This window comes from Roseivivax isoporae LMG 25204 (genome assembly GCF_000521865.1).
Lineage (GTDB): Bacteria > Pseudomonadota > Alphaproteobacteria > Rhodobacterales > Rhodobacteraceae > Roseivivax > Roseivivax isoporae.
Genome location: NZ_JAME01000023.1, coordinates 1 through 56,294, shown reverse-complemented (window position 1 = coordinate 56,294; position 56,294 = coordinate 1). Strand labels below are relative to the sequence as shown.

The following is a 56,294-nucleotide window of genomic DNA, read 5'->3' as shown; positions in this document are numbered from 1 at the left end:
GCCCCTCGGGGATGTCGGTGAGGTCGAGCGTCACCATCACCTGGCCCGACGGGGTCTGCTGGATGTTCACCGTGCCGTGTTCGGTGCCGTCGGTGCCTTGCAGCATGGCGGTGGCGCTGCCCCCGTCATCGGCTCCGGTCCCCGGGCCGCTGTCGGTCTGCGCGGCCGCGAGGGCGGGAATGCCGGCGGCGAGGATGGCTGCGTGGATCGCTTTCATGGCGGTTGGTCCTTCCGGTCGTCGGTGGCAACATCAGGGGAACACGGCCGCCGCGCGAGTGTTCCCGCCCGTCACCGGCGCCTTGCGCCCGCGGGCACGAACGCCCATAGTGCTGCCCGCAGCAACGAACGGAGCCCCGAAGACCATGCGTGCGCGAATCTACCAGCCGTCCAAGACCGCGATGTCGTCCGGCCAGGCGCGGACCAGGCACTGGGTGCTCGAGTTCCTTCAGGGCAGCCCGCGCAAGGTCGACCCGTTGATGGGCTGGACCTCGTCCGACGACACGCAGGCGCAGGTCCGCCTGCGCTTCGACACCCGCGAGGAGGCCGAGGAATACGCCCGCGACCACGGCATCGAGGCCGACATCTTCGAACCGAAGAAGCGCCGCGCCAATGTCCGCCCGCGCGGCTACGCCGAAAACTTCGCCTTCGACCGCCGGGGCATGTGGACACACTGATCCCCCGGCACCGATCTCCTCGGAGGGCGTCCCCGGCGGGCGCCCTTTCGCATTGGGGGCGGCAGGCGCGATGAGCTTCCTTCTGGACGGCGTCAGCCCGGACGGCACGACGGTCCTTCTGGCGCACGGGGCGGGTGCCCCCATGGACACGGCGTGGATGACGGCGCTTGCCGGCCATCTCGCCCGGGGCGGGCTGCGTGTCGCGCGGTTCGAGTTCGCCTACATGGCCGCGCGCCGCACCGGCGGTCCGAAGCGGCCCCCGCCTGATGTCGACCTGCTCGCCGACGAATACCGGGCCGCGATCGACGCCCTGCCCCGCACCGGCCCGCTGGTCATCGGCGGCAAGTCCATGGGCGGCCGCGTGGCAAGCCTCGTCGCCGACGAGATGTTCGGTTCCGGCCGCATCGCGGGCCTTCTCTGCCTCGGCTACCCGTTCCATCCGAAGGGCAGACCCGACCGTCTCCGCACCGCGCACCTCGGCGCGCTCGCGACGCCGACGCTGATCTGCCAGGGCACGCGCGACCCCTTCGGCACGCGGGAGGAGGTCGCGCGCTACCCGCTGTCGGACCGCATCCGGGTCTGCTGGCTCGAGGACGGCGACCACGACCTGGCGCCGCGCAAGCGGGTGACCGGGGCCACTCGGGACGATCACCTGGCCACGGCGGCCGGGGCGGCGGTCGCCTGGGCGCGGACGCTCGGCACCGGCTGAGCCTGCCGCCGGTCACGGCGCGTCCGTCGCCACCTCCTGCAGCCAGTCGATCATCGCCTGCACGCCGTGCCGGTTGCGATCGGCGCGCGCCGGCACCACGATGAAATGGCCGTGGCGCGCCGACAGCTCCTGCGGACAGGACCGCACCAGCCGCCCCGCCTCGAGATAGGGCCGAGCGAAGACGTCAGCGACGAGCGCGTGGCCGAGGCCGCGTTCCGCAAGGTCGAGCGCCACGAGCGAGGTGTCGACCACGTAATCGGGCACCGGCGGCGCGCGGCCCGGCAGGTGCAGGCCGAAGAAATGCTGCCAGGTGTCGACGACACCCGCCATCTCGATGAGCGGCCCCGCCTCGAGCGCGCCGAGCCCGCCCGCGCGCGCGGGCGCGCAGACCGGTTGCGCGGCGTGCCGCATGAGCGGGATGACCTCGCCATCCGACCAGAGCCCCTCGCCGTAGCGGATGTCGAGGTCGATGAGCGCGCTGTCGCTGCCCTCGGCCCATGACGCCGACAGGAGGCTCAACCCGACATCCGGGTGGCGCGCGCGGAAATCCGCGATCCGCGGCGCGAGCCACAGCACGTTCAGCGAGTTCATGCAGCGCAGCGTCAGCCGCTCGCCGCCCGAGCGCCCGAACACCCCGGCGGTGCTGGCGTCGATGTCGCCGAACGCCTTGGTGACGACCGGCAGGTAGGCCTGCGCGAGCCGCGTCAGGACCAGCGTGCGCCGGCGCCGCTCGAAGAGCCGGTGACCGAGCCGCGCCTCGAGCGCGCGCACCTGGTAGCTGACCGCGGAGGGCGTCAGGTTCAGCTCTTCCGCGGCGCGGGTGAAGGTGCCGAGCCGCGCGGTCGCCTCGAAGGACCTGAGCCAGGGCAGCGGGGGAAGTTCGTCGAACATGCCGCCGACACTAGCGTGTGTTGCGAAATTTTTCGCGGTTCTTGCGAATTTTTTTTCGTTAGGGCCTTCCGCGCCCGATCTGACAGGGTACGCCCGATCCTTTCAGGCAAGGCAGGCTCCGGTTTGGCAAGCTACGACTACATCATCATCGGCGCGGGTTCCGCCGGCTGCGTGCTGGCGGAGCGGCTGAGCGCCAGCGGCCGGCACCGGGTGCTGGTGCTCGAGGCCGGCGCGCGCGACCGCTCGCCCTGGGTCCGGCTCCCGCTGGGCTACGGCAAGACGTTCTTTCACCCGCGCCTCAACTGGCGCTACCACAGCGCCCCCGAGGCCGGGCTCGGAGGGCGCAGCGACTACTGGCCGCGCGGCAAGGTGGTCGGCGGGTCGAGCTCGATCAACGCGCTGGTCTGGGCGCGCGGGCTGCCGAACGATTTCGACGACTGGGCCGCCGCCGGGGCGACCGGCTGGGACTGGGACGCGGCCCGCCGGACCTTCGAGGCGATGGAGACCCGCGTCGCCGCGGACGGACGCCGCGAGGGCACCGGCCCCCTGCACGTGCAGGACGTCTCGGACCAGGTGCACCGGGTGACGCGCCATTTCTTCGCGGGGGTCGCGGAGGCCGGGCTGCCCCGGACCGACGATTGCAACGGGGCCGAGGCCGAGGGCGCCACCACCTACCGGATCACGACCCGCAACGGGCTGCGCCACTCGGCGGCGCGCGCCTACCTGTCGCCCGCGCTGAAGCGGCCGAACGTCACGCTGCGCACCGGCGTGACCGTGGGCCGCATCGGCTTCGACGGACGGCGCGCCACACATGTGGAGCTGCGCGCGAACGGCCGGGCGGAAACCCTGCACGCCGGGCGCGAGATCATCCTGTCCGCGGGTGCGGTGACCTCGCCGCGGCTCCTGCAGCTGTCCGGCATCGGGCCGGCGGCGCTTCTGCGCGGGCACGGGATCGACGTGCGCGCCGACATGCCGCATGTGGGCGGCAACCTGCAGGACCATCTCGGGCTCAACTACTTCTTCCGCGCCACCGAGCCCACGCTCAACGACGACCTGCGCCCGTTCTGGGGCAAGGCGAAGGCGGCGCTCCGCTATGCGCTGACCCGGCGCGGCCCGCTCGCATTGTCGGTCAACCAGTGCGGCGGGCTCTTCCGGTCGGACCCTGCACAGCCGCATCCCGACCAGCAGATCTACTTCAACCCGGTCAGCTACTCGACCACGCCGAGCGGCACCCGCAACGTGGTCAACCCCGATCCCTTCCCGGGCTTCATCATCGGCTACCAGCCGACGCGGCCCACGAGCCGCGGGCGGATCGACATCGCCTCGGCCGACCCGGACGACGCGCCGCGGATCCGCTCGAACGCGCTCTCGACCGAGGAGGACCGCGCCGCGGTCATCGCAGGCGGCAGGCTCTGCCGCCGGATCATGCAGACGCCGGCGCTGCAGGGCCTCGTCGACCGCGCGCTCGAACCGGACCTGCGCACCCTCGACGGCGAGGCGATCCTCGAGGATTTCCGCGCCCGCTGCGGCACCGTCTTCCACCCCGTGGGGACCTGCCGGATGGGCGCCGATCAGGGCGCGTCGGTGGTCGACCCGCGGCTCCGCCTGCACGGGTTCGAGGGGCTGCGCGTGGTCGATGCCTCCGTCTTTCCGAACATCACCTCGGGCAACACCAACGCGCCGACGATGATGGTGGCCCACCGCGCCGCCGACCTGATCCTGGAGGCCGCATGACCGCGACGCCCTATTCCGCCTCGGGCGCGATGCCGAAGGCCGGCCGCGGCGCCGCGGATACCGGCCCGCGCATCGCCCGGCTCGAGACATTCGCGACCCCGCTCGTGGGCTTTGTCCGGCTGACCACCGAGGACGGCGCGCAGGGCTGGGGCCAGGTGTCCACCTACAACGCCGACATCACCGCGCAGGTTTTCCACCGTCAGGTGGCGCCCTGGGCGCTCGGGCGCGGCATCGACGCGCTCGAGGCGGTCGTGGCCGAGATCCCCGAGCGCGAGCACAAGTATCCCGGGACCTACCTGATGCGGGCGCTCGCTGGCCTCGACACCGCCGCGTGGGACTGGCGCGGCCGGCGTGCCGGGCGCCCCGTCGCCGAGCTTCTGGGCGGCACGGCCGGAGACATCCGCGCCTACGCGTCCTCGATGCGGCGCGACATCGCGCCGGAGGACGAGGCGGCGCGCATGCTGCAGCTGCGCGACCGCCACGGCTTCGACGCGTTCAAGCTGCGGGTGGGCGCCCAATGCGGCAACGACATCGACGAATGGCCCGGGCGCACCGAGGCGATCGTGCCCGCGCTGCGCCGCGCGCTCGGCCCGGATGCAGCCCTCCTGGCCGACGCCAATTCCGGCTTTTCGCCGCCGCGCGCGATCGAGGTCGGCCGGATGCTCGAGGCCGAGGGTTTCGAGCACTTCGAGGAACCCTGCCGCTACTGGCGGCTCGAGGAGACGGCCGAGGTCACCCGCGCGCTCGGGATCGACGTTGCGGGCGGCGAACAGGACTGGGACCTCGGGACCTGGGAACGGATGGTCGCCATGCGCGCGGTCGACATCGTGCAGCCCGACATCCTCTATCTCGGCGGCATCACCCGCACCCTGCAGGTCGCCCGCATGGCCGCGGGGGCGGGCCTGCCCTGCACGCCCCATGCCGCCAATCTGTCGATGGTGACGCTCTTCACCATGCACCTGATGCGCGCGCTGCCCCTGGCGGGCCGCTATCTCGAGCTCTCGATCGAAGGGCCGGACTACTATCCGTGGCAGGACGACCTCTTCGTCGAGAGCCCCTACCGCATCACCGACGGCCGCGTCCGCGTCACCGACGCGCCGGGCTGGGGCGTCGAGATCGCCCCCGAATGGCTGTCGAAATCCACCTACCTGAAAAGCGAGGCCGACGCATGAACGCCGATGCCCTGATCACCACCTATTTCGAGACCGGCACCCTGCCCGACCTGCCCCGCGGCCACTTCATCGACGGCGCCTTCGTGGCGCCCGAGGGTGGCGGCATGATGGACAGCTTCGATCCCGGCACGGGCCGCGCCTACGCTCCCTTCGCGGCGGGCGACGCGCAGGACGTGGACCGCGCGCTCGACGCGGCAAAGCGGGGCTTCGAGACCTGGCGCCGGCGCAGCCCGGCCGAGCGTTGCGCGGTCCTGAACGAGATCGCCCGCACGCTGCGGGCCCATGCCGACCGGCTGGCGGTCGTGGAATCGCTCGACAGCGGCAAGAGCCTCGCCGAGGCGCGGGGCGATGTCGCGGGCTCGGCAAGGCTGTTCGAGTATTATGCCGGCGCGGCGGACAAGCTCGACGGCCGGTCGGTCAATCTCGGCTCCGACGCCGCCGCCTTCACCCTGCGCGAACCGGTCGGCGTGACGGCGCACATCGTGCCGTGGAACTACCCGACCTCGACACTCGTCCGCGGCATCGCCCCGGCGCTGGCCGCCGGGTGTTCGGCAGTGGTCAAGCCGGCCGAGACGACGCCCTTCACCGCACTGCTGATCGCCGAGCTCCTGGTCGCGGCGGGCCTGCCCGCGGGCGTGGTCAACGTCGTCACCGGGACCGGGCGCGCCGCCGGCGCGCCGCTCGTCGCCGATGCGCGCGTGAACCACGTGACCTTCACCGGCTCGGTCGCCACCGGGATCGACGTGATGCGCGCGGTCGCGCCCAACGTCACCGGGCTGACGCTGGAGCTTGGCGGAAAGTCCCCGCTCGTGGCCTTCGAGGATGCCGATCCCGAGGCGGTGGCCGACGGCGCACTCTGGGCGATCTTCTCGAATTCCGGACAGATCTGCTCTGCCGGCTCGAGGCTCCTGCTGCACGAGGGGCTGCGCGACGCGGTGCTGCCGCGCCTCGTCGAGAAGGCGCGCGCGCTGGAACTCGGCCACGGCCTGCGCACGCCCGACATGGGCGCGATCAACTCGGCCGGCCACCTCGACAAGGTCGCGGGCTTCGTCGCCCGCGCGCGCGACCGCGGGGTGCCGGTGCTGACCGGCGGGTCGGTCACCACCGATCCCGAGACCGGCACGGGCTGGTTCTTCGAGCCCACGATCCTCGACACGACCGATCCCGCCGACGAGGCGGTGACGCAGGAAATCTTCGGCCCGGTGCTCGCCGTTCAGGGGTTCTCGTCGGAGGACGAGGCGGTGGCGCTGGCGAACGGAACCGATTTCGCCTTGAATGCCGGCATCTACACGCGCGATACCGGCCGCGCACTGCGCGTCGCCCGCGCCATCGATGCCGGCCAGGTCACGGTCAACGACTACTGGGCCGGCGGAATCGAGCTTCCCTTCGGCGGCAACCGCAAGTCCGGCTTCGGCCGGGAGAAGGGGCTCGAAGGGCTCGACGCCTATACCCGCGCCAAGGCGATCACGCTCGCGGGCTGAGATGACGGGGCGGTGACCCCGCCCCCGGCGCGCCCGAATGCGCGCGCGCGCCCCGATCGATCCTCCGGCAGCCTTGGGCCGCCGGGGCAGGAAACGGAACAGAAGAGGTACCATTTTGACCCAGTCCATCAGCTTCACCTCCCCGACCCGCCGCGGCTTTCTCGCGGGCACCGCGGCCGCCGGCATGGCGCTCGGCCTGAGCCCCTACCGCGCCCGCGCGGCCGAGCCGCAGAAGGGCGGCACGCTGCGCGTGGGCTTCACGCAGGGCAGCACCTCGGACTCGCTCGACCCCGCGACCTATTCCAACGACTTCATGTTCGCGACGAGCTACGCGGTCTTCTCGACCCTGATCGAGATCGCGCCCGATGGCAGCGCGAAGCCCGACCTCGCCGAAAGCTTCGAGGCGACGCCCGACGCCGCGACCTGGACGTTCCGGCTGCGCGACGACGCGACCTTCTCGGACGGCAAGACGGTCAGCGCGCAGGACGTGGTCGCCTCGATCCGCCACCACATGGGCGACCAGTCGAAGTCGGGCGTGAAGCCGCTGCTCGCGCAGATCGAGGACATCCACGCCGACGGCGACAATGTCGTGGTTTTCACGCTGGCTGCCGGCAACGCCGATTTCCCGTTCATCTTCAACGACTACCACCTGACCATCCGGCAGGACCGGGGCGACGGGACGATCGACCCCGACAGCCGGATCGGCACCGGCGGCTACGTGATCGAGAGCTTCGAGCCCGGCGTCAGGATCGAGCTCGCGCGCCGCGACGACTACTGGAAGCAGGGCGCCGCGCATTTCGACCGCGTGACGATCCTCAAGGTCGGCGACGCCGCGGCGCGGATGAACGCGCTGATGACGGGCGAGGTCGACCTGATCGACCGGCCGGACCTCAAGACGATCCACATGCTCGAGCGCAGCCCGAACATCCGCATCCACACGCAGGACGGCACGCTGCACTACACGATGCCGATGCACGTGACGACCGCGCCCTTCGACGACGTGAACGTGCGGCTGGCGCTCAAGCACGCCATCGACCGCGAGGCGATCGTGCAGAAGGTGCTGAAGGGCTACGGCACCGTCGGCAACGACCACCCGATCGCCAGCTCGATGCCGTTCTACAATGCCGATCTCGCGCAGCACGCCTACGATCCGGACAAGGCCCGGCACTACCTCGGCAAGGCGGGTCTCGACAGCCTCGACGTCACGCTGCACACCGCCGACGCGGCCTTCAACGGCGCGGTTGACGCCTCGGTGCTGTTCTCGGAGGCCGCGAAGGCTGCCGGCATCAATGTCAACGTCACGCGCGAGCCCGACGACGGCTACTGGTCGAACGTCTGGCTGCAGAAGCCGTTCTGCACGAGCTACTGGGGCGGTCGCCCGACGCCCGACCTGATGTTCTCGGCCGGCTATGCCGCCGACGCGGACTGGAACGCGACGAAGTGGCAGAACGAGCGGTTCAACGAGCTCCTGCTCGCCGCGCGCGCCGAGCTCGATTCCGCGCGCAGGACCGAGATGTACGGCGAGATGCAGCAGCTCTGCCAGACCGACGGCGGCGCGCTCATCCCCGCCTTCGGCCAGTACGTCTCGGCGATGAACGAGAAGGTGCAGATGCCCGAGCAGATCTCGGAGATGTGGGATCTGGACAGCCAGCGCTTCATCGAACGCTGGTGGTTCGCCTGATCCGTTCCTGAGCCTTCCCTGCGGCGGCCCGAAGCCGGGCCGCCGCGTTGCTGACCGGCCCGCCGCCGCGGGCCGCGGAGACCCGCACATGACCCGCCTGCAAAAGCTGATCCTCAGCCGCCTCGCGCTGGGGATCGCGACCCTGTTCGTCGTCTCGGCGCTGATGTTCGTCGGGATCGAACTGCTGCCCGGAGACCTCGCGCAGCAGATCCTCGGCCAGTCCGCCACGCCCGAGACGCTCGCCGCCTTCCGCGCCGAGCTCGGGCTCGACCAGGCCCCGCACACCCGCTACCTCGACTGGCTGTCGGGGGTCGTGCAGGGCGATCTGGGCCAGAGCCTCGCCTCCGGGCGCGAGGTGACGGACCTGCTGTCCACCCGGCTCGCCAACACCATGTTCCTCGCCGGGTACGCGGCGGTGATCGCGGTGCCGATCGCGGTGACCCTCGGGCTGCTCGCCGCGCTCTGGCGCAACTCGCTGTTCGACCGATCCGCCAATGTGGGGGCGCTGAGCGCGATCTCCATGCCCGAGTTCTTCGTGGCCTACCTCCTGATCCTCGTCTTCTCGATCAAGCTCGGATGGTTCCCGACGCTTGCGCGGATCGACACCGCCACGAGCCTCGGCCAGGCGCTTCACGTGACGTTCCTGCCGGCACTCACGCTCATCATGGTGGTGATCGCACACATGATGCGCATGACCCGCGCCGCCATCATCAACGTGCTCGCCGCGCCCTATATCGAGATGGCGCGCCTCAAGGGCGTGCCGCGCTGGCGCGTCGTGCTGCGGCACGCGCTGCCGAATGCGCTGGCCCCCATCATCAACGTGATCGCGCTGAACCTGGCCTACCTGATCGTCGGCGTCGTCGTGGTCGAGGTGGTGTTCTCCTATCCGGGCCTCGGGCAGCTGCTGGTCGATGCCGTGGCAAGCCGCGACTTTCCCGTGGTGCAGGCGGTCGGGCTGTTCTTCGCGGGAACCTACATCCTGCTGAACGTCGCCGCCGACATCCTGTCGATCCTGTCGAACCCGCGCCTGCGGCACGCACGCTGAGAGGAGATCCAGATGACGCTTCTCAGGACCGCCCCGCCGACCGCCCTCTTCGGTCTCCTCGTGCTGGCCGCGACGCTCGTGCTCGGCCTCTTCGCACCCCTGATCGCGCCCTACGGCGAGACCGAGATCGTCGGCGGCGAATACCTGCCGTGGAGCGCCGAGCACCCGCTCGGCACCGACAACCTCGGGCGCGACATGCTCTCGCGCATGATCTACGGGGCGCGCAACACCGTGGGCCTCGCACTCCTGACCACGGGTATCGCCTTCTCGATCGGCGCCGCCCTCGGCATGTTCGCCGCGCTCCGCGGCGGCTGGATCGACCAGGCGCTGTCGCGTGCGGTGGACGTGATCATGGCGGTGCCGCCGCTCATCCTCGCGCTGATGCTGCTGGCCATCGTGGGGCCGTCGATCCCGAACATGGTCGGCGTGATCGCGGTGATCTACCTCGCGCCGGTCTACCGACTGTCGCGCGCCGCGGCGATGAACGTGGTCGCGCTCGACTTCATCGGCGCGGCGCAGCTGCGCGGCGAGGGCACGATCTGGCTCCTGCGGCGCGAGATCCTGCCCAACATCTCCTCGACCCTCGTGGCCGAGGCGGGCTTGCGCTTCTGCTTCGTGTTCCTGTTCATCGCGGCGCTGTCGTTCCTCGGGATCGGGATCCAGCCGCCCACGGCCGACTGGGGCTCGATGGTCAAGGAGAACGCGACGCTCATCACCTTCGGCGACGTGACGCCGCTGATCCCGGCCGGCGCCATCGCGCTGCTGACCGTCTCGATCAACTTCATCGTCGACTGGATGCTGCACCGCGCCAGCGGCCTCAAGAGCTGAGGAGGACACCATGGGCAATCTCCTGACGATCCGCGACCTGCGGCTCGAGGCCGGGTCCCGGTCCGCGCCGACCGTCATCCTCGAGGGTCTCGACCTCGATCTCGATCGGGGCGAAGTGCTGGGCCTCGTGGGCGAGAGCGGCGCCGGCAAGAGCTCGGCGGGGCTTGCCGCCATGGGCTTCGTGCGGGACGGCGTGCGCATCGCGGGCGGCCGCATCGACTTCGACGGCACCGACCTCGCGCGCGCGCCGCAGCGGACATTGCGCCGCCTGCACGGCCGCCGCATCGCCTACGTGGCACAATCGGCCGCGGCGAGCTTCAACCCCGCGCACCGGCTCATCGACCAGTTCGCCGAGGGTCCGATCCTGCACGGCACCGCGGACGCCGCCACCGCGCAGGCCGACGCGCGCGCGCTCTACCGCCAGATGCAGCTGCCCGATCCCGACGAGATCGGGTTCCGCTACCCGCACGAGGTCTCGGGCGGGCAGTTGCAGCGGGCGATGACGGCGATGGCCATGGCCTGCCGGCCGGACCTCATCATCTTCGACGAGCCGACGACGGCGCTCGACGTGACCACGCAGATCGAGGTGCTGGGCGCCATGCGCGACATCACCGAACGCTTCGGCACGGCGGCGATCTACATCACCCACGACCTTGCCGTGGTCAGCCAGATGGCGGACCGCATCACCGTCATGCGCCACGGCCGCGAGGTCGAGACCGCGCCGACGCGGCGCATGCTGGACGCGCCGCAGCAGGACTACACCCGGTCGCTCTGGGCGGTGCGGTCGATCCGCAAGCCCGAGGCGACCGGCCCGGCCGAGCCGGTCCTGACGCTCGACGGGGTGAGCGCGCATTACCGCGACTTCAAGGCGCTCGACGACATCTCGTTCGGCCTCTGCCGCGGCCGCACCACCGCCGTGGTCGGCGAAAGCGGCTCGGGCAAGTCGACGCTCGCCAAGGTCATCGCCGGGCTGATGCCGCCCGGCGCGGGCCGCGTCGCCTGGGACGGCACCCCGCTCGCCGGGCATCACGACCGCCGGACGAAGGACCAGCTGCGCCAGGTCCAGATGATCTACCAGATGGCCGACACCGCGCTGAACCCGCGCCACACGGTGCGCGAGACGCTGGACCGCCCGGTCGCCTTCTTCACCGGGCTGTCGGGCAAGGCCCGGCGCGCGCGGGTGCGCGAACTCATGGAACTGATCGAGCTCGATCCCGACGCCTTTCTCGACCGGCGGATCCCGGAGCTCTCGGGCGGGCAGAAGCAGCGCATAGGCATCGCCCGCGCGCTGGCCGCCGAGCCCCGCTTCATCATCTGCGACGAGATCACGTCGGCGCTCGACCAGATCGTGGCGGAGGGGATCCTCAAGCTGCTGATCCGGCTGCAGCGGGACCTGGGCCTGACCTACATGTTCATCACCCACGACCTCGCCACGGTCGAGGCGATCGCCGACGAGGTCGTGGTGATGAAGGAGGGCCGCATCGTGGAATCCGGGCCGCGCGCGCAGATCTTCGACGCGCCGCGGCAGGCCTATACAAGGCGGCTTCTCGCCTCGGTGCCGCAGATGGATGCGGGCTGGCTCGACCGGGCGCGGCGCGACGCGGCCCGGGCACGGTCCGCCGAGACCGCCGCCTGAGCCCCGGCCCTCACGCCTTCGGGGCCGGCGCGCCGCCCTCGAAAACGTTGCCGCGCGCGTAGTCGCAGGGCGCCTCCGCCATCTCGAGGTGCAGCCCATCGCCCTCGTAGCGATGCGCGCGCGCCAGATCTTCGTCGACCTCGATCCCGAGACCCGCCTCCCGCGGCGCGGCCACGAACCCCTCCTCGACGCGCAGGCTGCCCCGGATCAGCCGGTCATGGAACGACGACTCGATGGTCTCGGCCATCAGGAGGTTCGGGATCGACGCGGCGAGATGGATGTTCGCGGCCCATTCGACCGGCCCCGCGTAGAGGTGTGGCGCGACCTGCGCGTTGAAGCTCTCGGCGAGCGCGGCGAGCTTGCGGCATTCCCAGATGCCGCCCGCCCGTCCGAGCGCCGGCTGCACGATCTCGACCCCGCCGGTGCGCAGCAGCAGCGCGAACTCCGCCCGCGTGGACAGCCGCTCGCCGGTGGCGACGGGAAGGCCCGTGGCACGCGCCACCTCGGCGAACTCGAGCGCGTTGTCGGGCGGCAGCGGCTCCTCGTACCAGAGCGGGTCGAACTCGGCGATCGCGCGCCCGAGCCGGATCGCGCCCGCGGTGTTGAACTGCCCGTGCGTGCCGAAGAGGATGTCGGCCCTGTCGCCGACAGCCGCGCGGATCGCCCGGCAGAAGGCCACGGACCGGCTGATGTCGGACATGGCGGGCTGGTGCCCGCCCCGCACCGTGTAGGGCCCTGCCGGATCGACCTTGACCGCGGTGTAGCCCCGCGCGACGGCGTCGGCCGCAGACTCCGCCGCCATGTCCGGATCGACCCAGAACCCGGGCAGCGGATGATGCTCGAGCGGGTAGAGATATGTGTAGGCGCGCACGCGCTCGTTCATCAGCCCGCCCAGAAGCGCCCAGACCGGCCGGTTCCGCGCCTTGCCGAGGATGTCCCAGCAGGCGATCTCGAGTCCCGAGAAGGCGCCCATGACGGTCGGGTCCGGCCGCTGGGTGAAGCCCGAGGAATAGGCCCGGCGGAACATCATCTCGACGTTCTCGGCGCTCTCGCCCTCCATGTGGCGGCCGAAGACGTCGCGGATCACCGCCTCCATCGCCTTCGGGCCGACCGCCGAGGCGTAGCACTCGCCCCAGCCCGTGATGCCGTCGTCGGTCGTGACCTTCACGAGGATCCAGTAGCGCCCGCCCCAGCCGGGCGGCGGCGGCGCGACGGTCAGGATGTCGAGATCGCGCAGGCGCATGGCGTCGCTCCCTTGGTCCGAAATCGGCGCGACCACATCAGGCCCGGCGCACAATGTCCAGCAATCGCCGGGGGAAACCTGCGCCCGCGCATGACCGGCCGGACGGCCGCCGCGCGGCGGCGCGAGCGCCCGCGCCCGGGAGCGGCCCGGACGCGGGCGACAGGGGCGGCCTCAGCTCAGGTGATGCACCTCCTGCAGGCCGTAGACCGGGGTCGGGAGGCCCTCCATTCGCGCCTTGATCTGCAGCGACAGGAACTGCGAGTAATGGCGCGACTGGTGCAGGTTGCCGCCGTGCATCCAGAGGTTCGGCACCTGCGTCGGCTTCCACATGTTGCGCTGCTCGCCTTCCCACGGGCCGGGATCCTTCGTGGTGTCGGACCCGAGCCCCCAGCACTTGCCGAGACGGTCGGCCGTCTCCTGCCCCATCAGGTCGGCCACCCAGCCGTTCATGGAATTGTAGCCCGTTGCGTAGACCACGAGGTCCGCGTCGAGGTGGGTGCCGTCGTCGAGCATCACGCCGGTCTCGTCGAGACCCGTGATCTGTCCACGCTTGAGCTTGATCTTGCCGTCGATGATGAGCTGGCTCGCGCCGACGTCGATGTAGTAGCCCGATCCGCGGCGGAGGTACTTCATGAAGAGGCCAGAGCCGTCGTCGCCCCAGTCGAGCCAGAAGCCTGCCTTCTCGAGACCCTCGTAGAACGCGCGGTCACGTTCCCTCATCTGCTCGTAGAGCGGGATCTGGAACTCGTGCAGGATCCGGTAGGGCAGCGAGGCGAAGACCAGGTCGGCCTTCTCGGTCGTCATGCCCGAGCGCACCGCCTCCTCGGAATAGAGCGCGCCGAGGCCGATCTCCATCAGGCTGTCCGACCGCACGATGTGGGTCGAGGACCGCTGCACCATGGTCACGTCGGCGTCGTTCTCCCAGAGCGCGGCGCAGATGTCGTGGGCGGAATTGTTGGAGCCGACCACCACGACCTTCCGGCCCGCCCAGCGATCGGGGCCCTCGTGCTCCGAGGAATGCTGCTGCACGCCCCGGAAGCGGTCCATGCCGGGAAAGTCCGGCATCCGCTTCTTGCCCGACATGCCGGTCGCCATGACGAGCTGTTTCGGGCGCAGCACGACCTCCTCGCCGTCGCGGTCGAGCACGACCGTCCATTCCTGCGCGGCCTCGTCGAATTCCGCCGACGTCGCGGTGGTGCGCGTCCAGTAGTTCAGCTCCATCACCTTGGTGTACATCTCGAGCCAGTCGCCGATCTTGTCCTTCGGCGCGAAGACCGGCCAGTTCTCGGGGAACTTGATGTAGGGCAGGTGGTCGTACCAGACCGGATCGTGCAGGCAGAGCGACTTGTACCGGTTGCGCCAGCTGTCGCCCGGGCGGTCGTTCCTCTCGACGATGATCGTGGGCACCCCGAGCTGGCGCAGCCTTGCGCCGAGCGCGATGCCCCCCTGCCCGCCGCCGACGATCAGGCAGTAGGGCTGGGTCTCGTAGCCGAGCTCCGCCGCCTCGCGAGCGCGTTCCTCGGCCCAGGTCTCGCGGTGCTTGCCCGCGCCGTGCTTGGCGCCGAGCGGCCGGTTGAAGCCCGCGGGCTCCTCGTGACCCTTGAGTTCGACCATGGTGGTCAGGAGCGTCCAGATCCGGTCGTCCTTGAGCCGGATCAGGCCGTAGCCGCGCGCCACCGAGGTCTCGAAGGTGATCCAGGCGGTGGTGACGCCGCCCTCCTCGGTCGGGACCTCGCCGTCGGCCAGGGCCCAGCCCGTGGGCTTCGTTGTCGCGAGCTGGTGGCGCAGCATGTCCTCGACCTGGTCCTTGCCCTCGACGGTCTTGAGGTTCCAGGTGAAGGTCACGAGGTCGCGCCAGTAGCACTCGTCCAGGAACATGTCCCGGGCGCGCGCGATGTCGCCCTGCTCCAGGGCCTGCCCGAACTCGTCCAGGAATGCCTGGGTCCGGTCTGTGATCGTTGAATCGAGCATGTGGTCCTCCCTCTTTTCGGATCCGGTCGTCCTCCGGTGCCGAGGCTGGCAAGGGGCGGGGCCCGCAGGCAAAGGAATTCCGGGCGCCGCGCGCCGCCTGGGCGCGAATTGCGGCCCGGCCGTTGCGCGCGCAACGGGCGCGCAACGGCGCAGGCTTCAGGACGGCGGCACCAGCCCAGCCTTGCGCGCGCGCCTGAGGACGGTGGAACGGTTCACGCCCATCCGCCGCGCCGCCTGCGCCATGTTCCCGCCGCAGGCCGCGAGCGTCGCCTCGAGCGCGTCGCCGCTGCCGCGTTCGGGCCGCGCGGCGCAGACCGGCGGCGGCAGGTCCGTGACGTCGATCACCCGCCCCTCCGACAGCGCCACCGCGACGTCGAGCACCTGCCCCAGCTCGCGGATGTTGCCGGGCCATGCGCGCGACTTCAGCTCGGCGCGGGCGGCGGGCGAGAGGCGGACGTCCTCGCTGCTCCGCCGTCGCAGGAGCCGGTCGATCAGCCAGTCGATGTCGCCGCGCTGGCGCAGGGGCGGCAGCGCCAGCGTCGCGCCCGCGATCCGGAAGAACAGGTCGGGCCGCAGCGCCTCGGCCGCCGCGGCCGGCGGGACGAGGCACGAGGCGATGACCCTGAGGTCGTCGCGGCGGTCGAGACAGGCGAGGAGCCGCGCCTGCGCGTCCTCGGACAAGCCTTCGATCCCGCGCAGGAACAGCGTGCCGGGGGCCGCGTCCGCCACGGCCGCGACCGCGCCGGCATCGGCGCAGCGCACCGCGCGGAATCCCGCCGCCTTGCCGGCCGCCATGTGCACCGCGCGGGCGAGCTTTTCCTTGCCGGTGCCGGTCTCGCCCGAGATCAGGATCGGCACGCCCGTCCGCGCGAGCCGCGCCGCCTGTGCGAGGAGCCGCCCGAGCAGCGGGTCGGGCCCGGCGAAGGCGCCGAGCGGGCCCGGCACCGCCACCTCGCGGCCGCGCGGGGTGCCCGCCGGCTGCGGGACCTGCGGCGCGATGGCATGGCCGAAGACGCCGCGGCCATCGGTCAGCCGCAGGACGCGTTCCTCGGTCGGTCGGCCCCGCATGAGGTCCGGCAGGTCGTCCACCGACATCTCGAGCCATGCGTCGATGCGCGACCCGATGAGCCGCCCCTGCCCCGCCGGATCGAGCGCACGCCGCGCGCCCGAGGTCATGCCGACGATCCGGCCGGAGCCGTCGAGCGCGACCGCCGCCTCGGGGTCGACCTCGAGGAATTCGGGGCTGGTGGAGAACCGCAGCACCCAGTCGCGCCGCGTCATGGCCATGAGGTTCGCCATCTCGACGCGGCGCGCCGAGGCGGTGACGAGGTTCATGGCGAGGTTCTGCGACGACTTGGGCGACGGCGAGCGCAGCAGCGAGATGTCGAGCACCGCCGACAGCTCCCCTCGGGTGTCGTAGATCGGTGCCGCGGTGCAGGAGAGCGGCGTGTGCGCGAGCCCGAAATGGTCGCCCTGGTGGATGGTGATGGCCTCGCCCGTGACGATGCAGGACCCCACCCCGCAGGTGCCGGCCAGCGCCTCGGTCCAGTTCGAGCCGAGGTAGAGCCCCGCCGCGCGCAGCTGGTCCTCGAACCGCGGGTCGCCGAAGAAGTCGACGCAGACGCCCTGCGCGTCGGCGAGGAGCAGCACGTAGTTCTGCCCCGCCACCTGGCGGAACAGCGCCTGCAGCCCCGAGCGCGCGGTCGCGATCAGCCGCTCGGACTGCTCGCGGTGCTCGCGCAGTTCCGCCTCGGTGACGATGAGCGCGGGATCGGGGCGCGCGGGGTCCATCCCGTAGCTGTCCACGCAGCGCCGCCAGCTGTCCGCCACCAGCCGGTCACGCCCGGTCTCGACCCCGCGCAGCACGCGGTCGATCTCGTCCACATGGTCCAGGTCGAGCATCGCGTCCTCCCAACGGTTGCCCGTCCCGAGGGTACCGCGTCCGCCTCGCCCGCACCATCCGACCTTGATCGCGCATCGGCAGTGTCCTGCCCCTTTGCACCCCGGCGCAAAGCTGCGAGGTTTCCGCCGACGCGAACAGCAAGCAGGATGGGATGACGTGACGCTACGGATTCTGAGCGGCGGAGCCGCCAACGGACTGGTCAACAAGGTGCGCGAGGCTTTCGAGGCCCGCACCGGCCGGACGATCGAGGGCGATTTCGGCGCGGTGGGCGGCATGCGCGACCGCATCGCCGGCGGGGAGGCGGTGGACCTCGCGATCCTGACCCGTGCCGCCATCGACGGGCTCGTCGCGGCGGGTCATCTCGATGCCGGCAGCGTGACGGATCTCGGCAACGTGGTGACGGGCGTCGCGGTCCGGGACGGCGCGCCCGTGCCGCCGATCGATGACGGCGAGGCGCTCGCGACGCTGTTCACTTCGGCGGACGCGCTCTACTGTCCGGACACGGTCAAGGCCACGGCAGGCATCCACGTGGCCGCCGTCCTCGACCGGCTCGGCATCGCCGACCGCGTCACGCTGTCGGAACATCCGAACGGCCAGACCGCCATGGCAAGGATGGCGGCCTCGGAGGAGGCGAACCCGGTCGGCTGCACGCAGGTGACCGAGATCCTCAACACCGCGGGCGTCACCTATGTGGGCCCGCTGCCCGAGCCCTTCGGCCTCGACACTGTCTATACCGCAGCGATCGCCACCGGGTCTGCGGCGGCAGAGGACGCGCGCGTCCTGATCGAGCTGTTGACCGATCCCGACGCGGACGCGCTGAGGCGGAGCGTGGGATTCAGCTGAGGGGCGCGCGGCCCGGCCAGCCCGGCCGGGTCATCTCGCGCAGGCGGCTTTCGGTGCGCCGGAATTCCCGCGCGAACTCGCCCCCCGCAAGCAGCTCTCCCGGCCCTGCGGCAGCGCTGACCACGATGCCGCGGCGCGCGTCGTAAAGCGCGTCCACCAGCAGGATGAAGCGGCGGACGGCGTCATTGTCCCGCTCGCCGAGCCGCGGCACGTCCTCGACGAAGACCATCTCGGCTTGACGCGCGAGGTCGAGATAGTCTGCCGCGGTCAGGGGCGCGCGGCAGAGCGCGTCGAAGCTGCCGCGTGCGGTTTCCCCCCGGCGCCGCAGCGACACGCGGCCCGCGAGCGTGATCTCTCCCGCCGCTCCCGCTCCGGGGACCCGGTCCCACAGCGCGTCGATGCGGGCCGCCGCCTCCACCCCCGAAGGCGCGAGGTAGAGGTCCGCGTCGCCCCCCGCCGCGTCGCGGTAGTCGCGCGGCCCCGCGAGGTGCACCACCTCGCAGCGGCCCTCGATCAGGCGTACGAAGGGCAGGAAATGCTCGCGCTTCAGCCCGTCGCGGTAGAGGTCGCCGGGCGCCGCGTTCGATGTGGCGACGAGCACGATCCCCCGGTCGAAGAGCCGCTCGAAGATCCGCCCGACGATCATGGCGTCGGTGATGTCGGTGACCTCAACCTCGTCGAGGATCAGGATGTCGAGCCCTTCGGTCAGCGCGTCGGCGACGGACGCCACCGGGTCATTGGCGCCCGCACCCCGGGCGCGGTGCAGGCCCCCGTGCACGTCGCGCATGAAGGCGTGGAAATGCGTTCGGCGCCCCCGCGCACGCCCGAGATTTGCGGTCAGCATTTCGGCGAGCATCGACTTGCCGCGACCCACGTCTCCCCAGAGGTAGAGCCCGCGCGGCGCCGCGGGAGCGCGCCGCAGCGCATGCAGCCAGCCGAACCGCGCGGGCCGCTGCAGCGCGTCGCGGAGTGCGTCGAGCCGGTCGATCACCGCCTCCTGGTCCGGATCGCGGCGGAGGCCCGCGTCGGCGACGCGGGCTCCGTAGGCTTCGCGCAGCCGGCTCATGGGACCGGCGCGCATGCGGGCGGGACGCGCGCTGGCGCCCCGCCCGAACGGTCATCTAGGACCCGCGCGGTCACATGTTCGCGTCGCGCCAAGCCTCGACCTCTTGTTCGACCTCGGCCCGATCGAAATCGTTCGCGGCTTCGACCGGCCCGGGCTCAAGGAAGTCGGACGGCGCGACCTGTTTCTCGATCAGGCCGAACTTCTGCATGCCGGGCTGGATCGACTCCCAGGTGTCGGCGTTCAGCCCGCCAAGCGTGTCGGTCACCGACACGTTCAGCCGGATCGCGTTCTCGAGATATTGCTGGCCGAACTCGGGATCTTCCCATTCCTCGGGCACCGCGTCCTGCGCGATCTTCGCCACCACGTCGGGGGCGAAGGTCGCCACGTACATGCCCTTGGACCACGCGCGGAGGTAACCCTCGATCGCATCGCCCTTCTCCTCGAGCGTCCCGGCCGCCACGGCGAAGGTGTTGCCGGGCTTGTTCGAGACCTCCTCCGGGGTGATGAGCGACACCGGGATGCCGTTCGCCTGGATCGCGAGCCAGTCGGGGCCCGAGCCCGCGATGGCCGCGACGGTCTGATCGCGGAAGGCGGCGGCCAGCGTCGGGCCCGCCTCGCCGACGACGACGGTGGTCACGTCGTCCTCGGTCAGCCCGCGCGCATCGAGCGCGATCTGCATGGTCACGCGGTCGCGGTCGGACACGAGGCCGACTGTCTCGCCTCGCAGCTGCTCGACATCGCTGATGTCGCTCTCGCCCGACACCGCGATCCCGTCCGGGGCAGTCTGCATCACCTCGTAGACCACGCGCAGGTCGACACCCGCGGCGACCGCCTGAAGTACCTCGGCCGAATCGAGCATCGCGATGTCCGCCTGACCGTTGCGCAGGAAGTTCACGAAGGGGATCGGCGTGTCCGAGGGCAGCAGGTTGACCTCGATGCCCTCCTCCTCGAAGTAGCCGAGCGCCTCGCCCACGATCAGCGGAAAGTAGTTGGCCGAGCGCTGCTTGGGCATCACCGCGTTGACCGTCGTCAGGTCCTGCGCTGCGACGCTTCCAGCCGCCAGGATCGCACCGAGTGCCGTTGCCGTCATGAAACGTGTCATGTCGATCTTCTCCTCCCTTGGGGTTTGCCGGACTGCTTCTCGCGCTCTCCCGTCCAGCGGGCGCGCCGTTTCCGGCTCACGGCGTCCATCCGGGCCGCCCGGCGCCAGAACACGATCCGGTCGTCGAGCAGCTCGATGAGCGTGAAAAGGATGAGACCCAGCAGCGACATGCTGAGAAGCGCCGCGATCGCCGCGCTCATGTCGAGCGAGAAGCTCAGCCGCTGCATCAGCACGCCAATCCCCGCCGTCGCCTGGCTGAACTCGGCCACCACGGCGCCGACGAGCGCGGTGGTAATCGCGATCTTGAAGCCCGCGAAAATCATCGGCAGCGCGGACGGCACACGCAGCTTCCAGAAAATCTGCCGCTCGCTCGCGCCCATGGAGCGGAACATCTCGAGCGTCTCGGCATCCGACCGGGTCAGCGCGATCAGCGTATTCACGAAGACCGGGAAGAAGCACACGATGGCGCCGAGTGCGATCTTGGAGCTGTAACCGAAGCCGAACCAAGCGATGACGATGGGCGTGAGGGCAAGGCCCGGCGTCACGTTGAGCAGGATCGCGTAGGGAGACACGTAGCGACGGAAGCTGTCGTTGAGCGACGAGCCGACCGCGAGGGCGAGCCCCAGAGCGCCCCCGACGAGGAAGCCGCCCAGCGCCTCGTAGAGCGTGATGAAGAAGTGGCGGTAGATCGTGCGGTTCTCGACGTAGAGATCCCAGATGCTGGCCGCGATCTGATGCGGTTCGGGCAACAGGATCACGTCGATGAGCCCGATGGCCGCGGCCGCCTCCCAGAACGCGATCAGCGCCGCGAAGACGAGGAGGTGCTTGGCCAGCGGCACGGCACGCGAAAGGAGATGGTCCTTCATGCGTCGTCCCCCATCCGAGCCCGCCACGAGGCGAGGCGCCGGCGGCTGACCCGGGCCGTGCGGTCTCGGTCGGTCCAGAACACCAGGATGCGGTCGAGTTCCTCCATCGAACGGAAGATGAAGTAGCCGAGCGCGCTCAGGGTCAGCACGCAAACGAAGGCCGACGACATGTTGAGCGTGCCGGTATACTGCGTGATGAGGACGCCGAGACCCGCGTTCGAGGCGATGAACTCGGCGACGAGCGCACCTCCGAGGGCGGACGCCATGGCGAGTCGCAGGCCGGCCGAGATCTCGGGCAGCGCGGAAGGCAGCATCAGCTTGCGAAAGGTCTGGAGCTTGCTCGCCCCCATCGAGCGGAACATCGACACCTTCTCTGGCTCGACGCCCACCATGCCGTTCAGCGTGTTCACGAACGGCGCGAAGAAGCACACCAGCATCACGATCGCGGTCTTCGACGTCCAGCCGAACCCGAAGGCAGCGATGATGACCGGGCCGATCGCGATCCGCGGCGTCGCCTCGAGCACGATGACATAGGGCTTGAGGTAGCGCCTGAGCCGGTCGATGAGACCGACGCACACGGCGAGCGCGATCCCGAGCGCCGAGCCCGCGAGGAAGCCCGCGAGCACCTCGGCCATGGTGAGCCCAAGATGCGGCCAGATGTTGCCCTGCGTGACGTAGAGCCGCCAGAATCCGACGAGGATCGCGCTCGGATAGGGAAAGAACAGCGGGTCGAGCCAGCCCATGCGGCACGCGATTTCCCACGCGGCGAGGAGCGTGACGAGGATCGCGACGTGGCGAGCTATGACGCCGCGGGTCCGCCCGCCCGGCGGCACGGGGCCGAGGTCGGAACTGTCGGTCATCCGCGATCCCCGAAGGTCTGCCGCACCCTGGAGACGAGCGCGTTGAACTCGGCCCCCTGCTGGATCGACGGCGGGCGCGGCCGCTCGAACGGCACCTCGACGATGCCCGCGATGCGTCCGGGGCGCGGCGTCATCACGAAGACCCGGTCGGCGAGAAAGATCGCCTCGGCGATGTTGTGCGTCACGAAGAGCGTCGTCGCGTTGACCTCTCCCACGATGCGCATCAGTTCGACGTTCAGGTGTTCGCGCGTGAACTCGTCGAGCGCGCCGAAGGGCTCGTCGAGCAAAAGGATGTCCGCGCCGGTCTGCAGGAGCCGTGCCAGTGCGACGCGCTGCTGCATGCCCCCCGAAAGTTGCGTGGGGAACGAGAACGCGAAGTCGCGGAGGCCCGCGAGCTCGAGCAGGTCCATGGCGCGGTGGCGGTCGGCGTCGGTGACCCTTCCCGCGATCTCGGTCGGCAGCAGCACGTTCTCGAGCGAGGTGCGCCAGTCGAGGAGCGTCGGCTTCTGGAACATCATCGCGACCGAATGATGCGGCCCGCGCACCTCCGCGTCGTGCACCGTCAGGCTGCCGCTCGTTCTGTCGAGAAGTCCCGCCACCATCCGCAGGAGCGTGGACTTGCCGCAACCCGAGGGTCCGACGAGTGAGATGAACTCACCCGGCCGGATCTCGAAGTTCGCATCCTCCACCGCCACCACGGACCCGCCACCGAAGGTCTTTCTCAGGTCGCGGGCCGCGATTACCGCCGGCCCCGCGAGGGCGGCGTCTACCGGGCCGGCACTTTGCGCATGCGTCGACATCATCCGCCTATTCGACCGTGTTCTCGAGCGCGCCGAGCCCGGTGATCGACACCCGCATCACGTCACCGCGCTGGAGGTACCGGGGTGGGGTAAAGCCGATGCCGACGCCCGCCGCGGTGCCCGTGGCGATGATGTCGCCCGGATGCAGCGTCATCGTGCGGCTCATGGTCTCGATCAGCGTCGGGATGTCGAAGACGAGGTCAGAGACGCTCGCCTTCTGGCGCAGCTCTCCGTTGATCTCGGTCCGCAGTTCCATCCGCGCGGGATCACCCGCCTCGTCCGCGCTGACGAGCCACGGACCCATTGGACAGAACGTGTCGAGTCCTTTGCCGATGGTCCACTGCCCATGCTGGCGCTGAAGCTCGCGCGATGTGACGTCGTTAATGATGACATAACCCAGCACGTGGTCGTAGGCGCTGGCCTTGTCCACCTGGAACGCCGCCTTGCCGATCACAACGCCGAGCTCGCCCTCGTAGTCGACCGTCCCGGTGGGGTCGAGCGAGCCGCGCACGGGCGTCTCGGGGCCGACCACGCTGTGCGGCGGCTTGGTGAAGATCACCGGGTGCTTCGGCACGGCCTCCTTGCTCGAGCTGTCGAAACCGGAGCTGTGAAACTCGTCCGCATGCGCGTGGTAGTTCTTGCCCACGCAGTAGATCGCCCCGCGGGGCAGAGGGATCGGCGCCAAAAGCCGGACCGCCGACAGCGGCACGCGCCGTCCCTCCCTGGTGTCCCAGCCTGCAAGCTCACCCGCGACGATGGCGTCGATCACGGCGTCTCGCGCCCCCTCGCCCTCGGCGCAGATGCGGATCTCGTCCCCCTCGAGGATCCCGGCCGCGGGCTTCCCCTCCGTCTCCAATGTCACGTACTTCATTTTATCGACAATCTCTCCCTTTACCGATAAAATTGAGCACGACTTGATCGATCTGTCAATTCCGGAGCATCGTTGAGCATGGATGCGATTCTGACGCCTCTTGAACCCGAGCCGGGGTCCACGCTGGCGGACATCGCCTGGTCGCGCCTCAAGCGCGACATCATCTCCGGCGACAGAAAACCCGGTGAACGCCTGCGGATAGAGCGCCTGCGCGAGCTTTACGGAATCGGCGCGAGCCCGCTGCGGGAGGCGCTGCAGCGTCTGTCGGCCGACGGGCTGGTGATCGCCGAGGGCAACCGCGGGTTCACCGTCGCGCCGCTCGATCCAGACGAGTTCCGCGACCTCACGCGGGCGCGAATCGCCGTGGAACGCGAGGCGCTGCGCCTGGCCATCGCGCAGGGCGGCAACGACTGGGAGGGCAGTGTCGTCTCGGCGAGCTACCTCATGGCCAAGGCCGACCGCGAAACGTCACCCGGAACGGATGCGTGGGAGCAAGCCAACACGACCTTCCACAGGGCGATGGTATCGGCCTGCGGGTCGCAATGGCTCTTGCGGGTGCGCGACGGGCTGCAGATGCTGGCCGAGAGGTACCGCCGGGTGTCCGTGGGCAGCGCGCGCAGCACCCGCGATCTCGGCGCTGAGCACCGGGCGATCTCGGACGCGGTGCTCGCGCGCGATGCCGAGACCGCCTGCGCGCTCACGACCGAGCATTATTCCAAGACGGAGGAGGAGCTGCGCAGCGTGGCGCAGCCCTGAGGGCGGCGGGGCTCAGTCCGCCCCGGGCGCCGCGAACCAGTCTCGGGCGTTGCGGTAGCAGACGTCGCGGACGAGCGCGTCGAGCATGTCGGGCGCGTCCGGGACGTGGCCCTCGACCTGCCAGCGTCCGACGATGCGGCAGAAGAGCCTGCGGAAATATTCGTGGCGCGGGAAGGACAGGAACGACCGGCTGTCGGTGAGCATCCCGAGGAAGGTCGAGATCAGGCCCATCTGCGACAGGGTGCGGATCTGGTCCTCCATCCCGTCGAGCTGGTCGTTGAACCACCATGCCGTCCCGGCCTGCACCTTGCCGGGCACGCTGCCGTCCTGGAAGTTGCCGGCGGTGGTGACGATGGCCGGGTTGCGCGTCGGATCGAGGCCGTAGATCACCATGCGCGGCAGCTCCTCCGTCCGGTCGAGCCGGTCGAGGAGCGCGTTGAGCGGCTCGGCCACCGCGATGTCGCGGATCGAGTCCGCGCCGGCGTCCCGCCCCGCGGCGTCGAGGAGCCGCGTGCGGGTGTTGCGCAGCGCGTTGACGTGCAGCTGCATGACGAGGCCGCGGCGCGCATAGGCCCGCCCCAGCGCCACGAAGAGCGCCGCGCGCCACGACGCGGCGTCGTCCGCCGCGACCGCGCGCCCTGCCCGTGCCGCGTCGAGCGCGGCGTCGAGCGTGGCCCCCGCCACCTCCGCCCCCGCGTCGAGCCGGTCGATGCCGTGGTCCGCTGCCCGGCAGCCATGGGCCACGAAGTGGTCGAGCCGGGTCTCGAGCGCGCCCACGAGGTCGTCGAAGCCGCGGATCGGGTGCGTCGCCGCCTCGAGCCGCGCCACCCAGTCGGAAAAGCCCGCCGCGTCGATCTTGACTGCCGGGTCGGGCCGGAAGGTCGGCACCACGCGCCACGGCGCGCCGCGCAGCGCGGCATGGTGTTCGAGCGTGTCGAGCGGGTCGTCCGTCGTGCCCACGAGCTCGACCTTCATGCGCGTGAGCAGTCCCTGCGCCCCGAAATCCGGCTGTGCGAGCCGCTCCCGCGTCACGTCCCAGACGCGGTCCGCGGTCTCGGCGCTCAGCACCGTCCCGTCGAGGTCGAAATAGCGCCAGAGCTCGAGGTGGCTCCAGTGGTGCACAGGGTTGCCGATCATGCGCGGCATGGCGCGCGCGAAGGCGTCGAACTTGTCGCGCGGATCGGCATCGCCGGTCACGAGCCGCTCCTCGATCCCCGCCCAGCGCATCACCCGCCACTTGTAGTGGTCGTGCCCGAGCCACAGCGTGCCGAGCTCGCTCCAGTGCAGGTCCTCGGCGATTTCGGCCGGCGGCAGGTGGTTGTGGTAGTCGATGATGGGCAGGTCGCGGGCCACCTCGTGAAAGAGCCGCCGCGCCTCGCCCGTGTCGAGCAGGAAGTCGTCGTTCAGGAACCGGGTCACATGGCCTCCTTCAGCGCGGCCGAGATGCCGCGCTCGGCGATGGTTGCATGGGCGTCGGTGACGGGCCCGAGGAGCGCGTCGGGCGCGTCCGCGAGTCCCGGCAGGGACAGGACCGACGCGACGGGATCGGATCCCGACGCCGCCTGACGCAGGTCGTCCTGCCGGGGATCGGCCACAGCGGGCAACTCGCGCAGCGCGACGATCCAGCTCGCGATGGCAAGCGCGGTCAGCGGCCAGCCGCGCCCGGCGGCGGCGTTCGCGGCGGCGGGCGCCAGCAGGCGCTGCGGCACCTTCTGGCTCGTGTCCTGCGCGATCTGGTCCAGCCTGTGGCGCAGCCGGGTGTTGTCGAACCGCGCGACGAGCGCGTCGGCATAGGCGGCAAGGTCGACGCCCCCGGGCATGTCGAGGGTCGGCACCTGCTCGTCCATCATAAGGCGACGCGTGGCGGCCCGCAGGACCGGATCGCCGATGGCGTCGGCCACGGTCTCGTGCCCCGCAAGGCGGCCCGCATGGGCGAGGAAGGTGTGCGCGCCGTTCAGCATGCGCAGCTTCATCTCCTCGAAGGGCCGCACGTCGGCCACGAGTTCCGCACCGCCCTCGGCGAAGGGCGGGCGCGGCCCAACGAACCGGTCCTCGATCACCCACTGGTGGAAGGGCTCGGTCACGATCCCGTTCGCGTCCTCGCCGCCGACCGCGTCGCGCAGGAGCGCGCGGCCATCGGCGTCGAGCGCCGGGGTGATGCGGTCGACCATGGAATTCGGAAAGGCCACCTTGTCGCCGATCCACTCGGCGAGGTCGGGCGCGACCCGTTCGGCGAAATCGCGCACGACGCGGCGCAGGAGGTCACCGTTGCCGGGGATGTTGTCGCAGGACAGGATCGTCAGGCCCGCGCCGTCCGCATCGCGGCGGCGTCGCAGCCCTTCGGCCAGCACGCCGATCGCGGTGCCGGGTTCCCCTTGGCGCGCGAGGTCGGCCGCCACGTCGGGGCGGTCGGGATCGAGCCGCCCGGCCCTCTGGCAATAGCCCTTCTCGGTCACCGTCAGCAGGATCACGTCGAGGCCCGGCGTCGCGATCAGGTCGGGCAGCGCGTCCGATCCGTCCCGCGCGGGATGGCGGGTGCCGATCACGCAGTCGATGCGCCGCACCCGGGCCGACTGCTCGTCCGCGGCCGCCACGTGGTAGCGCCCCTGCGCCGCGTCGAGCGCGTCGAGCGCGTCCGCCCCGGAATTGAGCCGCGCGGCGATCACGCCCCAGTCGCCGCCCGCGGCATCGAGCCCGCGGTCGAGGAACCACATGGGATGCGCGCGGCCGAACGCGCCGAAGCCCAGGTGCAGGATCCTCGGACGCAGTGCCGCGCGGTCGTGGCGCGGCGCCTCGAAGGTCACGTCGCCTGCGCTCACAGCGTCACCTCCGCGCCCGATGCGACCTCTGTGCCCCGGACCCGCAGGGACCGGCGTTCCCCGGCGGGCAGGACGAGGCGCGCGGTCGGCAGGACCGGCGCGCCGGCGCCGCGCTGGCGCCACTCGAGCGTCACCGCCTCGCCATCGGCCGCGAGCGTGAAGTCGAGCAGGCTGTACACCGGATCGACGCTCACGCCGTCATCCTCGTAGAGGAGCCCGCCGCCCGTGCCCTCGGGCGCGGGGAAGAGGTGCAGCTCGCGCCCTTGATCGGCGTCGGGGGCGGCGCGCAGGGCACCCGCGGACATCGGCAGGACCGCGCCCGCCCGCACGAAGAGCGGCATCGATCCGAGATCGACCGCGAGCGTGACCACGCTGCCCGGCGCGTGCCAGGTCCCGGTGTGGAAGTCCCACCACCCTGTCGCGTTCCGCGGAAGGCGCACGTGCCGCGCGGTCGCGCCCTTGTCGATCACGTTCGCGACGAGCAGGTCGCGGCCCAGCAGGAACTCGTCGCGCTCCTCCCAGGCGGCGGGGTCGTCGGGATGGTCGAGGAAGAGCGGGCGCAGCATCGGCTCGCCTTCCGCCACCGCCTGGCGGAGGCAGGTGTAGAGGTAGGGCAGCAGGCGGTAGCGCAGCGCCAGCGCATCGCGGATCTGCGGCAGCACCTCGGGATACATCCACGGCTCGTTCACCGTGCCGTCGTCGTTCCAGGAATGGATGGTGAAGCGCGGGTGGAAGATGCCGTTCTGCACCCAGCGCACGAACAGCTCCGGCTCCGGGCGCGGCCCGGCAAAACCGCCCACGTCGTGGCCGATATTGTAGAAGCCCGAGAGGCTCATCCCGAGACCCGTGCGGATGTTGTAGCGCAGCGTCTTCCACTCGGTGCGGTTGTCGCCCGACCAGGTCTGCGCATGCCGCTGCAGCCCGGGCGCGCCCGAGCGCGAGATCAGGTAGGGACGCTGTCCGGGCGCGTGCGCGCGCTGCGCCTCCTCTGAGGCGCGGGTCATCAGGATCGGCATGAGCGGGCGCAGGAGCCCCACCTCGACCGGCGTGCCGAAGCCCGCGCAGACCGCCTTGCGGTCCCAGATCTCGTATTCGTTGTTGTCGTTCCAGGTCGACCCGATGCCGTGCGCCAGAAGCTGACGGGTCACGCCGTCCTTCCACCAGGCGACCGCGTCGGGATTGGTGAAATCGAGATGCGAGCCCTCGTCATCCCAGAAGCTCGACCGTTCGGGAGCCTCCGGCGCCTCGCTGTCGCGCACGAAGAGACCGGCCTCGGCCGCCGACCCGTATTGCGGATGATCCTGCAGCAAGCACGGCTTGATGTTGGCGATGAGGTGGATGCCCGCATCGCGGAACCTTGCCGTCATCGCGTCGACGTCCGGCACCTTTTCGCGGTTCCAGTTGAACACGTAGCGCTTGGCTCCGATCGACGTGTAGCCCGAGGACATCTGGAAGCTGTCGCAGGGAATGTCGTGTTCGGCGATCCGGTCGAGAAAGCTCTCGAGCCGCGCCTGCGCGTCGGGCGCGTCGGTGTAGCTCATGGTCGATCCGGAATAGCCGAGCGTCCAGCGCGGCGGGAAGGCCGTGCCGCCGGTCAGCCGCACCTGCCCCTTCACGAGGTCGAGGAGCCGCGGCGCCCACCTTACGCAGTAGTCGAGATCGCCATCCTCGGCCCGGAAGGACCGGTAGGGCAGATGGTAGTTGTCGAGTTCGTTGCCGAGGTCGAACCAGCACGAGGCGAGGTTGTCGTAGAAGATCGACCATGCGCCGGCCGCCGGCGTCTGCGTCATGGTGAAGGGCACGTGCTTGTAGAGCGGATCGGTCCGTTCCGCGTCGTAGCCCATGGCGTCGAGGTTGCGCATCTCGAACCGGCGCCCGGACCGTTCCAGGTCGCCCGTCTTCTCGCCCAGACCGTGCACGCGCTCGCCCGGATGGCGGCGCAGGAAATGGCCGTGCCGGTGGTCGTCGGTACCGAGGAGGACGCCGCCCGTGGGACGTTCCTCGGCGAAGGTCACCCAGGCGCCATCGACGCGCGCGGCCCAGGCCAGGTGCAGGGGCTGCGCCACGGTGAGCCGCAGGGTCGCGGTCTCGAGCGCGAGCGCGCCCTCCTCCTCGCGGATGGTCACCGGGGGACAGGAAAATCCCGAGAGGTCGTCGCGGTGCCGCCCCTCCCAGGGCACCTCGCCCCCGGGCGCGATGGTCCACGTCCGGTCGAGCCGCCAGACCCCGTCCTTGAGCAGCGACACCCGGATCAGGTCTTCCCCGAGCGCACGGAGGCGCAGGATGTGGCGCCCCTCGACCAGGAGGTCGGCGCCGGCCGCGTGGCGGGCGGTCACGGTCCAGTGGCGAAGTGTCTTCATTGTCCGTATCCCAGGAGCACGCGCGGCAGGAAGAGGCTGATCTCGGGCACGTAGGTCACGACCATGAGCAGCGTCACGAGCACGGCGTAGAGCGGCAGGAGCGGTCGGATGACCTCGGCGATCGAGGTGCCGCCGACCGAGCAGCCGACGAAGAGCGCCGATCCCACCGGCGGCGTGCAGATGCCGATGCAGAGGTTGAAGGTCATCACGATGCCGAAATGCACCGGGTCCATGCCCAGATCGCCCACCACCGGCAGGAAGATCGGCGTGAAGATCAGCAGCGCCGGCGTCATGTCCATGAACGTGCCGATCAGCAGCAGCGTGATGTTGATGGCGAGCAGGATCGCCAGCGGGTTCTCGGAGATGTTCAGGAGCACGTCCGAGATCGTGTTCGGGATCATGCCGAACGCCATGGCGCGGCTCATCGCGATGGACGCCCCGATCATCAGCAGCACGACCGAGGTGGTGACCGCGCTTTCCATGAGGATCTTAGGCAGGTCGCGCAGCCCGATCTCGCGGTACCACACGAGCGCGAGGACGAGCGCGTAGACCACGGCGGCGGCCGATGCCTCGGTCGCGGTGAAGATGCCCGTGATGATGCCGCCCATGATGACCACGATGAGGCCGAGCGGCAGGACCGCGTCGCGGCCCGCGCGCCAGACCACGCTCCAGCTCGGCCGGGGCGAGACAGGGTAGCCGCGCCGCTTGGCGATGATGCCCGCGACCAGCATCAGCCCGAGCCCCATCAGGAGCCCCGGCAGGTAGCCCGCCACGAAGAGCGCGGCGATCGAGGTTCCGCCGGTGATGAGCGAGTAGACGATCAGCGTCGCCGAGGGCGGGATCAGCAGGCCGGTGGGACTCGACGCGATGTTGACCGCGGCCGAGAAGCTGCGGTCGTACCCCTCGCGTTCCTGCAGCGGCGCCATGACGCCGCCCACCGCCGCGGCCGAGGCGACCGCGGAGCCCGAGATCGAGCCGAAGAGCATGTTGGCGATGACGTTGCAGTGGGCGAGCGCGCCGGGCAGCCGGCCCGCCAGCACCTTAGCGAAGTCGATGAGGCGGATGGCGATGCCGCCGCGGTTCATGATGTTGCCCGCGAGGATGAAGAACGGGATCGCGAGCAGCGTGAAGCTGTCGAGCCCCGAGGCCATCTGCTGGGCGACGATGAAGATCGACTGCTCGAACCCCATGAAGAGGAAGAAGGTGAGCGTCGCGGCGGACCCGATCGCGAAGGCCACGGGCACGCCCATGGCCATGAAGACGGCGAAGGAGCCGAAAAGGACGAGAATCGCTGTGTTCACGGGTGCCTCCTCACTCGAGCGGCAGCTCGACGTCGCCTTCGGCCGAGGGCATCCGGCCCCGGGCGATGTCGGCGAAGAAGAGCAGGCAGAAATAGCTGATGACGATGCCCGCGAAGGGGATCGCGGCGTAGACCCATCCCATCGAGATGCGCAGCGCCGGCGTGACCTGCCCCGAGGCGAAGGTCCGCGCGACAAGCGTCCCGCCGCCCCAGACCATCACCACGAGGGCGAAGGCGATGACGACGACCAGCACCGCCGCCTCGGAGGCGAGCTGCTTGCGGCCGGTCAGACCGGAGGTCAGCAGGTCGATGGCGAGGTGGCGCCTCGCGCCGAAGGTGTAGGCCCCGCCGATGAGCGCGAGCCACATGAACAGAAAGCGCGCGATCTCGTCGGTCAGGACGCTCGGCGTGCCCAGCACGTAGCGGCTGACCACCTGCCAGCACACGCAGACCACGAGGACCGCGAAGATCGCGATGACCGTGGTGCGCAGCACCGCGTCGACCGCCCGCTTCATGGCGCACCTCCCGGTGCGCGTCCAACCAGTGCCCGAACGTCCGTCATCTCGTCTCCTCCGTGCCGAGAGCGTTGGGGCAACCTGTCAGGATCGGAGATTTTGGTCAACCAATTTTGGAATTTTGGTTGACTGCCTTGCCGCAACCGGCCCATCATCCCACGTGATTGGTCGGCCGATCCGGCGGCCAAGCATCCAGATTCCCGGGAGGAGACCATGAAGATCACTGCCCTTTTCGCGACAAGCGCGCTTGTCGCCGCCGCAGCAGCCGGCGCCCATGCCGACACGATGCGGCTGAGCCACAACAACCCGCCGGACCACCCGGTCCACCTGTCGATGCAGTACATGGCCGACCGCGTGTCGGAACTGACCGATGGCGAGGTCGAGATCCAGATCTTCCCGAACGCCCAGCTCGGCACCCAGCGCGAATCGATGGAGCTCGTGCAGAACTGCGCGCTCGAGATGGCGCGGTCGAACGCCTCCGAGCTCGAGGCCTTCGAGGAAAGCTACTCGGCGATCAACCTGCCCTATGTCTTCGATTCGGAAGAACATTTCGAGCAGGTGATCTCGGGCGACATCGGGAAGGACATCCTGGCCGCCTCCGCCGACAACGGCTTTCGCGGCGTGGCCTTCCTGACCGAGGGCGCGCGGTCGTTCTACGCGCAAAAGCCGATCCTGTCGCCCGCTGACCTGCAGGGCGTGAAGGTGCGCGTCCAGCCCTCGCCGTCGGCCATCCGCATGGTCGAGCTGCTGGGCGGCAACCCGACGCCGATCTCGTGGGGCGAGCTCTACAGCGCGCTGCAGCAGGGCGTCGTCGATGCGGCCGAGAACAACCCGACCGCGCTGACCACCGCCCGCCACGGCGAGGTCGTGTCGGACTTCTCGCTCGACGAGCACACGATCATCCCGTCGGTCGTGGTGATCTCGAACTGCGCCTGGGACGCCATGAGCGCCGAGGAGCAGGAAGCGCTGATGACCGCCGCCGCCGAGATGCAGGACCGCCACGGCGAAGCCTGGGCCGAGGCGTCCGACGCCGCCATCGAGCAGGCGCAGAGCGAGCTCGGCGTGACCATCCACGAGGTCGACAAGGCGCCCTTCGTCGAGGCCGTGCAGCCGATGTACGAAGAAGTCGCGGCACAGTCCGACGCCGTCGCCGACCTGATCGAGCGCATCCGCGCCTCGGCCGGCTCGGGTTCCTGATCCGGCCATGCTGGAACGATCCGATATCGCGGAAAACGCGCTCCAGGCCCTGCATGACGAGGACTACGACCGTCCGTTCAACACGCAGGACCTGAACGCGGACACCCTCATCTTCACGGGCGGGCGGCAGGGCCGGTCGCTCGACGGAGACTGGAACTTCTGCGTCGACCTCCTCGACACCGGGCTCCGGCAGAAATGGTTTGCCATGACGCCGGCCCGACCGGAGGATCGGATCGAACCCTGGGACTATGACCCCCATGCGGGCGAGACGGTGCCGGTGCCCTCGTGCTGGCAGATGCTGAAGGAGAAGTGGTACTTCTTCGAAGGCTCTGGCTGGTACACTAGGGCCCTCACCGTCGCGCCCCTGGGCGCGGGCCGGCGCCGGTTCCTGCGGATCGGCGCCGCCCAATACGACTGCAAGGTCTTCGTGAACGGCCGATTTCTCGGCAACCATTATGGCGGCTCGACGCCCTTCTGCGTCGAGCTGACCGATGCGCTCGCGGAGGGCGAGAACCACTTGACGCTCTGCGTGAACAACGCGCGCACGCGCGACCGCGTGCCCATGCGCAACACCGACTGGTTCAACTACGGCGGCATCTACCGCGAGGTGACGCTCTACGAGACGCCGACGAGCGTGGTGCGCGACCTCTTCGTCCGGCTCGAGGGCGGCCAGGTCGTCGCCAGCGTGACCGTGGACGGGCCCGCCGACACCGCGCGGGTCGAGATCCCCGGCCTCGGCGCGTCGGTCGACATCCCCCTCGAGGACGGCCGCGGGACGGCGCGCCTCGACGCGCGGCCCGACCTCTGGTCGCCAGCGACGCCGCACCTCTACGACGTCACCTGCACCGCCGGCGGCGACCGCGTCAGCGACCGCGTCGGGTTCCGGACCATCGAACGGCGCGGCACCGAGATCGTGCTGAACGGCCGGCCCATCTTCCTGCGCGGCATCTCGGTGCACGAGGACGACGCCGCGACGGGCAAGTGCACGAGCGAGGCCGACATCCGCCGCCGCTTCGCGCATGCGCGCGATCTCGGCTGCAATTTCCTGCGCCTCGCGCACTATCCCCACCACGAGCGCGCGGCAGAGATCGCCGACGAGATGGGCTTCCTGCTGTGGGAGGAAATCCCGGTCTACTGGGCCATCGACTTCGCCAATCCCGCGACGCTGCGTGACGCCACGAACCAGCTCACCGAACTCGTGCGGCGCGACCGCAACCGCGCCAGCGTGGTGATCTGGTCGATCGGCAACGAGAACCCCGACACCGACGCGCGGCTCTCCTTCATGCGCAAGCTCGCCGAGACCGCGCGCGCCGAGGACCCGACGCGGCTCGTCGCGGCCGCGTGCCTCGTCAACCACCGCAAGCTGCGCATCGAGGACCGGCTCGCGGCGCACATCGACGTGATCGGCATCAACGAGTATTACGGCTGGTATGACGAGGATTTCGACGAGCTGGGCGTGATCGGCGAGAATTCCGCGCCCGACCGCCCGGTCGTGATCTCCGAGACCGGCGCCGACGGCGACCACGAAGCGGGACCGGAAAGCGGCCTCTTCTCGCTCGCCTACCAGGCCGAGGTCTACGAGAAGCAGATCGCGACGCTGCGCGGGCTCGACTACGTGAAGGGCATGTCGCCCTGGATTCTCTACGATTTCCGCGTGGAACGGCGGCAGAACGTGTTCCAGCGCGGGTGGAACCGCAAGGGCCTGATCGCGGCCGACAAGACGACGAGGAAGCCGGCCTTCGACATCCTCGCCGCGCATTACGCAGAGCGCGCCGCGGAGGAGGACACATGAAGACGCCACGCCAGTACCAGGACGTCGCCCGCGCCATCCGCGCGCTGATCGCGGCCGAACGGCTCGCCACGGGCGACCGGCTGATCCCGGAACGCGCGCTCTCGGACCGGCTGGGCGTGTCGCGCTCGCTGGTGCGCGAGGCGCTGATCCTGCTCGAGATCGAGGGCGTGGTCGAGGTTCGCAAGGGATCGGGCATCTACATCTCCGACCCCGCAACGGCGGCCCAGCCGGCGCGCGACGATATCGGGCCCTTCGAGCTGCTGCAGGCGCGCCAGCTGATCGAGTCCGACATCGCGGGCTTTGCCGCGCGCATGGTGACCAAGAACGACATCCTGCGCCTGCGCGAGGCGCTCGAGACCGAGCGCGCCGACATGGCGCGCGGCGACCCGGACTATTCCGGCGACCGCGCCTTCCACCGCCTGATCGCCGAGGCCACGCAGAACTCGGTGCTCGTCGACGTGGTCGAGGAGCTCTGGCGCAAGCGCGAGCAGAGCCCGATGTGGGCGCGGCTGCACAACCGCATCTTCGAGACGACCTACCGCCGCGCCTGGCTCGACGACCACCAGGCGATCCTCGCCGGGCTGCAGGCGCGCAACCCGGAACAGGCGCAGACCGCCATGTGGCGGCATCTCGGCAACGTGCGCGAGACGCTGATGACGCTGTCGGACGTGGAGGACCCGTCCTTCGACGGCTACCTCTTCGAACCGGTCACGCGCACCGGCTGAGCGCCACGTCCCCCTTCAAGAAAGGCTTTCCATGATCGAGTCCTGGCGCTGGTTCGGCCCCGACGATCCCATCACCCTGTCCGACGTCCGGCAGGCGGGCGCGCGCGGCGTGGTCACCGCCCTGCACGGCGTGCCCGCGGGCACAGCCTGGACGAGGGCCGACGTCGAGGCGCGGCGCGACATGATCCGCGACGCCGGCCTCGAATGGGTCGTGGTCGAGAGCATCCCCGTGCACGAGGACATCAAGACCGGCGCCCCGGGCTGGGAGGCGCATGCCGACGCCTGGGCGGACAGCCTGCGGGTCCTCGGGGCGGCCGGCATCCGGACCGTGTGCTACAACTTCATGCCTGTCCTCGACTGGACGCGCACCGATCTCTCGCACGCGCTGCCCGACGGCGCGCGCTGCCTGCGCTACGACGCGGTCGACGCCGCGCTCTTCGACATCCACGTCCTGGAACGGTCCGAAGCCGAATCCGACCACCGTCCCGACATCGTCGAGGCCGCCGCCGCGCGGCACGCGACGCTCGACGCGGCCGCGCGCACGCGGCTCACCGACACGATCATCGCGGGCCTTCCGGGCGCCGAGGAAAGCTGGACGCTCGAGAGCTTCCGTGCCCGGCTCGACGCCTATCGCGACATCGGCGCGGACGGTCTGCGCACGAACCTCTTCGCCTTTCTCGACCGCGTCCTGCCCGCGGCCGAGGCGGCGGGCGTCGATCTCGCCATCCATCCCGACGATCCGCCCTTCCCCCTCTTCGGGCTGCCGCGCGTGGTGTCGACCGAGGCAGACCTGGCGGCAATCGTCGCGCAGTCCGCATCGCCCGCGAACGGGATCACGTTCTGCACCGGGTCGCTCGGCGTGCGCGCGGACAACGACCTCCCCCGCATGCTCGACCGGCTGGGCGACCGGGTGCGTTTTCTGCACCTGCGCTCGACCCGGCGCGAGGCGGACGGGATCAGCTTCCACGAGGCCGAGCATCTCGGCGGCGACGCGCGCCTCGTCGAGGTCGTGCGCGTGGCGCTGGCGATCGAGGCACGGCGCGGCGCGGCCCTGCCCATGCGCCCGGACCACGGCCACATGATCGCCTGGGACCAGGACCGCGGGATGCGCGCCGGCTATCCCTATCTCGGTCGCATGCGCGGCCTGGCCGAGCTGCGCGGCGTCGCCGCGGCGCTCTCCGCGGGCTGATCCGCGCGCGTTTGCGCTTGCCATCGGCGGCGCATTCGCGGAACCCTCCCGGCATGAAGACGATCCTCGTTCTGAACGGTCCCAACCTGAACCTCCTCGGCCGGCGGCAACCCGAGATCTACGGCCACGAGACGCTCGCGGACGTCGAGGCGGCCTGCCGCGCCGCCTGCGCCGAGGGATTCGACATCCGGCAGGCGCAGTCGAACCACGAGGGCGAGATCGTCGAGCTGATTCACGGCGCGCGCGACACCGCCTGCGGCATCGTCATCAACGCGGGCGCCTACACGCACACTTCGGTGGCAATCCTCGACGCGCTCAACGCCTTCGACGGCCCGGTGATCGAGGTGCACATCTCGAACGTCCACCGGCGCGAGGGCTTCCGCCACCATTCCTACATCAGCGCCCGCGCCGACGGCGTGATCGCGGGCCTCGGGATCGAGGGCTACGCGGCCGCCACCCGGCGGATCTGCACACTGGTGGGCGCGTGACGCCTCACCCCTTCCGCAACAGGTAGGTGTCCATGATCCAGCCGTGCCGGGCGCGCGCCGCCGCGCGCCGCGCGACGATGCGGGGCCCTGCCTCGGCAAGCGGCCCCGCATCGAGCACCTGCTCCGGCATGCCGAGGAACGCCCCCCACCAGATGCGGAGGCCCGCCGGATCGAGGTCCTGAAAGCTGCACGCGCCGTCGAGCATGACCGCGACGCTCTCGGCGCCCGCGGGCCATCCGCCGTCGCGCAGCCGCCGGCCGGTCGTCACCACCACCGCGCCGTTCACGGTGTTGAACGGGACCGCGTGCGCGGCGGTCAGCGCCTGCAGCGCGGTGATCCCCGGAACCACCCGCACCCGCGGCGCGGGGTCGAGCCGCGCCGCGATGCGCAGCGTACTGTCGTAGAGCCCGGGATCGCCCCAGACCAGCAGCGCGACCGGCCCGTCCGGCGCCGCCGCGGCGATGGCGGCCGACCAGCGCCGCGCGATCTCGTCGTGCCAGAGCTCGACCGCACGCACGTAGGGCAGGTCCGGGTCGCGCCCGGGCATGTCGAATTCCACGACCCGTGCGCCGCTGCCGCTCGCACGCAGGATGGCATGGCGCAGCTCCGCGAGGTCGGCCTTGTCGGGCCCCTTGCGCGGCACGAGGACGAGGCTCGCGCCGCGCAGCGCCTCCTGCCCCTCGAGCGTCACGTGCCCCGGCGCCCCCGTGCCGATCCCCACGAGCCAGAGATCCGGCGTCCCGCTCATCCGGCCCCGTCCGCGAGCGGCCCGTAGAGGATCAGCGCGGGCTGGCTGCCCGGCTCTGCCGCGAGCATCTCGGCAAGCGCGCTCACGTCCGAGCGCACCACCCGTTCCGCCGGCGTCGACACCGCCTCGGCGAGGATCGCCGGCGTGCCGGGCGGCAGCCCCCGCGCGACGAGCGCCGCGAGCAGCGCGGGAAAGGTGCGCTTGCCCATGAAAACCACGGTCGAGGCGCCGGGATCGGCCAGCGCTGCAAGGTCGATGTCCCGCGGCAGCCCGCCATCGGCGTCGTGGCCCGTGACGAACTGCACCCGCCGCGCGGTCAGCCGTCGGGTCAGCGGGATGCCCGCTGCGGCGGCGGCGGCGCAGGCCGAGGGCACGCCCGGCACGATCTCGTAGGGAATGCCCGCCTCCCGCAGCGCCACGAGCTCCTCCTCGAGCCGCCCGAACAATCCCCCATCCCCGGACTTGAGCCGGACCACGCGCCCGCCCTCGCGGGCGTAATCGACGAGCAGCCGGCTCACGTGGTGCTGGCGCGGCGAGGGCCGGCCGGCCCGCTTGCCCACGCCCACGAGGTCCGCGCCGCTGCGTGCATGGGCGAGGATGGGCCCCGAGGAGAGATCGTCGAAGAGGACCGCGTCCGCGCGTTTCAGCCGGTCCACCGCCTTGAGCGTCAGGAGCTCAGGATCGCCCGGCCCCGAGCCCACGAAACTGACGAAGCCGCTCATGCCGCCTCCTCCGCCGCGATCAGGTGGAAGAACGTCCCGCTCACCCGCCCGCGCACGGACCCGGTCTCGGGAACCGGGCTGCCGTCCGCGTCGCTCACCGCGGCGAGCGGCGCGTCGGGCTGCGCGAGGATGGTCGAGTAGTGGAACTCGTGGCCCCGGAGCGCCGCGCCCGCCTCGTGGCCCGGCATCGCGTGGCGCAGCACCGCGCGGCGGTAGCCGAGGTGAAAGCGCCGCGTCTCGTAGCTCGTCACAAGCCCGAGGAGCCCCGCCATGGCGTGCCGGCGGCCCTCCTTGTCGATCAGCCCCGCGCCGAGCGCCATGTAGCCGCCGCACTCCCCGTGCACGGCCCGCGTCTCGGCGTGCTGGGCGAGCGCCGTGCGGAACCGCTCCGCGGCGGCGAGCCTGCCGGCATGCAGCTCGGGATACCCGCCCGGCAGCCAGACGACGTTCGCGTCCGGGTCGGGCGCCTCGTCCGCGAGCGGCGAGAACGGCACGATCTCCGCGCCCGCCGCGCGCCAGCCCGCGAGCTGGTGCGGATAGACGAAGGAGAACGCGGCATCCTGCGCCAGCGCGATCCGCTGGCCCGGCGGCGCGGGCAGCCGGCCCGGCCGCGCGGGCCCGCCGCCCGCCGCCGCGGCACGGATCGCGGCGAGGTCCACGTGGTCGCGCAGGAACGCCGCGTAGCCCGCGATCGCCGCCTCGAGGTCCGGATGCTCCACCGCCTGCACGAGCCCCAGATGCCGCTCGGGCAGCGCCAGGTCGCCCCGGCGCGGCAGCGCGCCCAGCACCGGCAGGCCGGCCCGCTCCATCCCGAGCCGCACCAGGCGCGCGTGCCGCGGGCTCGCCACCCGGTTCAGGATCACGCCCGCGATCGCGAGGTCGGGCATGTAGCGCGCGAAGCCGAGCGCCGTCGCCGCCGCCGATTGCGCCTGCCCGCCCACGTCGAGCACCAGCACCACCGGCCAGCCCATGGCGCGCGCGATCTCGGCGCTCGAGCCGAAGCCCGCGCGCCCCGCCGTCGCCACCCCGTCATAGAGGCCCATGGACCCCTCGCCCACGCAGATGTCGGCGCCCGCCGCGCCCGCGGCAACGGCGCCGAGCAGCGGCGCGTCCATGGCCCAGCAGTCGAGGTTGAACGACGCCCGCCCCGCCGCCGCCCGGTGGAACGCCGGGTCGATGTAGTCCGGCCCGCTCTTGAACGGCTGCACCGCGAGCCCGTCCTCGGACAGCGCCCGCAGGAGGCCCAGCATCACCGTCGTCTTTCCGGTTCCCGAGGCCGGCGCCGACACCATCAGTCCGCCCGGCAGCATGGCGGCCTCCCCGCGCCCGGTGCCCGGGCTTCTTCTTGGTCGAAACATCCCGGGGTGAATTCGCCGCAGGCGAAGAGGGGCGGCGCCCCTGCCCGGCCCGTCCCGCGCGCCTCAGTCGTCGCCATGCGTCCACTCCGCCCAGGGGCTTTCCGCGCTCTGCGGCCGGTAGCGCCGGTCGTAGTCCGCGGCGTAGAGCCGGCTCTCGTCGAAGCCCTCGCGCGCGAGCGCCGGACCGACGAGGATCAGCGCCGTGCGCGTGATCTCCGCGCCCGCCGCCTCCGCGAGCGCCGCGAGCGGCGCGCGCACCACGCGCTCGTCGGGCCAGCTCGCCCGGTGGACGATGGCCGCCGGGCAGTCGGCGCCGTAATGCGGCACGAGCGTCGCCACGATCTCGGCCAGCCGCCCGATCGAGAGGTGCAGGGCGAGCGTCGCGCCGGTCGCGGCGAAGGCCTCGAGCCGCTCGCCCGGCGGCATCGCCGAGGCGCGCCCGGGCGTGCGGGTCAGCACCACCGATTGCGCGAGCCCGGGCAGCGTCAGCTCCGCCCCGAGCGCCGCCGCCGCGGCGGCGAAGGACGGCACGCCCGGCGTCACCGTGTAGGCGATGCCCATCGCGTCGAGCCGGCGCAGCTGCTCGCCCATGGCCGACCAGACCGACAGGTCGCCCGAATGCAGCCGCGCCACGTCCTGGCCCGCCTCCCGCGCCGCGTCGATCTCGGCCATGATGCCGTCGAGGTCCATGGGCGCGGTGTTCACCACCCGCGCGCCCGGCGGGCAATGCGCGAGCACCGCCTCGGGCACGAGCGAGCCCGCATAGAGGCAGACCGGGCAGGCCGCGATCAGGTCGCGCCCCCGGAGCGTCAGGAGGTCCGGGGCGCCCGGGCCCGCTCCGATGAAATGCACCTTCACTGGGATCCCTCCATCCTGCCTGCGGTCCGTCCGTCCCGCGCCAGCGCGCAGGTGGCCGCGCCGTCCGCCGACACCGTGCGCGGCGCCAGGAGCCGCGCACCCGGCCCTGCCGCTGCCAGCGCCGCCGCTTCGGCCACGCTGCCGGTGCCGCGGGCGGCGATCGAGGCCGCCGACCGCGTCGGGACCTGTTGCGCCGCGAGCGCCGCGCTGTCAACCGGCCGGGCCGGCAGGCCGGTCGCGCGGGCAAGCGCGGCGAAGGCCGGCGCCTCGCACTTGTCCGCGACCGTCGCGAGCGCCTGCGCGCGCGCGCCCGTCGCGCGCTCCGCCTGCGCGAGCGCGTCGGCGAGGCTGCCCTCGCTCGCCCCGCCGCGAAACCCGAAGCCCGCGACGATCACGGCCGGAAGCTCCACTGCACCACCGGGTAGGCAGCGCGCCAGCCGCGATAGCCGCCGAGCGGCGCCGCGCGCGCGAGTTCGATGCGCAGAAGCTCGCCGCCGAGCCGCTCGTGCCAGCGGGCGAGCGTCGCCTCGCCCTCGAGCGTCACGGCATTCGCGACGAGACGCGCGGCCGGCGCGGCGGCGCGCAGCGCCGCGACCAGCGCGTCCGACAGCCCGCCGCCCACGAAGACCGCCTGCGGTGCGGGCAGATCCGCGAGCGCCTCGGGCGCCGTGCCTTCGACCACGCGCAGACGGTCGACGCCGAGCCGCGCCGCGTTCGACGCGATGCGCGCGGCGCGGTCGGCGCGGCGCTCGACGCTGACGGCGGCCAGCGAGGGGTCGCGCAGCAGCCACTCGATGGCCACCGACCCCGACCCGCCACCGATGTCCCAGAGCGTCTCACCCGGCACCGGCGCCAGCGCCGCGAGAGTCAGCGCGCGCATCGGCGCCTTGGTGATCTGCCCGTCGCTGTCGAACAGCGCATCGGGCAGGCCGGTGCCGCGCGGCAGGGCGATCCCGGTGCCCGCGACCTCGATGGCAGCGCAGACCGGGGCGGCCACGGCGTGGTCGGGCGGTGTGGCGGCCGAGGCCTCAGTCACGCGTTCGCGCGGGCCCCCGAGCGCCTCGAGCACCACGAGGCGCGAGGGGCCCCACCCGCCGGCGTCGAGATGCGCGGCGAGCTCCGCCACCGCCGCGCCGTCGCGCAGGAGCACGATCAGCCGTGCCCCCGGGGCAAGGTGCGGCGCGAGCCGCGACAGGGGCCCCGCGTGCAGCCCGAGGCACGTGACGCGGTCGAGCGGCCAGCCGAGCCGCGCGGCGGCGAGCGACGCGGTGGAGGGTCCCGGCAGCGCGCGCCATTCGCGGGCCGGAAGCCGCGCCGCGATCACGCTGCCGGCGCCGAACCAGAACGGATCGCCCGAGGCGAGCACGACCGTGGGCCTGCCGCGAAAGCCCTCGAGGATCGGCAGACCGTCGGCGAAGGGCACGGGCCAGACCACCCGTTCGGTGCCGGTCCCGGGCACCAGGGCCATGTGCCGCGCGGGCCCCATGACCACCTCGGCCGCATCGAGCGCGGCGCGGCTTGCGGGAGGCAGCCCGTCCGGGCCATCCTCGCCGAGACCGAGTATCGTCAGCCACGGACCCTCAGCCATGCGACCGAACCTCCTGATCCTCGCGGGCACGACCGAGGCGACCGCGCTCGCGCGCGCCGCGGCCGAGGCGGGGCTTGCCGGCACCGTCTCCTTCGCGGGGCGGGTCGAGCGGCCGCTGCGCCAGCCGCTGCCGCAGCGCATCGGGGGTTTCGGCGGGCCGGAGGGCCTCGCGGCCTATCTCGCGGCAAACGGCATCACCCACGTGGTGGACGCGACGCATCCCTTCGCCGCGCAGATGAGCGCCAATGCCGTGGCGGGGTGCGCCGCCGCGGGCGTGCCGCTCGTGGCCCTGACGCGGCCGCCCTGGCAGCCCGTCCCGGGTGACGACTGGATCCGCGTTTCCGACATCGCGGGCGCGGTCGCGGCGCTCGCAGGTCCCGCGCGCCGCGTGCTGCTGGCCGTAGGGCGGATGCATCTCCAGGAGTTCGCGCCGAACCCGCAGCATTTCTACCTTCTGCGGCTGGTCGATCCCCCGGCCATGCCGCCGCCCTTCCCGCGCGTGCACGCCGTCGTGGACCGCGGCCCCTTCGCGGAAGAGGCCGACCGCGCGCTCCTGACCGAGCACCGCATCGACCTCGTCGTGTCGAAGAACGCGGGCGGCAGCGGCGCCTATGCCAAGATCGCAGCGGCGCGCGCCCTGGGCCTGCGGGTCATCATGATCGACCGGCCCGACCTGCCCGACCGGCCCGAGCGCGCCACGCCCGCCGAGGTGCTGGACTGGGTGGCCGAGACTCATGCCGGGACCGAGCGCGGCGTGTAGACCCAGGGCGCGGCGCCCGGACGTTCGACCACGCGCGTCAGCGACGAGCCCACCAGCACCACGGTGCGCATGTCCGCCATCTCGGGCGCGGCCTCTGCCAGCGGCACCACGCGCAGCGCCTCGTCGGGCGTGCTGACGGCACGGGCGAAGATGACCACGCGCGCGGGTTCGCAGGTGTCGCGCAGGACCGACAGCGCGCGCGAAAAGCCTTCGGGCCGCGCACGCGAGCGCGGGTTGTAGAAGGCCATGGCGAAATCCGCCTCGGCCGCGAGGCGCAGGCGCTTCTCGATGGTTGCCCACGGCTTGAGGTTGTCCGAGAGGTTGATCGCGCAGAAATCGTGGCCGAGGGGCGCGCCCGCCCGCGCTGCGGCGGCGAGCATGGCGGTGATGCCGGGCAGCACGCGGATGTCGAGCCCGCGCCACGCGGCCGGCCCGGCCTCGAGCGCCTCGAAGAGCGCGGCGGCCATGGCGAAGACGCCGGGATCGCCCGAGGACACGACCGCCACCCGCCGCCCCGCGGCCGCGAGCGCTAGGGCGTGGCACGCGCGGTCGAGCTCCACCCGGTTGTCGCTGGCATGAAGCGCGAGCCCGGCCCGCTCAACCACCCGCGCCACGTAGGGCCCGTAGCCCACGACGTCCGTGGCTTCTGCCAGCGCCTCGGTCACCTCGGGCGTCACCAGCGCGTCCGCCCCGGGACCGAGGCCCGCCACGACCACCCGGCCGGTCACGGCCGCCGTCCCTGCCCGTGCACCACGACGATGGAGAAATACGGCGCGACACGCGCGCCCGCCTCGGCCAGCGGCACGACGCTCTGGCCCTCCATGCTGGCATATTCCACGAGCCAGGCCCGGTCGGCCTTGCCCGCGGCGGCGAGCGCGCGGGCGATCTTCGGCAGGTTGCGGCCCACCTTCATCACCACGAGCGCGTCGGCCTGCGCCGCGCCGCGCGCGAGGTCGGCCTCGGGCAGCGTCCCCATGAGCACGGTCAGCACGTCGTCGCCCCACGTCACCGGCATGTCCGTCGCGGTCCACGCCGCGGACATGCCGGTCACCGCCGGAACGATGCGCACCGGCACGTGGTCGCGGAGCCGCGCGTGCAGGTGCATGAACGAACCGTAGAAGAACGGGTCGCCCTCGCAGAGGACCACCACGTCCTCGCCCGCCTCGGCGAGCGCGCGCAGATGCGCCGTGCACTGCGCGTAGAACGCCGACAGGAGGTCGTTGTAGCGCGGGTCGTCGAGCGGGATCTCGGTGGTGACGGGATATTCCATCGGGTATTCCACCGCGTCGCCCCGCAGCATGCCCTCGACGATGGCGCGCGCGCGGCCCGGCCGCCCGGCCTTGCGGAAGAACGCGACATGCCGCGCGGCGCGTACCAGCCGGTCGGCCCGCACGCTCATGAGCTCGGGATCGCCCGGCCCGAGGCCGACGCAATGGACGGTGCCCGGGCTCATTCCGCCCGGCTCGCGATGGCGTTGATGGCGGCGACGGTGATGGCGCTGCCGCCGAGCCGCCCCTCGACGATGACGCAGGGCGCAGGCGCCGCCTGCCAGAGCGCGTCCTTCGATTCGACCGCGCCGACGAACCCCACGGGGCAGCCGACGATGGCGGCGGGCCGCGGGCAGGCCGGGTCCTCCAGCATGTTCAAGAGGTGGAAGAGCGCGGTCGGCGCGTTGCCGATCGCCACCACGGCGCCGCCGAGACGCGGCCGCCAGAGCTCCAGTGCGGCGGCCGAGCGCGTGGTCGCCATCTCCTGCGCGAGCCCTGGCACCGAGGGGTCGTGCAGCGTGCAGATCACTTCGTTTCCGGCCGGCAGGCGCGGGCGGGTGATGCCCTCGCTCACCATGCGCGCGTCGCAAAGCACGGGCGCGCCCGCGCCGAGCGCCGCGCGCGCCGCCGCGACCATCCCGGGCGAGAAGCGGATGAAGCGTTCGAGCCCGACCATGCCGGCGGCATGGATCATGCGCACCGCCACCTGCTCCTCGTCGGGCGCGAAGCCGTCGAGCGCGGCCTCCGCGCGGATCGTGGCGAAGGACTGGCGATAGATCGCCGCACCGTCGGTCTCGTAGCTGTAGGGCATCAGGTGCCGAGCGCCTCCTCGATCTCCGCGGCGGAGAGGCCGCGGCGGCTGGGCTCTTCCCACGGCGCGCCGCCCATCACAAGGTCGTATCGCCCCCCGCGCGCCACCGCCGTGACGTCGGCAGGCCGTGGATTCGCACAGCCCTTGGCGCAGCCCGACACGTGCCAGAGCGCGCCCTCGGGCACACGAGCCGCGAGCGCGGCGGCGAGCGGGCGCGTGGCCCCCTCCGCCTGCGGGCAGCCCGGCGCGCCGGTGCAGGCCACGACGCGGAGCCGCGGGTCGCCGGACGCGGTCACGAGGTCGGGCGCGGCGAAATCCTGGAGGCGGTCCCCGGCGCCCGGCACGAACAGCGTGCGGAACGGCGTGACGCAGAGCGGGGCGTCATCGAGCCGATCGGCGATGCCCGCGAGCCGCTCTGCCCGCAGAAGCCCGAAGGCCGCGCCGAGCGACAGCCCGCCCGCGCCGGGTCCGGGCGGCACCGGCGACAGGGCCGGGTCCGGCACCGCGTCGCCCGCAAGGTCCGGCGGCAGCACCGCGCCGCGGGCCAGGTGCCGCGCCATGCGGCCCCGGCCGTCCGCTCCGATGCCGCCCGAGGCCGCGAACCACTCCGCGAGCGCCCGCGCCAGCGCGACCGCAGCCGCCGCGTCCGGCACGGGGCGCCCCGCCCGCGCGCCGTCCGCGCGCACGAGGATCCCTGCGGCGCAGCGTTCGATCCGGACATCGCCGCTTGCCGCCGCGATGCGCCGCCCGGCGGGGCCCGCATCGACGGCGAAGCCGAACTTCGACGGCAGCGGCGGCCAGCCCGTCGCGCCCAGCGCCGCCTCCAGCGCCCGGGCAAGCGGCGCAGCCGTGCCGTCGTCGTCGAAGGGCGACACGACCACGTTGCGCCGCGCCTCGACGCCCGCGTCGTCATCGACGAGGCCCGCGGCGGCCAGCCCCTGCTGCAACGCGGGCAGCGCCGCCGCGGATATCCCGCGGATCTGCAGGTTCGCCCGCTGCGTGATCTCGAGCGTTCCGCTGCCATGCCGTGCCGCCAGGGCCGCGAGCGCCCGTGCCTCGTTGGCCGACAGCCGCCCGCCCCGGGGGCGCACGCGCAGGACGTAGCCGTCGCCCGACAGCATCGGGGTCAGCGCCCCGGGACACCAGCCGCGGACCCGCGCCGTGCTCATGCGCCCGCCTCCAGCCCCGCGAGGATGGAATTGCGCCGCGTCTGCCAGAGCCCCGCGGCGGCGAGCTCCGCGAACCGCGCGCGCATGGCGTCGAGCGCCTGCGGGTTCTCGGCCCCGAGGAAATCCGTCACGCCCGCGTCGCCGAGCGTGGCCTCCCAGTAGAGGTCGAAGAGATGCGCCGGCACGGCGCCCGCGAGATGCGCGAAGGCCGCCATGTGCTCGAGCGTCGCGGCAATCTCGGCGGCGCCGCGGAAGCCGTGCCGCCGCATGCCCGCGATCCAGCCGGGATGCGCCGCGCGCGCCTGCACCACGCGCGCGACCTCCTCGGTCAGCGCGCGGACCCGCGGGCGCGCGGGATCGGTGTTGTCGAGATGCCAGAGCGCCGCCCTGCCCCCCGCCACGCCCTGCGCCGCGGCAAAGCCCGCCTCGTGCGCAGCGTAGTCCTCGGCCAGCAGGAGGTCGGTCTCGGGCAGGTCCTGCGCGTGCACGAAAGCGTCCGTCGTGGCTACCCGCGCCCGGATGCCGTCGGGATCGGGCCGGGCCGTCGTGCCGTCCAGCGCCCACGCGCTGGCCGCGAGCCACGCCTCGCCCGCGGCCCGGCGGCCGTCCTCGGAATAGTCGGTCAGCAGCCCGCCCATGGCGAGGCCGAAGGAGCCGGGTTTCGGCCCGTAGACCCGCGCGCCCGCGGCGCGTCCCGCGTAGGGGTTCCAGTCCGCCGCCTCGTCGCGCCCCTCGAGCGCGCGCACCGCCTGTCCGAAGAGCGCCGCGAGACCGGGAAAGACGTCGCGGAACAGCCCCGAGACCCGCAGGGTCACGTCGATCCGCGGCCGGTCGAGCTCGGCCACCGGCAGCACCTCGATCCCCGAGACGCGCTCGGACCCCTCGTCCCAGGTCGGGCGCACGCCGATCAGCGCCAGCGCCATGGCGAAATCCTCGCCCGCGGTGCGCATGGTGGACGAGCCCCAGAGGTCGACGATCACCCCCCGCGGCCAGTCGCCCTCGTCCTGCAGGTGCCGGCGCACCAGCGCCTCGGCCAGCCGCACGCCCTGGGCGTGGGCCGACCGGGTCGGCACGCTCCGCGGATCGGTGGTGTAGAGGTTGCGCCCCGTGGGCAGCACGTCGGTGCGTCCGCGATGGGGCGACCCGGACGGCCCGGGCGCGATCCACCGTCCCGACAGCGCGTCCGGCAGCGACCGCCGCTCGGCCGCGGCCGAGGGCCGCGCGTCGAACGCCCCGGGCGGCATGTCGGGCGCACGTCCCCAGACGTGCAGGCCGTCGCCGAACTGGCTCTCCTTCACGTCGCAGACGAAGCGGTCGATGCGGGTGATCGCCTCGGCCGGGCAGGCCTCGACCCCGAGACCCAGGTCCTCCTCGACGCCGAGCGCGCGCGCCTCGTCGCGGATGTCGCCGGTCAGCCGGTCGCGCCGCCCGGGGTCGAGCCCGTCGGCGTTCGAGAACTCGTCGAGCAGCGCCTCGAGCCGCGCGAGCCGCGCCGGCGTGCCCGAGACCCGCAGCGGCGGCGGCACGTGGCCGAGGGTGACCGCGCCGACCCGCCGCTTGGCCTGCGCCGCCTCGCCCGGGTCGTTCACGATGAAGGGGTAGATCACCGGCAGCGCGCCGGTCAGCGCCTCGGGCCAGCACGCCTCGGACAGCGCGACGGCCTTGCCCGGCAGCCATTCGAGCGTGCCGTGCGCGCCCACATGCACGAGCGCGTCGGCCTGCTCCTGCAGCCAGAGATAGAATGCCACGTAGGCGTGCCGCGGCACGCGGCCGAGGTCGTGGTAATCCTCGCCGCGCCGCTCGGGCAGGCCGCGCTCGGGCTGCAGCGCCACCAGCGCGCGGCCGCGCCGCACCGCGCGAAAGGCAAAGCCGCCGGGCCCCGTGTCGGGGTCGTCCTCGGGCGCGCCCCAGGCCGCCGCGAGATCGTCGCGGAGCGCCCGCGGCAGCCGCGCCAGCGCCGCGCGGTAGGCCTCGAGCGGCCAGGTGATGCGTCCCGCGGACAGCGCCGCGCCGAGCGGCGCGGCGCTGTCCGCATCGTGCCCCGTGGCGGCGAGGTCCGCGAGCATCGCCTCCGCCGAGGCGAGCGCGTCGAGCCCGACCGCGTGCGCCATGTTCCACGCGCGCCCGGGATAGGTCGACAGCACCAGCGCCACGCGCCGCGCCGCCGCGGGCTTCCGGGCGAGCGCGATCCACGCCGCGACCCGGTCGGCCGCCGCCGCGACGCGGCCCGCCTCCGGCACGTGGGCCACGCGCGCGAATTGCAGGTCGGGGTCGCGCGTGCCCGCCTCCTTGAACGACACGGCGCCCGCGAAGATGCGGCCGTCCACCTCGGGCATCACCACATGCATGGCGAGATCCGCGGGCGAGAGCCCGCGCTCGGCCGCGGCCCAGGCATCCCGCGTGGCGGTCGAGAGCGCCACCTGGAACACCGGGACGCCCCCCGCGTCGAGCGGCGACGCGCCGTCCGCGCCGCGTCCCGAGAACGCGGTCGCGTTCACGATGGCCTGCGGCGCGAGCGCCGCCACCTGCCGCGCGAGCCAGCCCGCCGCTTCCGGCGCCTTGAGCGACGGCGCGAAGAGCCCCGCCACCCGGCAGCCGCGCGCGCGCAGCGCCGCCATCATCGCCTCGACCGGCGCGAGGTCCGCCGCCACGAGATAGGAGCGGTAGAAGACCACGAGCACGAGGGGCTTCTTCTTGGCCGAAATATCCTCCGGGGGGGCGCCGGAGGCGCGGGGGGCGGACAGCCCCCCTCCGTCCCCGCCGAACGCGATCGCGGCGGGACAGCAGACCCCGTCCCCGTCGGTCCAGGCGCCCACCGGGGGCAGCGCCTTCGCTCCGCGCACGGGCCCCGCATAGAGCCCCGCAGCCAGCGCCAGCTGCTGCAGCGCCGCCTGCGCCGCCACCGCGCCGCCGCCGTCGCAGAGCCGCGCGAGGCGGGCGCGGGTCGAGGCGGGCACGGTCGAGACCGCGTCGAGCTGCGGGTCCGCGCGCCCGTCCGCGGGCAGGACGGCGAGCGCGATGCCGCGCGCCGCCGCCAGCGCGGCCAGCTGGTCGAGGCCGTAGCTCCAGTAGGACCGCCCGCCGATCAGCCGCACGAGGATGCCCTTCGCGCCCGCCAGCGTCGCGTCGAGATAGGTGTCGACCGACAGCGGGTGCCGCAGCGCCGCGAGGTTCGCGAGCCTCAGGGACGGCAGCCGGCCCGCGCGCCCGCCGCCGCGCTCCCACCCCGCCGCGAAGGCGCCGAGGTCGCTGTCGGAGAAGGACAGCACCACGAGGTCTGCGGGCTCCTGCCCGAGATCGGTCGGGGTGTCCGTCTCCTCGAGCCCGTGGCTCTCGCGGAAGATGACGTGCATGGCGGCCCTCCCAGGCCCCGCGTGGCCGTGCCGCTACTCCGCCGCGGCCGCGGCGGGAACGAGCGCGTCGCGGATCGCGGCGGCGTCGATGTCGTCGTGCTCGGCGATCACCACCAGCCGGCCGCCGCGCGCCTCGCCAGGCGCCCAGGGCCGGTCGTACTGGTGGCGCACCCGCGCGCCCACCGCCTGCACGAGGAGCCGCATGGGCTTGCCCGCGACCGCGGCGTAGCCCTTGACCCGCAGGATGTTGCGCGCGCGGGCAAGGTCCTCGATCCGCGTCACGAGGTCGGCGGGGGCGCCGATCTCGGGCAGGTCGATCACCACGCTCTCGAAATCCTCGTGGTCGTGGTCGGGCGCGTCGTCGTGGTGCGAGGGGCGCGCGTCCATGTCGTCCTCGGCCGCGGCGCCGAGCCCGAGGATCACGCGCGGGTCGACCACGCCCTCGGCGACCTCGACCACCGGCAAGGGCCGCGGCGCCTCGGCGGCGATGACAGCGCGCGCCTTCGCAACGCCCTCGGGCCCGGCGAGGTCGGGTTTGGTCAGGAGCACGATGTCCGCGCAGGCGATCTGGTCCTCGAAGACCTCGGATAGCGGCGTCTCGTGGTCGAGGCTGTCATCCGCGAGCCGCTGGGCGTCGACGCGCGCGACGTCGGGGGCGAAGCGGCCCGCCGCCACGGCCTCCGCATCGGCAAGCGCGATCACGCCGTCGACGGTCACCGCCGAGCGGATCGCGGGCCAGTCGAAGGCCTTCAGCAGCGGCTTCGGCAGGGCGAGGCCCGAGGTCTCGATCAGGATGTGCTCGGGGCGCGGGTCAAGCTTCAGCAGCGCCTCGATCGTGGGCAGGAAATCGTCGGCGACTGTGCAGCAGATGCAGCCGTTCGCGAGCTCGACCACGTTCTCGGCCGGGCAGTCTGGGATGGCGCAGCCCTTGAGGATCTCGCCGTCGACGCCCACGTCGCCGAACTCGTTCACGACCACGGCGAGCCGCTTGCCCATCGGATTGCGCATCAGGTTCGAGATCAGCGTCGTCTTGCCCGAGCCCAGAAAGCCGGTGACGATGGTGACGGGCAGCTTCTCGAGATCAGCCATGGGCGGCCTCCGTTCGGGGTTGGGTCTGGGGATCGGCATCGTCGGCCGCCACGGGCGGCGGGATGCGGGCGATGCAGTTCTTGCGGAAATGCTGCGGGCGCTCGCGCCACGGGATGAGCCCGTCCGCGGTCGCCCGGTAGCGCGCCGCCCCATCGAGCAGCATGTCCACGTCCGCCACCTCGTCGAGGCGGCCGTAGACATAGGTCCAGCGGCCCGGCCCGCGCAGCGCGACGGTGCAGCCGTGGTCGCAGTTCTGCAGGCACTCGACGCCCACGAGCCGCACGCCCTCGGGCAGTCCCGCCGCGGCGAGGTTGTCGTGAAGGTGCGCGCCCGGGCGGCGCTCGTCCGCCGGCATGTCCTGTCCGCGGCGGCAGGTCATGCAGACGAGCAGCTCGGCCCCCGCCCCGTCCGTCCCGGCTCGGCTTCTGTCGCTCATCGCTCTCGGCCCCTCTGCCTGTCCCGCCGCGGAACCGCGGGGTCCCGGGGGTCGTCCATCGGGACGGCGGCACCTTGGAACGGGGGGTCCGGCACGCGTCGCCAGGCGGGCGCGAGCCTCTGAGCCTCCCGACACCGGCGCACCCCGTCCGGTCCACGTCGTTTCGTGCTGGCAGGTCTCCCGGCTTGCGGATCCCGGGGCCCGACGCGGCGCCGTGGGGCGCATGCGGGACTCCGACGGTCGCCCGGCCTTCCCGGCCCTCTCGCGGGACCAGTGGCACCTGGGCGACCTCTCCGGTTACGGTCGCGGGGGCGGCGTGCCTCGCCGGGGCCAGGCCCGGCTGCAGCTTCCCTTTTCACCCGTTTACACGGGCACCAGCCTTTGCGACATGCTCAGGAACGCGGCCGGCTGTCAAGCCGCGCGCCCCATTCGCACCGATCCCCGACCGGAGGTCCCATGGACGACGTCACCGAACGCCACAATGCCAAGATGCGCCGCATCAAGGCCGCCCGCGACGAGATGATGAAGTCGAAGACCGAGGAGAAGGGCCTGATCGTCGTGCACACCGGCGCCGGCAAGGGAAAATCGTCCTCGGCCTTCGGCATGATCATGCGCTGCATCGCCCATGGCATGCCCTGTGCGGTGGTGCAGTTCATCAAGGGCACCTGGGACACCGGCGAGAAGACGTTCCTGCGCGAACGATTCGCCGAGGAATGCCGCTTCTTCGTCTCGGGCGAGGGCTTCACCTGGGAAACTCAGGACCGAGCCCGCGACGTGGCCGCCGCCCGGAACGGCTGGGAGATCGCCAAGGCGCAGATCCGCGATCCGGACATCCGCTTCGTGCTGCTCGACGAGATCAACATCGCGCTGCGCTACGACTACCTCGACATCGACGAGGTCGTGGATTTCCTTCTGACCGAAAAGCCGCGCATGACCCACGTGGTCCTGACCGGGCGCAACGCCAAGCCCGAGCTGATCGAGGCGGCCGACCTCGTGACCGAGATGACGCTGGTCAAGCATCCGTTCCGCGAGGGCGTGAAAGCCCAGGCGGGAGTGGAGTTCTGAGGGCGCCCGACCTCGTCGTGTGGGATTTCGACGGCGTGCTGAACACGGAGCCGCCGTCGGGCCCGTTCCCGTGGATCGACGACCTGCCGCAGGAGATGGGGATCGACGCGGGCGCCTTCCGCGCGTTCCTGCGCCAGCCGGGGCTCGCGCGCGACGTGCTGCGCGGACGGCGGGACCTCGAGGAGGCGCTGGCCGCCTGGCTCGCCACGCGGGACACGCAGGTCAGCGCGGCGGAGCTGCATGCCTACTGGCTCGACCGCGATGCGCGGCCCGACGCGGAAACCGTGCGCTGGCTCGACGCCGCCCCGCAGCGCGCGGTCATCGGCACGAACAACACCGTGCCCCGCGCCCGCTACATCATGGAGCGCATGGGCTTCGCCGCCCGGGTCGAGGCGATCTTCGCCTCGGGCGGCCTCGGTGTCGCCAAGCCCGATGCGGGCTTCTGGCGCGCCATCGAGGACTGGTCCGGCCTGTCGCCCGGGCGCATCCTGCTGATCGACGACGCGCGGGCGAACGTCGCGGCGGCGCGGGGCCGCGGCTGGCAGGCCTTCCACTTCACCGCCGAGAGCCGCGCGCGGCTGCCGGCGCTGCTCGGGATCGACGCATGAGCCGCGCGCTGATGATCCAGGGCACCGGGTCGAATGTCGGCAAGTCGCTGCTCGTCGCGGGGCTCGCCCGCGCGGCGCGGCGGCGCGGCCTCTCGGTCGCGCCGTTCAAGCCGCAGAACATGTCGAACAACGCCGCCGTGACCGCGGACGGGGGCGAGATCGGCCGCGCGCAGGCGCTGCAGGCGCTCGCCGCGGGCCTCGTGCCCCGGACCGACATGAACCCGGTCCTGCTGAAGCCCGAGACCGATACCGGCGCGCAGGTCGTCGTGCAGGGCCGCCGCCTGACCACGGTGCGGGCGCGGGACTACGCCGCGCTGAAGCCGCAGCTGATGGCGCGCGTGCTCGAGAGCTTCGCGCGGCTGCGCGGGGCGCACGACCTCGTCCTCGTCGAGGGCGCGGGCAGCCCGGCCGAGGTCAACCTGCGGGCGGGCGACATCGCCAACATGGGCTTCGCCCGTGCGGCGGAGGTGCCGGTGATCCTCGCCGGCGACATCGACCGGGGCGGCGTCATCGCGCAGATCGTGGGAACGCAGGCGGTGATCGACCCGGGCGATGCCGCGATGGTCGCAGGTTTCCTCGTGAACCGCTTCCGCGGCGATCCGAGCCTCTTCGACGAGGGTTACCGCATGATCGCGGAGCGGACCGGCTGGCGGGGTTTCGGCGTCGTGCCGTGGTTCGCGGACGCCTGGCGGCTGCCGGCGGAGGACGCGCTCGACATCCGGACGCAGGCCCGCGGGACCGGCCTGCACGTGGTGTGCCTGTGCCTGTCGCGGATGGCGAATTTCGACGACCTCGACCCGCTGTCGCAGGAGCCCGGCGTGCGGCTGACCATGCTGCGCGCAGGCGCGGCGTTGCCGGGCGACGCCGACGTGGTGATCATGCCGGGGTCGAAGTCCACGCGGGGCGATCTCGCCCATCTGCGCGCCCAGGGGTGGGACGTGGACCTCGCCGCGCATGTGCGCCGGGGCGGGCATGTCCTCGGCATCTGCGGCGGGTTCCAGATGCTCGGGCGCCGCGTCTCGGACCCCGAGGGGATCGAGGGGCCGCCCGGCAGCGATGCGGGTCTCGGCCTGCTCGACGTCGAGACGGTCATGACGGGCGACAAGCGCGTGACCGAGGCTGCCGCGATCCACGCCGCGACCGGCACAGCGTTCACGGGCTACGAGATCCATGTGGGCCGGACGACGGGGCCCGACCGCGCCCGCCCCTTCGCCCATGTCGACGGCGCGGCGGAAGGCGCGGTGGCGCCGTCGGGCCGCGTCGCAGGCAGCTACCTACACGGCATGTTCCGCGACGACCGGTTCCGCGCGGCGTGGCTCGGCGGCTTCGGCGCCGCGTCCGGGACGCGCTACGACGCGCAGGTCGAGGCGACGCTCGACGCGCTCGCCGATCACCTCGAGGCGCACCTGGACGTGGCCGGGCTGATCGCCGTGGCGCGCTAGCGCGTCTCCCATTCGGGCTCGGCGTTTTCCTGCCAACCCGCGCGGTGCAGGAGCGGCGTGTCGTCCACCGCCTCGGGGTAGCCCAGGCAGACATGGGTCGCGAACCGCCAGCGCGGGGGCACGTCGAGGATGCGTGCCATGACGTCCGGAGACAGGATCGACACGAGCCCTGCGCCCACGTTCTCGGCCCGCGCGGCGAGCATCAGCGCGTAGACCGCCATGGCCGTCGACTGCATCAGCGTCTCGGGCATGGTCGCGCGGCCGAGGCCGTGACCCTCCTCGGGGTCGGTGTCGCAGAAGATCGAGAGCTGCAGCGGTGCGCGGTCGAGACCCGCCAGCTTGAGCGCCGCGTACTCCTTGCGTCGCGCGCCCGCATAGGCGGCCTCGGCGGCGGCGGTGCAGCGGGCGAACTCGTCGCGGATGGCGGTCCGCACGGCCGGGTCCTCGACCCGGATCACCCGCCACGGCCGAGCGTTACCGACCGACGGTGCAAGCGCCATCGCCTCGGCAAGCCGCGCCACCAGCGCCGGGTCGAGCGGGTCTGTGCGGAAATGGCGCACGTCCCGCCGCCACGTCATGAGCGCCTTGAGCCGTGCGCGGTCTTCGGACGAGAACTCCATCGCTCAGAGCGCCGCCGCGAGCGCGCGCCACCCGGCCTCGGTCCCGGGCAGGCCGAGGCGCAGCCAGCCGCCCGAATAGGGAAAGGCGCGCGACCAGACGCGCCGTCGCGCGAGCCTCTCCTGGGCCGCGCGCGCGTCGCCGGTGTCGTAGGTCCGGAACAGGTGCGTGCCACCGACGAGCCGCCAACCCGCCCGCCCCGCCAGGGCGTCGAGGCGCGCGGCATCGCGGGTCAGCCGGGCGATCGTCCCGGCCTGCCATTCGCTGTCGGCGAGCGCCCGCACGCCCGCCGCGATCGCAGGGCCGCTCACCGCCCAGGGTCCCGCGAGCGTCGCGAGGCGCGCCGCGGTCTCCTGCCCCGCCAGCGCGAAGCCCAGCCGCAGCCCGGCGAGCCCGTAGAACTTGCCGAAGGAACGCAGCACGACGACGCGCGTGTCCGTCCCGTCGAGGAGGGGGGCCAGCGACAGCGCGGGCTCGGCATCGGCAAAGCTCTCGTCGACCACCAGTTGGCCGACCCGCGCGGCCAGCGCACGCAGGGCGTCGGGCGGCGTCCGGCGGCCATCGGGATTGTTCGGGTTCACCACCACGGCGAGGTCGGCCCCGGCGAGCGCGTCGGTGTCCCCGACTGTCTCGACCGACCAGCCGGCAGCGGCGAGCGCCGCGGCATGTTCGTTGTAGGTCGGCCCGAGGACGCGGGCGGTTCGCGGGGCGTCGAGCCGCGGCACCAACTGGATCGCCGCCTGCGCCCCGGCGAGCGGCACGACGGCCGCGCGGGTGGCATAGGCCGCCCGCGCGACATCGCGCAGGGCCTGCAGGTCGGCGGCGGTGGGCAGCGCGGTCCAGGCCCGCCCGGGCAGGTCGGGCAGCGGATAGGGCACCGGGTTGATGCCGGTGGACAGGTCGGTCCAGGCGCCCTCGTCGCCGCCATGCCGGGCCATCGCCCGGTCGAGGTCTCCGCCATGATCGCGCATGCCGGTCAGAGACCACGGCGGCGGCGCCCGGGCAAGCCCCGTTCAGATCACGGCCGCGAGCGCGAGGCCGAGCGCGAGCAGGAGGAGCGCGCGCAGATAGAGCGCGAGGCCCCGCGCCAGCGCCGCGGCGTCGGGATCGGGCGCCGCGGCATTGAGCCACGGCTCCTCCGCCACGCGATCGGAATAGACGCGCGGGCCGGACAGGCGCACCCCGAGCGCGGCGGCCATCGCGGCCTCGGGCCAGCCGGCATTGGGCGATCGGTGGTGCGGTGCGTCGCGGCGCATGACGCGGATCACCGCGCGCGGCCGCCCCGAGGCCAGCGCGAAGAGCAGGCCGGTCAGCCGCGCGGGAACGAGGTTCGCCACGTCGTCCACGCGCGCCGCCACCGCGCCGAACGCCTCGTGCCGCGGCGTGCGGTGGCCGATCATCGAATCGAGCGTGTTGATGGCCTTGTAGGCGGCGATCCCCGGCAGCCCGCCAACGGCGCCCCAGAAGAGCGGCGCGACGATCCCGTCGGAGGCGTTCTCTGCGAGGCTCTCGGTCGCGGCGCGGGCGATGCCGGCGGCGTCGAGCCGTTCGGGATCGCGCCCGACGATCATGGCGACGGCCCGGCGCGCGCCGGCCACGTCCCCACGTCCGAGCGGCGCGGCCACCGCCGCCACGTGTTCGTGCAGCGACCGGGCCGCGACAAGCGGCCAGGCGAGCACACCCGCGAGGATGGCACCGGCGGCGCCGCCGGGCAGCGCAGTCTGCACCAGCGCCGCGGGCAGCGCCGCGGCCGCCACGGCGAGCAGCGTCGCGATGCCCCCGAGGAGCTGCCGCTGCGCGACGCTGCGCCGGGGATCGTTGAGCCGCGCATCGAGGACGAGGATCAGTCGCCCGAGCCACGTCACGGGATGGCCGATCCGCGCG

The 56,294-nt window shown here is 72.2% G+C and carries 52 protein-coding genes and 1 riboswitch (1 of these 53 running past the window's edge); of the genes, 20 read left to right on the top strand and 32 right to left on the bottom strand.

Features of this window, described 5'->3' with window-relative positions; all coding sequences use genetic code 11:
- Window positions 1-217, bottom strand: partial view of a superoxide dismutase family protein gene (locus tag RISW2_RS14895; protein ID WP_043772720.1) — the 5' end (the start) only. It extends 323 nt beyond the left edge of the window; 217 of the gene's 540 nt are visible here — the first part of the coding sequence; it begins with the start codon at window positions 215-217; the stop codon falls past the left edge of the window.
- 145 nt (window positions 218-362) lie between these two features.
- On the opposite strand from RISW2_RS14895, the gene RISW2_RS14890 reads away from it, so the two are divergent.
- The gene (locus RISW2_RS14890; protein ID WP_043772718.1) at window positions 363-674 is read left to right on the top strand and encodes an ETC complex I subunit; all 312 of its coding nucleotides are present in this window, start codon (window positions 363-365) and stop codon (window positions 672-674) included.
- A gap of 70 nt (window positions 675-744) precedes the next feature.
- Window positions 745-1,383: an alpha/beta fold hydrolase gene (locus RISW2_RS14885; protein ID WP_043772716.1), complete on the top strand. Its 639-nt coding sequence runs from the start codon at window positions 745-747 to the stop codon at window positions 1,381-1,383.
- Between the two features lie 12 nt (window positions 1,384-1,395).
- Here RISW2_RS14885 and RISW2_RS14880 read toward each other — a convergent pair whose 3' ends face one another.
- The gene (locus RISW2_RS14880) at window positions 1,396-2,274 is read right to left on the bottom strand and encodes a LysR substrate-binding domain-containing protein (protein WP_043772713.1); all 879 of its coding nucleotides are present in this window, start codon (window positions 2,272-2,274) and stop codon (window positions 1,396-1,398) included.
- A 123-nt stretch (window positions 2,275-2,397) separates the two neighbouring features.
- Here RISW2_RS14880 and RISW2_RS14875 point away from each other — a divergent pair, with 123 nt between their 5' ends.
- From RISW2_RS14875 to RISW2_RS14845, 7 genes are all read left to right on the top strand, one after another.
- On the top strand, window positions 2,398-4,008 hold the full coding sequence (locus RISW2_RS14875) for a GMC family oxidoreductase (RefSeq protein WP_043772710.1): 1,611 nt from the start codon (window positions 2,398-2,400) through the stop codon (window positions 4,006-4,008).
- Entirely contained in the window at window positions 4,005-5,180 is a 1,176-nt protein-coding gene (locus RISW2_RS14870; protein WP_043772707.1) for a mandelate racemase/muconate lactonizing enzyme family protein, read from the top strand. The genes RISW2_RS14875 and RISW2_RS14870 overlap by 4 nt, the downstream gene beginning before the upstream one ends.
- Complete coding sequence (locus tag RISW2_RS14865) at window positions 5,177-6,661, top strand: aldehyde dehydrogenase family protein (RefSeq protein WP_043772704.1); 1,485 nt, start codon at window positions 5,177-5,179, stop codon at window positions 6,659-6,661. The genes RISW2_RS14870 and RISW2_RS14865 overlap by 4 nt, the downstream gene beginning before the upstream one ends.
- A gap of 115 nt (window positions 6,662-6,776) precedes the next feature.
- The gene (locus tag RISW2_RS14860) at window positions 6,777-8,342 is read left to right on the top strand and encodes an ABC transporter substrate-binding protein (protein ID WP_043772701.1); all 1,566 of its coding nucleotides are present in this window, start codon (window positions 6,777-6,779) and stop codon (window positions 8,340-8,342) included.
- A gap of 88 nt (window positions 8,343-8,430) precedes the next feature.
- A complete protein-coding gene (locus RISW2_RS14855; RefSeq protein WP_211238707.1) occupies window positions 8,431-9,387 on the top strand; it encodes an ABC transporter permease in 957 nt (318 codons plus the stop codon).
- A 12-nt stretch (window positions 9,388-9,399) separates the two neighbouring features.
- Window positions 9,400-10,215, top strand: a complete 816-nt coding sequence (locus RISW2_RS14850; RefSeq protein ID WP_043772698.1) for an ABC transporter permease — start codon at window positions 9,400-9,402, stop codon at window positions 10,213-10,215.
- A gap of 10 nt (window positions 10,216-10,225) precedes the next feature.
- Window positions 10,226-11,851, top strand: coding sequence for an ABC transporter ATP-binding protein (locus RISW2_RS14845; protein WP_043772693.1), 1,626 nt, complete (start codon window positions 10,226-10,228; stop codon window positions 11,849-11,851).
- A gap of 10 nt (window positions 11,852-11,861) precedes the next feature.
- Here the strand turns inward: RISW2_RS14845 and RISW2_RS14840 are convergent, their stop codons facing one another.
- The 3 genes from RISW2_RS14840 to RISW2_RS14830 form a co-directional block, all read right to left on the bottom strand.
- Complete coding sequence (locus RISW2_RS14840; RefSeq protein ID WP_043772690.1) at window positions 11,862-13,094, bottom strand: mandelate racemase/muconate lactonizing enzyme family protein; 1,233 nt, start codon at window positions 13,092-13,094, stop codon at window positions 11,862-11,864.
- 171 nt (window positions 13,095-13,265) lie between these two features.
- On the bottom strand, window positions 13,266-15,065 hold the full coding sequence (locus RISW2_RS14835) for an NAD(P)/FAD-dependent oxidoreductase (RefSeq protein WP_043772686.1): 1,800 nt from the start codon (window positions 15,063-15,065) through the stop codon (window positions 13,266-13,268).
- A 156-nt stretch (window positions 15,066-15,221) separates the two neighbouring features.
- A complete protein-coding gene (locus RISW2_RS14830; protein WP_043772683.1) occupies window positions 15,222-16,967 on the bottom strand; it encodes a sigma-54-dependent Fis family transcriptional regulator in 1,746 nt (581 codons plus the stop codon).
- A 157-nt stretch (window positions 16,968-17,124) separates the two neighbouring features.
- Here RISW2_RS14830 and RISW2_RS14825 point away from each other — a divergent pair, with 157 nt between their 5' ends.
- Complete coding sequence (locus RISW2_RS14825; protein ID WP_043772680.1) at window positions 17,125-17,811, top strand: molybdate ABC transporter substrate-binding protein; 687 nt, start codon at window positions 17,125-17,127, stop codon at window positions 17,809-17,811.
- Here the strand turns inward: RISW2_RS14825 and zapE are convergent.
- From zapE to RISW2_RS14795, 6 genes are all read right to left on the bottom strand, one after another.
- Window positions 17,804-18,877 carry a cell division protein ZapE gene (gene zapE, locus RISW2_RS14820; RefSeq protein ID WP_043772678.1) on the bottom strand — a complete coding sequence of 358 codons (1,074 nt, stop codon included), beginning with the start codon at window positions 18,875-18,877 and terminating at the stop codon, window positions 17,804-17,806. The two genes, RISW2_RS14825 and zapE, sit on opposite strands and share 8 nt — an antisense overlap.
- A gap of 70 nt (window positions 18,878-18,947) precedes the next feature.
- Window positions 18,948-19,979, bottom strand: coding sequence for an ABC transporter substrate-binding protein (locus tag RISW2_RS14815; protein WP_043772676.1), 1,032 nt, complete (start codon window positions 19,977-19,979; stop codon window positions 18,948-18,950).
- On the bottom strand, window positions 19,976-20,845 hold the full coding sequence (locus RISW2_RS14810) for an ABC transporter permease (protein ID WP_051492057.1): 870 nt from the start codon (window positions 20,843-20,845) through the stop codon (window positions 19,976-19,978). Before RISW2_RS14810 ends, RISW2_RS14815 begins: the two co-directional genes overlap by 4 nt.
- The gene (locus tag RISW2_RS14805) at window positions 20,842-21,705 is read right to left on the bottom strand and encodes an ABC transporter permease (protein ID WP_051492056.1); all 864 of its coding nucleotides are present in this window, start codon (window positions 21,703-21,705) and stop codon (window positions 20,842-20,844) included. The genes RISW2_RS14810 and RISW2_RS14805 overlap by 4 nt, the downstream gene beginning before the upstream one ends.
- The gene (locus RISW2_RS14800; RefSeq protein ID WP_156943864.1) at window positions 21,702-22,508 is read right to left on the bottom strand and encodes an ABC transporter ATP-binding protein; all 807 of its coding nucleotides are present in this window, start codon (window positions 22,506-22,508) and stop codon (window positions 21,702-21,704) included. Before RISW2_RS14800 ends, RISW2_RS14805 begins: the two co-directional genes overlap by 4 nt.
- Window positions 22,509-22,512: 4 nt before the next feature.
- Window positions 22,513-23,367: a fumarylacetoacetate hydrolase family protein gene (locus tag RISW2_RS14795; RefSeq protein ID WP_244437579.1), complete on the bottom strand. Its 855-nt coding sequence runs from the start codon at window positions 23,365-23,367 to the stop codon at window positions 22,513-22,515.
- Between the two features lie 87 nt (window positions 23,368-23,454).
- Between RISW2_RS14795 and RISW2_RS14790 the strand changes: the two genes are divergently transcribed.
- Entirely contained in the window at window positions 23,455-24,132 is a 678-nt protein-coding gene (locus RISW2_RS14790; protein WP_051492055.1) for a GntR family transcriptional regulator, read from the top strand.
- Window positions 24,133-24,144: 12 nt separating this feature from the next.
- On the opposite strand, the gene uxaC is transcribed toward RISW2_RS14790, so the two are convergent.
- The 5 genes from uxaC to RISW2_RS14765 are packed head-to-tail and all read right to left on the bottom strand — an operon-like array spanning window position 24,145 to window position 31,126.
- Entirely contained in the window at window positions 24,145-25,551 is a 1,407-nt protein-coding gene (gene uxaC / locus RISW2_RS14785) for a glucuronate isomerase (protein ID WP_043772667.1), read from the bottom strand.
- Window positions 25,548-26,951, bottom strand: coding sequence for a mannitol dehydrogenase family protein (locus tag RISW2_RS14780; protein ID WP_043772665.1), 1,404 nt, complete (start codon window positions 26,949-26,951; stop codon window positions 25,548-25,550). Before RISW2_RS14780 ends, uxaC begins: the two co-directional genes overlap by 4 nt.
- Window positions 26,948-29,311 (bottom strand): glycoside hydrolase family 31 protein, encoded by a 2,364-nt coding sequence (locus RISW2_RS14775; RefSeq protein WP_043772663.1) that lies wholly within the window; start codon window positions 29,309-29,311, stop codon window positions 26,948-26,950. The genes RISW2_RS14780 and RISW2_RS14775 overlap by 4 nt, the downstream gene beginning before the upstream one ends.
- On the bottom strand, window positions 29,308-30,612 hold the full coding sequence (locus tag RISW2_RS14770) for a TRAP transporter large permease (protein WP_043772659.1): 1,305 nt from the start codon (window positions 30,610-30,612) through the stop codon (window positions 29,308-29,310). The genes RISW2_RS14775 and RISW2_RS14770 overlap by 4 nt, the downstream gene beginning before the upstream one ends.
- A gap of 10 nt (window positions 30,613-30,622) precedes the next feature.
- Window positions 30,623-31,126, bottom strand: a complete 504-nt coding sequence (locus RISW2_RS14765; RefSeq protein ID WP_043772656.1) for a TRAP transporter small permease — start codon at window positions 31,124-31,126, stop codon at window positions 30,623-30,625.
- Window positions 31,127-31,339: 213 nt separating this feature from the next.
- On the opposite strand from RISW2_RS14765, the gene RISW2_RS14760 reads away from it, so the two are divergent.
- The 5 genes from RISW2_RS14760 to aroQ are packed head-to-tail and all read left to right on the top strand — an operon-like array spanning window position 31,340 to window position 36,517.
- Window positions 31,340-32,323, top strand: coding sequence for a TRAP transporter substrate-binding protein (locus RISW2_RS14760; protein WP_043772653.1), 984 nt, complete (start codon window positions 31,340-31,342; stop codon window positions 32,321-32,323).
- A gap of 7 nt (window positions 32,324-32,330) precedes the next feature.
- A complete protein-coding gene (locus RISW2_RS14755) occupies window positions 32,331-34,115 on the top strand; it encodes a glycoside hydrolase family 2 protein (protein WP_043772651.1) in 1,785 nt (594 codons plus the stop codon).
- Window positions 34,112-34,840, top strand: coding sequence for an FCD domain-containing protein (locus RISW2_RS14750; protein ID WP_043772649.1), 729 nt, complete (start codon window positions 34,112-34,114; stop codon window positions 34,838-34,840). Before RISW2_RS14755 ends, RISW2_RS14750 begins: the two co-directional genes overlap by 4 nt.
- A 31-nt stretch (window positions 34,841-34,871) precedes the next feature.
- Window positions 34,872-36,029, top strand: coding sequence for a mannonate dehydratase (uxuA, locus tag RISW2_RS14745; RefSeq protein WP_043772646.1), 1,158 nt, complete (start codon window positions 34,872-34,874; stop codon window positions 36,027-36,029).
- Window positions 36,030-36,082: 53 nt separating this feature from the next.
- On the top strand, window positions 36,083-36,517 hold the full coding sequence (gene aroQ / locus RISW2_RS14740) for a type II 3-dehydroquinate dehydratase (protein WP_043772644.1): 435 nt from the start codon (window positions 36,083-36,085) through the stop codon (window positions 36,515-36,517).
- Between the two features lie 4 nt (window positions 36,518-36,521).
- Here aroQ and cobF read toward each other — a convergent pair whose 3' ends face one another.
- From cobF to RISW2_RS14710, 6 genes are all read right to left on the bottom strand, one after another.
- Window positions 36,522-37,265, bottom strand: coding sequence for a precorrin-6A synthase (deacetylating) (cobF, locus tag RISW2_RS14735; RefSeq protein WP_043772642.1), 744 nt, complete (start codon window positions 37,263-37,265; stop codon window positions 36,522-36,524).
- A complete protein-coding gene (gene cobA, locus RISW2_RS14730) occupies window positions 37,262-37,987 on the bottom strand; it encodes a uroporphyrinogen-III C-methyltransferase (protein ID WP_043772640.1) in 726 nt (241 codons plus the stop codon). The genes cobF and cobA overlap by 4 nt, the downstream gene beginning before the upstream one ends.
- A complete protein-coding gene (locus tag RISW2_RS14725) occupies window positions 37,984-39,297 on the bottom strand; it encodes a cobyrinic acid a,c-diamide synthase CobB (protein ID WP_043772638.1) in 1,314 nt (437 codons plus the stop codon). Before RISW2_RS14725 ends, cobA begins: the two co-directional genes overlap by 4 nt.
- 111 nt (window positions 39,298-39,408) lie before the next feature.
- A complete protein-coding gene (gene cobM, locus RISW2_RS14720; RefSeq protein ID WP_043772636.1) occupies window positions 39,409-40,203 on the bottom strand; it encodes a precorrin-4 C(11)-methyltransferase in 795 nt (264 codons plus the stop codon).
- Entirely contained in the window at window positions 40,200-40,598 is a 399-nt protein-coding gene (locus tag RISW2_RS14715) for a cobalamin biosynthesis protein (protein ID WP_043772768.1), read from the bottom strand. Before RISW2_RS14715 ends, cobM begins: the two co-directional genes overlap by 4 nt.
- Window positions 40,595-41,791 carry a bifunctional cobalt-precorrin-7 (C(5))-methyltransferase/cobalt-precorrin-6B (C(15))-methyltransferase gene (locus tag RISW2_RS14710; protein ID WP_043772634.1) on the bottom strand — a complete coding sequence of 399 codons (1,197 nt, stop codon included), beginning with the start codon at window positions 41,789-41,791 and terminating at the stop codon, window positions 40,595-40,597. Before RISW2_RS14710 ends, RISW2_RS14715 begins: the two co-directional genes overlap by 4 nt.
- On the opposite strand from RISW2_RS14710, the gene RISW2_RS14705 reads away from it, so the two are divergent.
- Complete coding sequence (locus RISW2_RS14705; RefSeq protein ID WP_043772630.1) at window positions 41,790-42,551, top strand: cobalt-precorrin-6A reductase; 762 nt, start codon at window positions 41,790-41,792, stop codon at window positions 42,549-42,551. The two genes, RISW2_RS14710 and RISW2_RS14705, sit on opposite strands and share 2 nt — an antisense overlap.
- On the opposite strand, the gene cobJ is transcribed toward RISW2_RS14705, so the two are convergent.
- The 7 genes from cobJ to RISW2_RS14670 are packed head-to-tail and all read right to left on the bottom strand — an operon-like array spanning window position 42,524 to window position 50,677.
- Window positions 42,524-43,279 carry a precorrin-3B C(17)-methyltransferase gene (cobJ, locus tag RISW2_RS14700; RefSeq protein WP_043772627.1) on the bottom strand — a complete coding sequence of 252 codons (756 nt, stop codon included), beginning with the start codon at window positions 43,277-43,279 and terminating at the stop codon, window positions 42,524-42,526. The genes RISW2_RS14705 and cobJ overlap by 28 nt on opposite strands.
- The gene (locus RISW2_RS14695; RefSeq protein ID WP_043772625.1) at window positions 43,276-44,004 is read right to left on the bottom strand and encodes a precorrin-2 C(20)-methyltransferase; all 729 of its coding nucleotides are present in this window, start codon (window positions 44,002-44,004) and stop codon (window positions 43,276-43,278) included. The genes cobJ and RISW2_RS14695 overlap by 4 nt, the downstream gene beginning before the upstream one ends.
- Window positions 44,001-44,630, bottom strand: coding sequence for a precorrin-8X methylmutase (locus RISW2_RS14690; RefSeq protein ID WP_043772623.1), 630 nt, complete (start codon window positions 44,628-44,630; stop codon window positions 44,001-44,003). The genes RISW2_RS14695 and RISW2_RS14690 overlap by 4 nt, the downstream gene beginning before the upstream one ends.
- The gene (locus tag RISW2_RS14685; protein WP_043772621.1) at window positions 44,630-45,799 is read right to left on the bottom strand and encodes a hypothetical protein; all 1,170 of its coding nucleotides are present in this window, start codon (window positions 45,797-45,799) and stop codon (window positions 44,630-44,632) included. Before RISW2_RS14685 ends, RISW2_RS14690 begins: the two co-directional genes overlap by 1 nt.
- On the bottom strand, window positions 45,796-49,152 hold the full coding sequence (cobN, locus tag RISW2_RS14680; RefSeq protein WP_043772619.1) for a cobaltochelatase subunit CobN: 3,357 nt from the start codon (window positions 49,150-49,152) through the stop codon (window positions 45,796-45,798). Before cobN ends, RISW2_RS14685 begins: the two co-directional genes overlap by 4 nt.
- 33 nt (window positions 49,153-49,185) lie before the next feature.
- Window positions 49,186-50,241: a cobalamin biosynthesis protein CobW gene (cobW, locus tag RISW2_RS14675; RefSeq protein WP_043772616.1), complete on the bottom strand. Its 1,056-nt coding sequence runs from the start codon at window positions 50,239-50,241 to the stop codon at window positions 49,186-49,188.
- Window positions 50,234-50,677, bottom strand: a complete 444-nt coding sequence (locus tag RISW2_RS14670) for a DUF1636 family protein (RefSeq protein WP_051492054.1) — start codon at window positions 50,675-50,677, stop codon at window positions 50,234-50,236. Before RISW2_RS14670 ends, cobW begins: the two co-directional genes overlap by 8 nt.
- Window positions 50,678-50,830: 153 nt before the next feature.
- Window positions 50,831-51,071: riboswitch (cobalamin riboswitch) on the bottom strand.
- Window positions 51,072-51,133: 62 nt separating this feature from the next.
- On the opposite strand from RISW2_RS14670, the gene cobO reads away from it, so the two are divergent.
- Genes cobO through RISW2_RS14655 form a run of 3 tightly spaced genes read left to right on the top strand, consistent with a single transcriptional unit; the run spans window position 51,134 to window position 53,792 of the window.
- On the top strand, window positions 51,134-51,742 hold the full coding sequence (gene cobO / locus RISW2_RS14665; RefSeq protein WP_043772614.1) for a cob(I)yrinic acid a,c-diamide adenosyltransferase: 609 nt from the start codon (window positions 51,134-51,136) through the stop codon (window positions 51,740-51,742).
- Window positions 51,743-51,759: 17 nt separating this feature from the next.
- A complete protein-coding gene (locus RISW2_RS14660) occupies window positions 51,760-52,350 on the top strand; it encodes an HAD family hydrolase (RefSeq protein WP_051492053.1) in 591 nt (196 codons plus the stop codon).
- Window positions 52,347-53,792, top strand: a complete 1,446-nt coding sequence (locus RISW2_RS14655; RefSeq protein ID WP_043772611.1) for a cobyric acid synthase — start codon at window positions 52,347-52,349, stop codon at window positions 53,790-53,792. The genes RISW2_RS14660 and RISW2_RS14655 overlap by 4 nt, the downstream gene beginning before the upstream one ends.
- Here RISW2_RS14655 and bluB read toward each other — a convergent pair.
- The 3 genes from bluB to cbiB all read right to left on the bottom strand — a co-directional run.
- Complete coding sequence (gene bluB, locus RISW2_RS14650; protein WP_043772608.1) at window positions 53,789-54,412, bottom strand: 5,6-dimethylbenzimidazole synthase; 624 nt, start codon at window positions 54,410-54,412, stop codon at window positions 53,789-53,791. The two genes, RISW2_RS14655 and bluB, sit on opposite strands and share 4 nt — an antisense overlap.
- Window positions 54,413-54,415: 3 nt before the next feature.
- Window positions 54,416-55,381: a threonine-phosphate decarboxylase CobD gene (cobD, locus tag RISW2_RS14645; protein WP_043772605.1), complete on the bottom strand. Its 966-nt coding sequence runs from the start codon at window positions 55,379-55,381 to the stop codon at window positions 54,416-54,418.
- Between the two features lie 42 nt (window positions 55,382-55,423).
- A partial coding sequence (gene cbiB / locus RISW2_RS14640; RefSeq protein WP_043772603.1) for an adenosylcobinamide-phosphate synthase CbiB occupies window positions 55,424-56,294 on the bottom strand: 871 nt, incomplete at its 5' end.

Bases quoted from the DNA above. Each gene is read 5' to 3' on its own strand.
- cobW (WP_043772616.1), bottom strand. From the start codon at position 50,241: ATGGCTGATCTCGAGAAGCTGCCCGTCACCATCGTCACCGGCTTTCTG.
- RISW2_RS14725 (WP_043772638.1), bottom strand. From the start codon at position 39,297: ATGCTGCCGGGCGGACTGATGGTGTCGGCGCCGGCCTCGGGAACCGGA.
- RISW2_RS14815 (WP_043772676.1), bottom strand. From the start codon at position 19,979: ATGACACGTTTCATGACGGCAACGGCACTCGGTGCGATCCTGGCGGCT.
- RISW2_RS14855 (WP_211238707.1), top strand. From the start codon at position 8,431: ATGACCCGCCTGCAAAAGCTGATCCTCAGCCGCCTCGCGCTGGGGATC.
- RISW2_RS14835 (WP_043772686.1), bottom strand. From the start codon at position 15,065: ATGCTCGATTCAACGATCACAGACCGGACCCAGGCATTCCTGGACGAG.
- aroQ (WP_043772644.1), top strand. From the start codon at position 36,083: ATGAAGACGATCCTCGTTCTGAACGGTCCCAACCTGAACCTCCTCGGC.
- RISW2_RS14655 (WP_043772611.1), top strand. From the start codon at position 52,347: ATGAGCCGCGCGCTGATGATCCAGGGCACCGGGTCGAATGTCGGCAAG.
- RISW2_RS14670 (WP_051492054.1), bottom strand. From the start codon at position 50,677: ATGAGCGACAGAAGCCGAGCCGGGACGGACGGGGCGGGGGCCGAGCTG.
- RISW2_RS14695 (WP_043772625.1), bottom strand. From the start codon at position 44,004: ATGAGCCCGGGCACCGTCCATTGCGTCGGCCTCGGGCCGGGCGATCCC.
- RISW2_RS14705 (WP_043772630.1), top strand. From the start codon at position 41,790: ATGCGACCGAACCTCCTGATCCTCGCGGGCACGACCGAGGCGACCGCG.
- RISW2_RS14710 (WP_043772634.1), bottom strand. From the start codon at position 41,791: ATGGCTGAGGGTCCGTGGCTGACGATACTCGGTCTCGGCGAGGATGGC.
- RISW2_RS14830 (WP_043772683.1), bottom strand. From the start codon at position 16,967: ATGCTCGACCTGGACCATGTGGACGAGATCGACCGCGTGCTGCGCGGG.
- RISW2_RS14840 (WP_043772690.1), bottom strand. From the start codon at position 13,094: ATGCGCCTGCGCGATCTCGACATCCTGACCGTCGCGCCGCCGCCGCCC.
- RISW2_RS14885 (WP_043772716.1), top strand. From the start codon at position 745: ATGAGCTTCCTTCTGGACGGCGTCAGCCCGGACGGCACGACGGTCCTT.
- RISW2_RS14690 (WP_043772623.1), bottom strand. From the start codon at position 44,630: ATGCCCTACAGCTACGAGACCGACGGTGCGGCGATCTATCGCCAGTCC.
- RISW2_RS14765 (WP_043772656.1), bottom strand. From the start codon at position 31,126: ATGAAGCGGGCGGTCGACGCGGTGCTGCGCACCACGGTCATCGCGATC.
- RISW2_RS14790 (WP_051492055.1), top strand. From the start codon at position 23,455: ATGGATGCGATTCTGACGCCTCTTGAACCCGAGCCGGGGTCCACGCTG.
- RISW2_RS14810 (WP_051492057.1), bottom strand. From the start codon at position 20,845: ATGAAGGACCATCTCCTTTCGCGTGCCGTGCCGCTGGCCAAGCACCTC.
- RISW2_RS14850 (WP_043772698.1), top strand. From the start codon at position 9,400: ATGACGCTTCTCAGGACCGCCCCGCCGACCGCCCTCTTCGGTCTCCTC.
- cobO (WP_043772614.1), top strand. From the start codon at position 51,134: ATGGACGACGTCACCGAACGCCACAATGCCAAGATGCGCCGCATCAAG.
- zapE (WP_043772678.1), bottom strand. From the start codon at position 18,877: ATGAGCCGGCTGCGCGAAGCCTACGGAGCCCGCGTCGCCGACGCGGGC.
- cobN (WP_043772619.1), bottom strand. From the start codon at position 49,152: ATGCACGTCATCTTCCGCGAGAGCCACGGGCTCGAGGAGACGGACACC.
- RISW2_RS14805 (WP_051492056.1), bottom strand. From the start codon at position 21,705: ATGACCGACAGTTCCGACCTCGGCCCCGTGCCGCCGGGCGGGCGGACC.
- cobF (WP_043772642.1), bottom strand. From the start codon at position 37,265: ATGAGCGGGACGCCGGATCTCTGGCTCGTGGGGATCGGCACGGGGGCG.
- bluB (WP_043772608.1), bottom strand. From the start codon at position 54,412: ATGGAGTTCTCGTCCGAAGACCGCGCACGGCTCAAGGCGCTCATGACG.
- cobA (WP_043772640.1), bottom strand. From the start codon at position 37,987: ATGAGCGGCTTCGTCAGTTTCGTGGGCTCGGGGCCGGGCGATCCTGAG.
- RISW2_RS14775 (WP_043772663.1), bottom strand. From the start codon at position 29,311: ATGAAGACACTTCGCCACTGGACCGTGACCGCCCGCCACGCGGCCGGC.
- RISW2_RS14800 (WP_156943864.1), bottom strand. From the start codon at position 22,508: ATGATGTCGACGCATGCGCAAAGTGCCGGCCCGGTAGACGCCGCCCTC.
- RISW2_RS14890 (WP_043772718.1), top strand. From the start codon at position 363: ATGCGTGCGCGAATCTACCAGCCGTCCAAGACCGCGATGTCGTCCGGC.
- RISW2_RS14750 (WP_043772649.1), top strand. From the start codon at position 34,112: ATGAAGACGCCACGCCAGTACCAGGACGTCGCCCGCGCCATCCGCGCG.
- RISW2_RS14870 (WP_043772707.1), top strand. From the start codon at position 4,005: ATGACCGCGACGCCCTATTCCGCCTCGGGCGCGATGCCGAAGGCCGGC.
- RISW2_RS14760 (WP_043772653.1), top strand. From the start codon at position 31,340: ATGAAGATCACTGCCCTTTTCGCGACAAGCGCGCTTGTCGCCGCCGCA.
- RISW2_RS14685 (WP_043772621.1), bottom strand. From the start codon at position 45,799: ATGAGCACGGCGCGGGTCCGCGGCTGGTGTCCCGGGGCGCTGACCCCG.
- cobD (WP_043772605.1), bottom strand. From the start codon at position 55,381: ATGCGCGATCATGGCGGAGACCTCGACCGGGCGATGGCCCGGCATGGC.
- RISW2_RS14755 (WP_043772651.1), top strand. From the start codon at position 32,331: ATGCTGGAACGATCCGATATCGCGGAAAACGCGCTCCAGGCCCTGCAT.
- RISW2_RS14865 (WP_043772704.1), top strand. From the start codon at position 5,177: ATGAACGCCGATGCCCTGATCACCACCTATTTCGAGACCGGCACCCTG.
- uxuA (WP_043772646.1), top strand. From the start codon at position 34,872: ATGATCGAGTCCTGGCGCTGGTTCGGCCCCGACGATCCCATCACCCTG.
- RISW2_RS14845 (WP_043772693.1), top strand. From the start codon at position 10,226: ATGGGCAATCTCCTGACGATCCGCGACCTGCGGCTCGAGGCCGGGTCC.
- RISW2_RS14880 (WP_043772713.1), bottom strand. From the start codon at position 2,274: ATGTTCGACGAACTTCCCCCGCTGCCCTGGCTCAGGTCCTTCGAGGCG.